The following is a 57,671-nucleotide window of genomic DNA, read 5'->3' on the forward strand; positions in this document are numbered from 1 at the left end:
GGTTTTCGCCTACTGCACACACCCTGTGCTGTCCGGTCGGGCGATCGAAAACATCGAAAATTCCATGCTGGACGAGCTGGTGGTGACTAACACCATCCCGTTGTCCGCTGCTGCTCAAGCCTGCTCGCGTATCCGTCAACTGGATATCGCGCCGGTAGTTGCCGAAGCGGTTCGCCGCATCAGCAACGAAGAATCGATCAGCGCGATGTTCCGTTAAGGGCCCTGCCCTTCTCGAACATTTCGTTGACGAAAAGCGCCCCGCCCTGGCATTCCTGTCGGGGCGGGGCTTTTTTGCCCATATCGCCTTTAGCGCTGGTCGCAAACGCTGGGGCGAATGTGGTTATTTTGGAGATACAACATGAACGATTTTACTCTGAATGCTGAAGTGCGTTCCGACCTGGGGAAAGGTGCGAGCCGCCGCCTGCGTCGTCTCGCAAGCCTGGTACCTGCTGTAGTTTACGGTGGCGAAAAAGCCCCTGAATCCATCAGCATGCTGGCTAAAGAAGTTGCCAAACTGCTCGAAAACGAAGCGGCTTACAGCCACATCATCGAGCTGAACGTTGGCGGCACCAAGCAAAACGTAATCATCAAAGCGCTGCAGCGTCACCCGGCCAAAGGCCACGTGATGCACGCTGACTTCGTACGCGTTGTAGCTGGCCAGAAACTGACCGCTATCGTGCCTGTACACTTTGTTGGTGAAGAAGCTCCGATCAAGAAAGGCGGCGAAATTTCGCACGTTGTTTCGGACATCGAAGTGACCTGCCTGCCGAAAGACCTGCCTGAATTCATCGAAGTCGACCTGGCTAACGCCGAAATCGGTTCGATCATTCACCTGTCTGACCTCAAAGCCCCTAAAGGCGTTGAGTTTGTTGCTCTGGCACACGGTGATGACAAGGCTGTTGCCAACGTCCACGCTCCACGTGTTGCTCCAGAAGCTACTACTGAAGAAGGCGCAGCAGAGTAATTTCACTCTGTTCGCCGGAGTGACCGGAAACATCGCGGACTAGAGCGTAGCGAGAAAGCGGGCGAGAACGCGGAGTTTACATAATGGTAAATGAGCACTTGTCGTCCACTTTCGCCGCACTCCCTGGAGGCGGCGATGTTATCCACCACTCCAAGGAAGGGCCCCTATCGTGACTGCCATCAAACTGATCGTTGGCCTGGGAAATCCAGGCGCTGAATACGAACAGACCCGGCATAACGCAGGGGCCCTTTTTGTTGAGCGCATCGCGAACGCACAAGGCGTAAACCTTGTGGCGGATCGCAAATATTTCGGCCTGACCGGGCGCTATTCGCATCAGGGTCAGGATGTTCGTCTGCTGATTCCCACCACCTACATGAACCGCAGCGGCCAAGCCGTCGCGGCACTTGCCGGCTTCTTCCGCATTACGCCTGAAGAAATCCTGGTGGCGCATGACGAACTCGACCTGCCACCGGGCGTAGCCAAGCTCAAACAGGGCGGCGGCCATGGCGGTCACAACGGGTTGCGCGACATCATCGCGCAACTGGGCAATCAGAATACCTTTCACCGCTTGCGGCTTGGCATTGGCCACCCGGGCGTTGCCAGTATGGTTTCAAATTTCGTCCTGGGTCGTGCGCCACGCGCCGAACAGGAAAAACTCGATGCCAGCATCGACTTTGCCCTCGGCGTGCTGCCGGATATCCTCGCCGGTGAATGGAACCGCGCGATGAAAAACCTGCACAGCCAGAAGGCCTGACTCTACTCCTCGGGGAAAACACCATGGGATTCAATTGCGGCATCGTCGGCCTGCCTAACGTCGGCAAGTCCACCCTGTTCAACGCCCTGACCAAATCCGGGATCGCGGCCGAGAACTTCCCCTTCTGCACCATCGAACCGAACACCGGTATCGTGCCGATGCCGGATTCGCGTCTGGAAGCCCTGGCGGCCATCGTCAATCCAAAACGCATCTTGCCGACCACCATGGAATTCGTCGACATCGCAGGCCTGGTAGCCGGCGCCTCGAAAGGTGAAGGTCTGGGCAACAAGTTCCTCGCCAACATCCGTGAAACCGATGCCATCGCGCACGTGGTCCGCTGCTTCGAAGATGAGAACGTGATTCACGTTTCCAACAGCGTCGACCCGAAACGCGACATCGAAATCATCGACCTGGAACTGATCTTCGCCGATCTCGACAGCTGCGAGAAGCAACTGCAGAAAGTCGCTCGCAACGCCAAGGGCGGTGACAAGGACGCAGTAGTCCAGAAAGGCCTGCTGGAGCAATTGATCGCTCACTTCACCCTCGGCAAGCCTGCGCGTACGCTGATGAAGACCATGGGCGCCGACGACAAAGCGGTGATTCGTGGTTTCCACCTGCTGACCACCAAGCCGGTCATGTACATCGCCAACGTCGCTGAAGACGGTTTCGAGAACAACCCGCTGCTGGACATCGTTAAAGCCATTGCCGAAGAAGAAGGCGCCATGGTGGTTCCGGTCTGTAACAAGATCGAAGCCGAAATCGCCGAGCTGGACGACGGCGAAGAGAAAGACATGTTCCTCGAAGCTCTGGGCCTCGAAGAACCTGGCCTGAACCGTGTAATTCGCGCCGGCTACGAAATGCTGCACCTGCAGACCTACTTCACCGCCGGTGTCGAAGAAGTCCGCGCCTGGACCGTCCGCGTGGGTGCCACCGCACCACAAGCCGCTGGCGTGATCCATACCGACTTCGAAAAAGGCTTCATCCGCGCCGAAGTCATCGCCTATGACGACTTCATCCAGTACAAGGGCGAAGCCGGCACCAAAGAAGCCGGTAAATGGCGCCTGGAAGGCAAGGACTACATCGTTAAAGACGGCGACGTGATGCATTTCCGTTTCAACGTCTAAGTTATTCAGTACGAAGCACCCGCCCAAGAAAAAGCCGCGTCTAGACGCGGCTTTTTTGTGCCTGAAATAATCATCCGCCACACCACCGAACACCTGTGGGAGCGTGTTGGATCAGGCCTTTTTGGTTCTTGGCAGGAAGATCGCCAGCACACCAAACAACGGCAGGAACGAACACAGGAAGTACACGTATTCGATACCGTGAACATCCGCCAGATGCCCGAGCAACGCCGCACCAATCCCGCCAAAGCCGAACATCAATCCGAAGAACACCCCGGCGATCATTCCGACATTGCCCGGCACCAGTTCTTGCGCATACACCACGATCGCCGAAAATGCTGACGCCAGGATGAAGCCGATCACGACGCTAAGGATGCTGGTCCAGAACAGGTCGACATGAGGCAAGATCAGGGTGAACGGCGCGACGCCAAGGATCGAGAACCAGATCACCGCCTTACGCCCGATCTTGTCGCCGATCGGCCCACCGAAGAAGGTCCCCGCCGCTACCGCACCGAGAAACAGAAACAGGTGCAACTGTGAACTGGCCACCGACAGGTCGAATTTCTCGATCAGGTAAAAGGTGAAGTAACTGGTGAAGCTGGCCATGTAGAAATACTTGGAGAACACCAGCAGCCCGAGTACCACCAGTGCACTGATCACGCGGTTCTTCGACAAGCCATGCGTCGCCGCCTGGCCTTGCTTGAGTTTGAACAGGCTCAGGTGGTTGGCGTACCAGCGGCTGATCCGATAGAGCACGAACAGCGCAAACACCGCGAACAATCCGAACCAGGCCACATGGCCCTGACCGAGCGGAATGATGATCGCCGCAGCCAGCAACGGACCGAAGGCTGAGCCTGCATTGCCGCCGACCTGAAACGTCGACTGCGCCAAACCAAACCGCCCGCCAGACGCTAATCGCGCCACGCGAGAAGCTTCCGGGTGAAAGGTCGAGGAGCCGATACCGATCAACCCTGCCGCCAGCAAAATCATCGGGAAACTGCCGACCACCGACATCATTAAAATGCCGATCAATGTGCAAACCGTCCCGGCCGGTAGCAGCCAGGGTTTGGGGTGCCGATCGGTGTAGTAACCGACCCATGGCTGCAACAGCGAAGCCGTCAGCTGGAACGTCAAAGTGATCAGGCCAACCTGGGTGAAGGTCAGGCCATAGTTGGCCTTGAGCATCGGATAGATCGACGGCAGCACCGACTGGATCAAGTCGTTGATCAAATGCGCCAGCGCCACGGCGCCGATGATGCGCATGACCAAAGGGCTGCTTTGTGAAGTCGCGGATGCCGGCTGCGCGCCGGTCTGGACATTGCTGATAGCCATAAGAGTTTCCGTACAACAGATGGGTGCACACGGGCAGGTGCGTCAATGTGCCATTTTTCGGTGCAGCAGCGCCATCCCCTTAGCCTGCTAACGACTTCGATTTTCATCACTGAAAAGGTGATAGCTCAACGCCATGGTCTGAATCTTGCCTTGGTAATCTGCTTCAACGCGGCCCCTTACAAAGGGGACCGAGAATGGGAAGTTTCGCTACAGAGCCGGCCTACAGAGCTGGCGAGGGTGAACTTTCGAGGCCTTTTAAAAGGGCACAGGTCGCGACCGCAACGGTTGCGACGCACGCCAATGGCGCGTGGTGTCCAGAGGAGTTTTGGGGCATGCAGGCTTTTTTATCACCGGGGATCGGGCTGCTGGGGCGTTTTGGCTTCGCACGCAAATTTCAGCTGTTATTTCTACTGTTTATCCTGCCGTTGACGGGCAGTCTGTGGATGATCGGTCAGGACTATCGCGACAAACTGAACCTGATCTCCGGCGAACGTGCCGGGGTTCGGCAACTGCTCGCCCTCGATGCTCTGGATAATCTGCTCGCCGCTCAGCGTGACCGCGCGGCTCGCTGGCGCGCCACGGAAACCAATCGTCAGCCGACACCCGCGACGATCGCGGCGATGGCTGCTTTCGATACCGTTCAGCCTGCCGTCGCCCAAGCCACCTCGGACCTCGGCAACGCACTGCAAACCGAAGGCGCCGAGGGCGAAACCCTGGCCCGTTTTCAAGCCCTGCAAACCACCCTCAACGGCCTCGACTCGAAAAGCCTGAGCAGCGTCGGTTGGTGGCCGGACGGTTACGATCGTTTCACCAATGCTTTGAGTGCTCTGCAAGCCTTGCGCGAGCAGATCGCCATGGACAATCGCCTGACGCTGGCGCCGTGGCTGGAAACCTATCTGCTGACGCAGATCTCCACGCAGCACGCGCCAGACCTGATTGAACGAGTCGGCCGTCTCGCCAGCGTCGGCCAGGCCTCTGTAGTGTCCGGGCAGTTCACCCTGCAAAGCCGTCTGCAACTGCGGGACTTGCGCAGCCGCATCGGCGATGCCCGGGAGCAGTTGGTCAAAACCGCAAGCCTGCTGGAAGCGCGACTGCCCAGCGCGTTGCAAGCCTGGGCCGGGCAATACCATGACAGCCTCAAGCACCTGGACGCCGAGTTGAAAGTCCTCGATGACGGCGTGTTCGGCGGCAGCATCAAGCTCAAGCCGGAAGAATTTGAACGCAGTCTCGACGGCCTCCTCTCCGACCTCGCTTCGCTGCGTCAGCAGTCGTTGGTGTCGCTGGATCAGCGCCTGGACTATTACCACGGTTCTGCCATCCGCCAGTTCATCCTGGTCGCGACCATTTTTGGCTGCCTGCTGCTGGCCGCGCTGTACCTGTTTATCTGCTTGCAGGCCTCGATCCGTCGCAGCGCCAGCGGCATCACCCTGCTGGCCGAAGCCTTGCGCGACGGCAATCTGAGCCTGCAAGTACCGGTGGAAGGCCGCGACGAACTGGCCGCCATCAGCACCGCCCTCAACGTCGCGGTGGTGCAACTGCGCAACAGCTTGCTGGGGGTCGATCATGAAACCTTGCAGCTGAGCAACGCGGTGCGCACCCTCAACCATCACTCCAGCGGCGCCCTTGGGGAAGTCGAAGCCCAGCAGTTGCAGATCAGCCAGATCGCGGCGGCGGCCACGCAATTGGCCGCCACCTCTCAAGGGGTCGCCCAGAGTTGCGAGCAGGCCTCCGGCAGCGCTCAGCACACCCAGCGCATCGCCGCCGACAGCAGCCGTGACAGCCAGCGCACGACGGCGAGCATTCAGCAACTCAATCAGCGTTTGAACGACACCGCTGCGGCACTGGGCCGGGTCAGTGAACAAGGGCAGCAGATTCAGTTGGTGGTGGACACCATTCGCGGAGTTGCCGAGCAGACGAATCTATTGGCACTTAACGCCGCCATCGAGGCCGCTCGCGCGGGTGAGCAAGGTCGTGGCTTTGCGGTGGTGGCCGATGAAGTGCGCAGCCTGTCGCAACGCACCCAATCCTCCACCGCGCAGATTGCCGGCACTGTCGACAGCCTGCGTAGCACCGTGAACGAAGCGGTGAGCCTGATGGAAGCCGCTTGCGGCCAGGCTCAGTCCGACGCCCAAGCCGTCACTGGCCTCGGCGAACGCCTGGGGGAAATTGCCTGTGCCGTGCAAAGCGTCACTGACACCCTGGCGCAGATCGCCACAGCGGTCGACGAGCAAGCGACCACCGCCGACGAGGTCAGCGGCAACATCCAGCAAGTCGATCAGGCGGCGGTACGCTTGCTCGAAGGCGCGCGGGCGGTGAACTTGGCAGCGGACACCTTGAGCCAGGGCAGCAAGGCCTTGAGCGCCAATACCGGGAGATTTCAGCTCAGTTGACGCCCTCCCCGGGCCGGTTTTTTCGGGTCAGGCGGATAAGCGGTTGAAAGCGTAGAGAAATATTTTAGATTTACGCTTGACACATCTCTGTTACGAGCCAATAATGCGCGCCACTTGGCTACATAGCTCAGTTGGTTAGAGCATAGCATTCATAATGCTGGGGTCCGGGGTTCAAGTCCCTGTGTAGCCACCAAGTACTAAAAACGGCTTACCGAAAGGTAGGCCGTTTTTTTATGCCTCAAGAAAAGTGCTCCCGGCCCACAGGGCGGTTAATGCCCGCTCTTTGCGGTTATCTCCTACAGTTAATGCCAAAGCTTGAACGCAGAGAGACCACCCTATGCACTGGGGCCTGGACGAGATCATTGTGTTTTTCATCGTGGTCGCCATCTTCTGCGTGGTGCTGGAACTCGCTTTTCGTCTCGGCCGTCATCACCGAACCCGCAGCAATGATTCGAACCGATCCCACCTCAGCGTTTTGCAAACCGCCCTCCTCGGTCTGCTCGCGTTGTTGCTGGCTTTCAACTTCGCCATGGCCACCTCACGTTTCGAAGCGCGCAAAACACTGATTCAAGATGAAGTCACGGTGATCGGCGCGACCTATCTGCGAGCGAAGTTACTGCCGTCTGAACTGCGCGGAAAGGTGTCGGCGCTGCTCAAGGATTATGTCTCGGCGCGGATTGAATTCATGCGCGCCGGCACGGACGAGAAACTGCTGAAGGCGGCCAGCGAATCGTCCCGGACGATCGAGGACCAATTATGGAATCTGGCTGCCGCCGCCGAGGCCCAGGGCGAAGCAACAGCCGCCATGAACCTGGTGATCCAGTCGTTGACCGACGTCTACAACGTCAATGAAAAACGCCGCGCCGCGCAGGACAATCATGTCCCGGCAACCGTCATCAATCTGCTGTTCGTCGTGGCCATCGGTGCGTTGGGTTTCATCGCTTACAGTTATGGCCTGGGCCACCGTCGACGGCACGGTTCGACGGTTATCTTCGCGATCCTGATTGCCATGGTCTTCACCATCATCCTCGACCTGGATCAGCCCCGCAGCGGCTTTATCCGCGTCGGCGAAGAAAGCATGCTGCGGTTGCAGGAGGATTTGAACCACATGAGTTCGGGCAACGAGAGGCCACGTCCCCGCAAATCACGTCAGGAACGAATGGCCGGCAATGCTGACAACGCCCGTTCCCAAATCTGCCAGGTGCGCAGCCAGACCATCGCCTGCCAGTCGCTGTCGGCGGGATAGAACTGCTCAACCAGATTCAGTTTGATCCCGCGCCCCACGCCATCACTCGGATTACCGTGCAAGTGCAGCCAGTGATCATCGCGCAGATGACGATGAACCTCGGCGCCGGGATACGTCCCGCACTCGATCACAAACGGCATCAACCGCACGTGCGGCAACGCATTGATCAACGCCTGCGAGGTGTAGCCGGTGGCGGTGGCGGCAACGCCGGTTTCGCTCAGCGTGTCGGCGCCCGTGTGCAAGGTAAAGAGCCAGGGACCATAAATCGCCTGCGCATCCGCAAGCGCTGGATACGCCGCTTCGGTAATGGTCAGCAACATCGGATGCCCGTACTCCCCGGCCCCCGTGTGCAAGTCGAAACACATAGCCACTTCGGCATGCGAGACATGCTTTTGAATGATTCGATGCAACGTGCGGTTCGACCAGCTCGGCGCCAGTCCGCCGTAAAACAAACCATCGGGATGACGGTGCTGGCCGCCCTCGACAATCGACATCACCGCTGGCCAGCCGTGTTCGCGTATCTGTTCGTCGAGCAAAGCATCGGCGCGATCACGCTCCGGGCCCTGCAACTGCGTGCAGGCATAGATTTCATGCAGCGCTGCGTAGGCCCGATTATCTGGCAATGCGTGGTCGAAGTTCAGGTGATTGCGGTTCAGGTCGATGTTGTCTTCGTTGACCCGACGCAGCCACGCAGTGCCCCACGGATTGATCAGGTGGATCATCACCACCGCGACATCGGCCGGCAGCGAACGCTTGCCCAACTCTTGCAACCACTTGATCTGGCATCCCGAACCATAGAAGCCTTCGACGCCGTGAGTGCCACTCAGCGCAATCAGCAAACGCTTCGCACGCGGATCACCCAGCACGGCCACATCGGTGCTCAACGGCTCACCGAACGGCCCTTTGAGTGGATGCGGGTACTCGGTCAGCGTCGCGCCGGCCGCGGTCGCGACGGCCAGGAATTGATCACGCTGGGTGCGGTAACTTGGCTGGGAGGGGAACTCGGTCTGCATGTCTGCCTCTTGTTGATTTTCTGGCCAGTCTGTTGCCCTCGACCCTACAGAAAATCCGTGGAGTCATGAAGGGCAAAAGCATCTTTGCTGTAGGCCTTGGTTTGCGTCACTTCCTTTCGGCCGATAAAGTCCCCTGATCTTTCCCACGGACGGAGTGCCCCCCACGTGTTCTCAGCCTTCCACTTGAGCCACTATCGCCTGTCAGCCTTTTCGCTGATCGCTGCTGCTTTAACCCTCGCCGCCTGTAGTGCCCCGACCTCTTCGACGTTGCCTGTTGCGCCGGAAGTCGCGTCGGGTTATCGCGCTGACCTACAGACCCAACACGCCTCGAAATACATGGCGGCCGCGGCCAATCCGCTGGCGGCCGAGGCCGGGCGGGAGATGTTGCGCCAGGGTGGTTCGGCAATCGATGCCGCGATTGCGATGCAGGCCGTGCTGACCCTGGTCGAACCGCAATCCTCGGGCATTGGCGGTGGCGCACTGATCGTGTTGTGGGATGGCAAGTCTGTGCGCACTTATGACGGTCGCGAAACCGCTCCGGCCGGCGCCACCGAGAAGCTTTTCCTGCAAGCCGACGGCAAACCGATGCCGTTCACCCAGGCGCAGATTGGCGGTCGTTCGGTGGGGACACCGGGCGTGTTGCGAGCGCTTGAGTTGGCCCATCAGAAACACGGTCATCTGCCGTGGGCGCAGCTGTTCGAACCGGCGATCAAACTCGCGGAGCAAGGTTTCGCCATCTCGCCACGCCTTCACCGGTTGATCGCCTCAGACTCGTCCATGCGAAGCTCACCGGACATGGTGGCCTACTTCATGAATGCCGATGGCAGCCCGAAAGCCGCAGGCACGCAATTGAAAAACCCGGCACTGGCCGCGGTGTTCAAACGCATCGCCAAAGAAGGACCGGATGCATTGTACAAAGGCCCTATCGCACAAGAGATCGTCGCCAAGGTTCAGGGCCACGCCAACCCGGGCAGCCTGTCGCTGAACGACCTCAACGGCTACAGCGCCAAGGAGCGCGCGCCGCTGTGCACCGACTACAAACGCTGGCAGGTCTGCGGCATGCCACCACCGTCGTCAGGCGGGATCGCCGTGGCGCAGATCCTCGGCACCTTGCAGGCTCTGGAAACCCGTGACCCACGCTTTGCCCTGGCGCCGCTCAAACCGGTCAAGACCCCCCAACCTGCGGGCGTTGAGCCGGCGCCTGAAGCCGTGCACCTGATCTCCGAAGCCGAACGCCTGGCTTACGCCGACCGTGCGCTGTACGTGGCCGACGCAGATTTCGTGCCCGTCCCCGTCAAAGGTCTGGTGGACCCTGCCTATCTGGCCAACCGCGCCGCCCTGATCGGCGATCGCAGCATGGGCACGGCCAAACCCGGCACCCCGCCGGGCATTCAGGTCGCCTACGCCCCGGACCGTTCGCCGCTGCGCATCTCCACCTCGCAAGTGGTGGCGGTGGATGACGAAGGCGGCGCCGTGTCCATGACCACCACCGTGGAATCCGCATTTGGCTCGCACCTGATGGTCCAGGGCTTCCTGCTCAACAACCAGATGACCGACTTCTCGTTCATCCCCGAAGAGAATGGCCAGAAGGTTGCCAACCGGGTCGAACCCGGCAAACGCCCACGCTCGTCCATGGCACCGACCCTGATTTTCGACCGCCAGAGCGGCGAATTCCTCGCCACCATCGGCTCCCCCGGCGGCTCGCAGATCATCGAATACGTCGCCAAATCCACCATCGGCCTGCTCGACTGGAACCTCGACCCACAAGCCGCCATCAGCCTGCCCAACTTCGGCAGCCGCAACGGCCCGACCGAACTGGAACAGGGGCAGTTCAGCCCGGCACTGATTCAGGCGCTGAAAGACAAAGGGCACAGCGTGAACGAGATCGACATGACCAGCGGGACTCAGGCGATTGTCCGGGTCAAGGATGCGCAGGGTAAAACGTCGCTGGCGGGAGGGGCTGATCCGCGGCGTGAGGGGGCGGCGTTGGGGGATTGAGTCTTACGCAGGAATGAGTAAGGGCTTACCGGGAGGTAGGCCCTTTTTTATAGCTAACGAATACAGATCGGCCATCTCGCGGAGCCTTTTCCTACCCACAAATGACTGCTTCTTGGATAGAGTTTGAAGATCAGTTTTCCCCAATTCCGCGTCTGCCTCAGCTCATCAAATCAGCTGTCGGCAGTGCTTGATTACAGAAGTCGAACTTGCCCCTCCGCACATCGGATGCGCCTCCACAGACTTGCATCAGTCCCACCGCGGGACTAGGATCACTCCATGAGAATCATCGCTATCAGTCAGCTGAAAAGATTTTGGGAGAAACACCCGGATTCGGAGCAATCCTTTCTGGCTTGGATTGATGAGGCAAAAAATGCTGAGTGGAAAACGCCACCGGACATAAAGGCGCACTTTGCTACCGCCAGTATTCTCAAAAGCCGCAGAGTCGTGTTCAACATCAAGGGCAATGATTTTCGGTTGGTAGTCGCTGTGGCCTATCGCTTCGGCGCCGTCTACATAAAATTTGTCGGCACTCACAAACAGTACGACGCAATCGACGCTGATACCGTCGAGATGGAGTAACCCATGAATATTCGCCCCATTCACACCGACGAGGACTATCGTGCAGCCCTCAAGAACGTGTCAGCGCTGTTCGACAACGAACCAGAGCCTGGCACCCCTGAGGGTGATTATTTCGACATTATGATCACGCTTATTGAAGCCTATGAATCGAAGCAGTTTCCGGTGGATCTGCCCAACCCGATCGATGCAATCAAGTTTCGTATGGAACAGTCCGGCCTGTCTGCTGCTGACCTCGCACCGGCCATTGGCCGCACAAACCGAGTGTATGAAGTGCTCAATGGCAAACGTGCGTTGACGCTTCCGATGATCTGGAAACTTCACGATTTGTTCGGGATACCCGCGCAAAGCCTGATCAAGCCGATAAAGCAGGCTTGATCAGGTGTCAGTAGACTCCTGAAATCAGGCAGGCACACCCAAAATGATATGCGACGCCTTGATCGCCGCCGTCGCGCTCACACCCGGCGCCAGGCCCAGTTCTGCCACAGCCTGGCGTGTCACGATCGAATAGACTTCGGTGCCGCCGTCGAGCTGGATGACCACTTCGGAGTTCACGGCACCGTCGATGACACTGGTGACCTTGCCTTCCAGGCTGTTGCGCGCCGACAGGCGAATGTCGCTGGATTCGGTCATCAACATGACGTTACGTGCGCTGACTTTCATGACGTATCTTCTCGAACAATTATTGTTGTATTCAGCCTAGCGAGAGATCTTCAGCGCCTGTCGCGCCTGATGTTTCTCCAGCGCCAGTTCGATCAAACGGCTGACCAGCTCGCTGTAAGTCATACCAGTGGCCTGCCATAGCTTGGGGTACATGCTGATGCGGGTGAATCCGGGCAACGAATTGATCTCATTGATCAGCACTTCGCCAGTCTCGGTCAGGAACACGTCGACCCGAGCCAGCCCGGAACAGCCCAACACCTTGAACGCCTCGACGGCCAGGGCACGGATGCGTTCACTGGCCTCGATGCTGATGTTAGCCGGCACCACCACTTCCGCTGCTTGAGCGTCGATGTATTTACTGTCGTAGGAATAGAACCCGCTGCGCACCACGATCTCGCCGCAACCGCTGGCGATGGCGTCTTCGTTGCCGAGCACCGCGCATTCAATCTCGCGGCCACGGACGGCGGACTCGACCAGGACTTTTTCATCGAAACCCAGGGCCAGTTCTACTGCTGCCGCGTACTCGGCTTCGTCATTCACCTTGCTGACGCCGACGGAGGATCCCTGGTTAGCCGGTTTGACGAACAGCGGCAAGCCAAGTTTGCCTTGCACCTCGGAGAACCCGGTGCGCGTTGCGGTGGCGCGGGTCAGGGTGACAAACGGCGTGACCGCCAACCCGGCGTCACGCAGCAGACGCTTGCTGATGTCCTTGTCCATGCAGACGGCCGAACCGAGCACATCGGAGCCGACAAACGGCAGATCGGCCATGCGCAGCAAGCCTTGCAGGCAACCGTCTTCGCCCAGAGTGCCGTGGACGATCGGAAAGATCACATCGACGTGGCCTAGCAGTTCCTGACTGGAGGTTTCCACCAATTGCTGACTGGCCTTTCCCGGCACGACGGCCAGTTCACGGTTGGACTGGTTGAGGGCAATCAGCGCCGGGTTTTCCTGGTTGAGCAGGAAGTTCGAAGGGTCGTTCAGATGCCAGTGACCTTGCTTGTCAATGCCGATCAGCACCGGTTCAAAACGCGAACGATCCAGCGCATCGACGATGTTTTTCGCCGATTGCAGCGACACTTCGTGTTCAGCCGAACGGCCGCCAAAAATAATGCCTACCCGCAGTTTGCTCATTCAGAACTCCTCAACGATTGGCCACCAGATGCGTGCCGAACAGTAGGTAGCAACTGCCGGCGAAGCGATCCAGCCATTTACGCGAACGATCATAAGCACCCGCGACCCGACGGCTGGCGAACAGCAGCGCCACGCTGCCATACCAACTGAATGACAAGGTCGCCATGGTCAGCACGGCCAGCGCCAGCAACATCGGTGGCGGTGAAGCTGGCATGGCAGTGGCGAAAATCGTTGCGACAAATAACGCTGCCTTGGGATTGGTCATGTTGCCCACAAAGCCCCGGCCATAAGCCGATAGCAGCGTGCGGCCGGCTCCATTCAGCGAGCCGCTATCGCCCGGCACACTCGGTGGTTTGCGCTTGAACTGCTTCAATCCCAGATAGATCAGGTAACAACCGCCGGCGATCTTGAAGCTCAGATAGAGCGTCGGCGCAGCGCTGAACAGCGACTTGATGCCCAGGCCACCCGCCAACCCCCACAGCACCGTGCCCGTGGCCACGCCGAGTGCGGCGACAACCCCGTGGCGCCGGGAGCAACTGGCAGCCAATTGTGCGGTGTTGAAGAAGTTCGGCCCCGGCGTCACCACCGCAACCGTCCACAACAGCGCCAACGACAACAACGGAGCGGCGTAGCTCAGGTGGGATATTTCCATGATGTGGGGCGCCTTCGTGGCTTAGAAAATATGCAACACCTTGCAACATTAGTCCGGGATTTTCTACCAGCCGGGTGATTCGAACGGCAGCAGACAGGCGGTTGGTCAGTGGGGTAACGTGATCAGCATCGAGTTCAAGGCAACACCACCATGGCCAAGCACACGCCCCCCATCGACTGGTTCCACCGCGCGCCCGACGTCGGCGGGCTTCAGCGTTTCGAGGCGTTTTTTGCAGGCCACGGCTATGACCTTCACCGCCACGACACCTATGCCATCGGCCACACGCTGGCCGGTGTGCAGAGTTTTCAGTACCGCGGTGGCTGGCGCCACAGTCTGCCGGGCGGGACCATGGTGCTGCACCCGGACGAAGTTCACGATGGCGAAGCCGGCACCGAGACTGGGTTCCAGTACCGAATGATGTACATCGAACCGGCACTGATCCAGCAGATGCTCGGTGGGCAGCCGTTGCCATTTATCAAGACCGGCCTGTCGAACGACCCTCGTTTGTTCGCCGCCACCGCCGTGCTGCTGCGAAGCCTCGATTGCCCCCTCGAGCCTCTGGAAGAGCAGGATGCGCTGTTCGACCTGGCCCAAGCCTTGAACAGCGTTTCCGGAGTGCCTGCCACCCGCCAGCGCTTCGACTACGTGGCCGCCGAACGCGCGCGGGAATTCATCCACAGCGCCCTGGATCGCACCGTGACGCTGGAAGAACTGGCGCAACACAGCGGTCGTGATCGCTGGAGTCTGTCGCGGGATTTTCGCCTGTTGTTCGGCACCAGCCCTTATCGATACCTGACCATGCGCCGCCTCGACCTGGTCCGCTCGCTGCTGATCCAGGGCCAGCCATTGGTCAGTGCCGCGCTGATCGCCGGCTTCACCGATCAGAGCCACATGACCCGGCAGTTCAGCAAAACCTACGGCCTGTCGCCGGCCCGCTGGATGAAAATGCATCGCCGCTGAGCCACGCACAATCGTTCAAGAAGCACACCGATGCGCGGGCTATCGTGGATTTACGATCAACCACGAGAGCTGCTTCATGAAAGCTTACGAAAGCCTGAACTTCGCTGAAAAAATCGCCAGGATCGACCCGTACTGGACGCCCAGGGTCATCGCCGAAATGAACAACTACCAGTTCAAGGTAGTGAAACTGCTGGGGGACTTCATCTGGCACGATCACCTTGATACCGACGAAACCTTCATCGTGCTCGAAGGGCAATTGCGCATCGACTTTCGCGATGGCCACGTGCTGGTGAACGCTGGCGAAATGTATGTGGTGTCAAAAGGTGTCGAACACAAACCGTTCGCCGAGCAGGAGGTGAAACTCCTGCTGATCGAGCCCAAGGGTGTGCTGAACACGGGTAACGAAGGTGGCGAGCGTACGGCGCAGAATGACGTCTGGGTGTGAAGGCTGGCTGCTTATGACTGCAAGGTTTTGCCGTCCACTGGATCGCCGATTTTCAGGAAATGCCCGCCCGCCACATGATGCAAGGTGCGCAGCGCGTCTTGCCCTTCGAAATGCCAGCGACCGTCACTGAACACCCGCTCGTCTGCCTGAGCGGCAATCACTTCGGCCAGGAACAGATCGTACTGCTGGTGATTGCCGGGCTCCGGCAGCAGTCGGCATTCCAGCCAGGCGACGCAGCCTTCGAGCATCGGCACATCGATCAATTCAGCGCTGAAGGTCGCCAAGCCATAGACCTGGAACTTGTCCCGGCCTTGGTCCCGGGTCAATTCCAGGCCGGACGTCGAACCCACGGTCTGGACGATATCGGCCTGGGCGGCGCAGGGAACATTCAGCACAAATGTGCCCGAAGCCTCCAGCAATTGCCGTGTCCAGGTGGACTTGTCCAGCACCACGGCAATTTTCGGCGGCTCGAAATCCAGCGGCATGGCCCAGGCCGCCGCCATGATGTTGCGCTGGCCGTCATGGGCCGCGCTGACCAACACGGTCGGGCCGTGATTGAGCAGACGATACGCCTTGGCCAAGGGAACCGGACGGCGGTGAGAAACGCTCATGATGGCTGCTCCTGGGGAAAACGCCGATTGTAGCGATTTACGCTGCGATGGCAGGCATCAAGTCGCTAACTGATTGGCAAACTGCCCGACCGCGTTCACTACTTTCTGTGCACCGTCCTGAATCTCGACAATCACCGTCCCCGCCTCTGCCGCCAGCGCCAGCCCCTGTTCAGCCTGGAGTTTGCCCTCGGTCATCAGCGCCACGGCGTTGCGCGCCATGTCCTGGTTCTGACGCACCACGCCGACAATCTCATCGGTTGCCTGGCTGGTGCGCGAAGCCAATTGCCGGACCTCATCCGCCACCACCGCGAAACCACGCCCCTGTTCCCCGGCCCGAGCCGCCTCGATGGCCGCGTTGAGCGCCAGCAGGTTGGTCTGTTCGGCAATCCCGCTGATGGTTTTGACGATGGTGCCGATCACCAGTGACTGCTCGTTCAACGCTTCGATGCCTTCGCCAGCGGCCTGCATGTGCCTGGCAAGGTCACGCATCACGTTGACCGCCTGAGTCACCACAGCGTTACCGCGCTGCGCGCTGCTGTCGGTTTGCTGCGAGGTGCTGTAGGCAATGTTCGCCGCTTCGGCGACGGCTTGCTCCTGATTGACTTGATCGGTAATCACCGTGGCGAACTTCACCACTTTGTAGAGCTTATTGTTGGCATCGACCACCGGGTTGTAGGAAGCCTCCAGCCAGACCGCGCGACCGTGGCTGTCGACGCGCTTGAAACGGTCGGCGACGAACTCGCCTGCATTCAAGCGGCGCCAGAAGTCCTGGTACGCGGCGCTGTTGTAATCCTCCGGTTGGCAGAAGGTGCGGTGATGTTTGCCCTTGATCTGCGCCAGGCTGTAGCCCATGCCGCTGAGAAACCGGTCGTTGGCTGCCAGTACGTTGCCATTGAGGTCGAACTCGATCACCGCCGTGGAGCGCACGAGCGCGCCGATCAGGTTCTCATGCTCACGAGACGCCTCGATGGTGCGGGTCAGGTCACTGGAGTAAATCGAGAAGTGCTTGATCCGGCCGTCCGCGGACCGAACCGGCTGCACGATCGAGCGCAGCCAGGCTTCCTGGCCATTGCCGCGCAACAAACGCACCGTGCCGGCAAAGTGCTCGCCACGGGTCAACGCGACCTTGAAGCGCTGGTGGAATTCGTCCGACTTCACATGGGCCGGGACGATGTCTTCGATGTGTCGCCCTATCAGGTCGCTGCTTTTGTAGAGCATCTCACCGATGAAGTTCTGGTTGACCGATTGAATCCGCCCATCGACATCGAGGGTCAGGACCAGCATCTCGCTTTCCAGACTTTCCTTCACTTGCTGGAGGCTGGAGAGTTCTTCGCGAAGAGCCGACAGCTCCTGCTTCAAGCGTTTGTTGAACATGGGGATACACCGATGGACAGGGATAGAAAGCGGTATGCAGCCTAACCATCGGCCTCAGGGATATTTTCTGAAGAGTGTTTAGGGTTGTCCTACAAAAATAGTTGCTACACGTACGGTGCTGCCTTCGATTACATCGCGCCAGCAGTCGAGCAGCTGCCAACTCTTGGCATCCGCGTCCCGAAATACGCCGCGCTGCTCACACCCACAGCCCCCATCACCGCGCAGAAGATCACGCAGATCCATGGGCTCCACGGCATCAGACCGATCAGCAACAACGGTGTGATGCTCGCCCAGACGGCATAGGCAATGTTGTAGGTGAAGGAAATCCCCGAGACACGAATCCGCGCAGGGAACAGGCTGACCATCACCGACGGCACCGCGCCGACCACCCCGCAACCGAGACCGGCCACCGCGTACGCCAGGCCGATCCAGTTGCCACCGATGATCAGGCAGGTATAGAGAACGCCGATGCCCAGTGGTAGCAGCAGGCTATAGAGCATCACCGTGCGCCAGGCGCCAATGCGGTCGACCAGCAGCCCGGCGAGTACACAGCCGATATTCAGAAAGACAATGCCCAAGGCACTCAGGGCGAAGGTGTGGCTGGCGGTCATACCGAAGGTTTTCTGCATCATGGTCGGGGTGATCACCACGAACACCACCACCGCCGAGGTCAGCACGCAAGTGAGGATCATCGCTGGCAACATGGCCAGACGATGCTCACGCAAGACCGTGCGCAGCGGCAGCTCGACGGCTGCATCACGTTGCGCCTGCATGGCCATAAACACCGGGGTCTCGCTGAGCCAGCGGCGTAGCCAGACGCCGATTACGCCAAACACGCCGCCCAGCAGGAACGGGTAACGCCAGGCGTAATCAAGGATTTCTGCCGGGGTGAATGCCTGTGCGAGAAAAGTCGCCGTCAGGGCACCGATCAGGTAACCAAAGGTCAGCCCGGCCTGCAGGAAACCGAGGGCATAACCGCGATGCCCGGCCGGTGCATGTTCGGCGACGAACACCCAGGCGCTCGGCACTTCGCCGCCCACCGCCGCGCCCTGGAGGATTCGCAGGGCCAACAGCAGCAGCGGTGCGAAATAACCGATTTGGGCGTAGGTCGGCATGATGCCGATCAGCAGACACGGCAGCGCCATCATCAGGATGCTCAGGCTGAAGACCTTCTTGCGGCCCAGTCGGTCGGCGAAATGCGCCATCAGAATCCCGCCCAACGGCCGCGCCAAATACCCGGTAGCGAAGATCCCGAAGCTTTGCAGCAGCCGCAGCCACTCCGGCATTTCCGGTGGGAAGAACAGCTGGCTGAGGGTCAGGGCGAAAAATACGAAAATGATGAAATCGTAGATTTCCAGCGCGCCGCCAAGGGCCGCAAGGCCGAGGGTCTTGTAATCCGAGCGGGTGAACGGCGCCGGGCACGAATGGGTGTTGGCGGTCATGAAAAGAACTCTGGCATAGGCAAAAAACCGAGGCGCCCATGGTCTACGCAAACGCGCCAACGGACAACCCGTTAGACCAAAGTCCTAGACGCGTAAAACCTCGTCACAAAAAAGAGCCGATTGTTTTACTGTTGGCACCTGTCTAGACGGGCCTTCGCGGTCCTGAAGACCACAACAAACATAAAAATTCGAGGTACACCCGTGGCCGCTGATATCGAAGATACCCGCTCCGCCCGCTTTGCCCTGCGCTGCTCAAGTTTTGCCGAACGCTGGTTTCCTGACTCCTGGGTGTTTGCCGCACTGGCGGTGATTATCGTCGCCGTGGCCACCCTGTTCATGGGCGCCAAACCCACCGACGCCGCCATGGCCTTCGGTGACGGCTTCTGGAGCCTGATCCCGTTCACCATGCAGATGGCTTTCGTGGTGATCGGCGGTTATGTGGTTGCCAGCTCGCCACCGGCGGTGAAACTGATCGACCGGCTGGCGCGGATCCCGAAAAACGGCCGCTCGGCCGTGGCCTGGGTTGCGTTGATCTCCATGGTCGCTTCGTTGCTGAACTGGGGGCTGTCGCTGGTGTTTGGCGGTTTGCTGGTGCGCGCCCTCGCCCGCCGTACCGATCTGAAAATGGATTACCGTGCCGCCGGTGCCGCCGCCTATCTGGGTCTCGGCGCGGTGTGGGCCCTGGGCCTGTCCTCGTCCGCCGCGCAATTGCAGGCCAACCCGGCCAGCCTGCCGCCATCGATTCTGTCGATCACCGGGGTGATTCCTTTCACGCAAACGATCTTTCTCTGGCAATCCGGTGTGATGTTGCTGGCGCTGATCGTGATCTCGCTGATCATTGCCTACGCCACTGCACCCGGCCCGAATTCTGCCCGTGACGCCGAAGCCTGCGGAATCGATCCGAGCTTTAATATGCCGCCATTGCAACCGCGCACCCGCCCCGGCGAATGGCTGGAGCACAGCCCACTGCTGACGATTTTGCTGGTGCTGCTGGCGGCCGGGTGGCTGTTCCATGAGTTCTCGACCAAACCGGCGATCAGCGCGATTTCCGGGCTGAACACCTACAACTTCCTGTTCATCATGCTCGGTGCCCTGCTGCACTGGCGCCCGCGCAGCTTCCTTGACGCGGTGAGCCGTGCGGTGCCGACCACCACGGGCGTACTGATCCAGTTCCCGTTGTACGGCTCGATCGCCGCGCTGATGACCACCGTTAAAGGGACTGACGCTCAGACACTGGCTCACCACATCTCGACCTTTTTCGTACAAATCGCGTCCCACGACACCTATGCGCTGCTGATGGGCGTGTACTCGGCGATCCTCGGTTTCTTCATCCCGTCCGGCGGCGGCAAATGGATCATCGAAGCGCCGTACGTCATGCAAGTGGCCACCGACCTGAACTACCATCTGGGCTGGGCCGTGCAGATCTACAACGCCGCCGAAGCCCTGCCGAACCTGATCAACCCGTTCTACATGCTGCCGCTGCTGGGTGTGCTCGGGTTGAAGGCGCGGGACTTGATCGGGTTTTCGTTCGTACAACTGCTGGTGCACACGCCGCTGGTGCTGTTTCTGCTTTGGGCGCTGGGGACGACGCTGACGTATACGGCGCCGGTGATGCCGTAGCACGTAAGTGATTGCACCTGCTGCGGGCAGGTGCAATCAGTTCACTCGGCTTGAGCATGAAACAACGCCTAGATTTATCCTACATACAGGCTCGATTGCGCCTGACATGAAACCCGGAGAGTTCTTATCTCCAACCTATAAATCGCTGAGTAAACTCCGACAGCTCACAAACTTTTTAAAGCAAGACAGCACTGACCAAGGAAGAACAAACACATGTCTTTAATATCGAAAACGCTGGAAGAGATGATTAACGAGATTTACCAGGACGGTAGGGTTTCAGTCGTTGAATATAAAAAGCTGCGTGATGATGCAGATCGCCGTATGGACGCTGTCGTCCGCGAGTTCGGCCAGCACAACAATTTGACCGCCCTTCAAAAAGCGATGGATGTAGTGATGCAATTAACGCAAACGTCCATCATTGATGCCAAAAAAGCCAAACTGACCGATACAGGAGAGGCCATCGTCAAGGATGCCGTATTTGCACAGGTCGAGTACTTGCGCGCCGGTACTCATCTGGCACTAAAGCTGTTGTAACGCTTCAACCTCCGTCCGGCCCATAGACATTAAGCCCGGGCCGGACCCCATAACCGAGAGTTCCTGGCATACACACCGCAGGCTCTACGCAAAAAAAACTACACGCACACACTGTTCTGTGTAACGCCGCTGATCCAGTATGGCGCGTACCCCAATCAACGGGACCACGCTGAAAAGGATCTGAGCATGTTCAAATTCGCAGGACTCACTCTCGCGGCCCTCACCCTGAGTGCCGCCGCCCATGCCGATGTCGACCTGAAGCTGGGCAGTACCGAACGTGTCACCCGCCTGTTCGCCTATCCCAACAACTGCAATGTGATCTGCTTTCGCAACTGGACACTGGAGCAAACGGTCGAGCATTACCTGACCCAAAGCGTGCAGCGCGATGGTTACAGCGCGGCGAAAGTGCTGGTCAAAACCGATAACGATCAGCTCTACGCCGAAATCAGCGGCGTACCCCGTGGCTATGAAAAACCGTTGGCGGCGTTACTCGATGCCGGTGATCTGGCCTATACCGGCGCCAGCAAGCTGAATGCCGATGGCAAGTGGGCTTACAGCTGGTATCTGTACCTGCCACTGGGCATGGCTCTGGAAAACCGCAAAAGCGTTGAACTGTTGCACTTCCCACCCGACTATTCGTTGACCCAGGCTCAGGATTACCTGCGATCCGCCACCACCGATCGCTGGGCGACACTGCTGACTGTCAACGGAATCCCGGCCGACCAGACTCCGGGCTACCAGACCATCATCGACATCGCACCGATTGCCGCACCGTCCAACGCCGGCAAGGATCTGGAAGGCGTCTACGACTACTTCAAGGACTACCAGACCACGATGGTCAAGCTACTCAGCCAGAACGCCAGTGGTGCAGCGTTGCCGATGGTCGCCTTCGGCGCGCCAGTGCGTAACTGGATCAAGCAGCAATACGGGCCGACCGTGAACGTGCTGGGCCTGGTCAGCATCAGTCCGAGCGACGGGGTGAAAGTGCCAGTGCTGGGTTCCAACCACCCAAGCTACATTTGGTACGCCGCCGACCCGGAAAGCTATACCGGCAGCGATGCCCAGGCCAAGGCCGATGCCGCTGGCCTTAAAGTCATGGGTCAGGATTTGAGTGCCGCGTGCTGGCAGGCCGCCATGGGCCGCCAACCGGACAGTAATCCCGACATTGAACTGAGAAGTTGCACCCAAACCTGGCAAGTGGCCCAGTCAGAAAAAACCTGCGAGCTGTTCTATACCTCGATCCGTAACCTGACGCCCGAAAAAGCCGTGGCCAAGTGCGCGACGGCACCGATCAAATCTCAGCTCAAACAGCTGAAAGCCCCGGTACCCGCGACTGCGATCCCTGTCCCGCCTCTGTAAAACGATGAACGGCGGGTCTACTGTCATAACTGACAGTAGACCCGCCGTTTCATTTGCGAGAGGCTTGAGTCGTACCCATGTGTTGCAGAGCTGACAGGATCGTCAGCTGATGGAGGTCGCAGCACCCAGCCGACAAGGACTGTTATGAAAACCCAGACCCCGCACGGGACGCTTGCGCAATCACCCGATGGGATTTATCCATTTACGGAGTTGCCCGTTCGCCTTGGATTCCCCTCCAGAGCCGACTTCGAGATTATCGACAACACCAACGGATCGGCGGCAGCCGTCGCAGCACTTCGGGACTTTCCACGCATCAGCCGAATTTGTCGGGCTTCGGGGCATCTGCTGCCTTATCGGTGTCGGCATACCCGGCAACTGGCCCGCGGCATCCATGTCTACGACCCGCGCTTCTGCGGGCTGCTGCGACACTCCTGCGACCCAAACGTATTTCTCGACATGAGCGAGCTGTGGCTATGGGCGCTAAAGGACATCAAAAAAGGCGACCGACTGACGATGGACTACGCCACCACCGAAGACAAACTCTTGCGTCAGTTCGCCTGCCAGTGCGGCTCGTTCGACTGCCGTGGCTGGATCACCGGCTACGATGAATCGCCGAACGCCGACGGCCAGTTGTTTCTGCAGCACTGGCGTCGGCGAAGTCTATGCTGAAGGTCGTTACAACGCCTCGACCGGACGCAGACGGTATTGCGGCGGCAATTGCTCGAAACCGCTGATGGTGGCGTTCAAGCTTTTCCAGCGACCGTCCTTGATGCCATAGATGCAGCCGTGAACAGACAGGCTCTGCCCGCGGTGCCAGGCGTTTTGCACAATGCTGGTGTGCCCGACGTTGGCCACTTGCTGGATCACGTTGTATTCGCAGAGGCGGTCGACCCGCTCTTCTTCAGTGGGCAATTTGGCGAGTTCTTCGCGTTTTTCATAATAGAGATCGCGAATCGAGCGCAGCCAGCCGTCGATCAGGCCCAGCTGACGGTCCTGCATTGAGGCGCGCACGCCGCCGCAGCCATAGTGACCGGTAACGAGGATGTGTTTGACCTTCAGCACGTCGACCGCGTACTGAATCACCGACAGGCAGTTGAGGTCGGTGTGCAGCACCACGTTGGCCACGTTGCGGTGTACAAACAGATCGCCGGGCAGCATGCCGACGATCTCGTTCGCCGGCACCCGGGCGTCGGAGCAACCGATCCACAGGTATTCCGGGGTTTGCTGACGGGCCAGCTTGGCGAAGAAATCAGGATCTTCTTTGGTGATCGCGTCAGCCCAGCGCTCGTTGTTATCAATCAGATCTTGTAATTCGTTCATGCAATGAAACCTCGAGAATGATGCGCTTCTATGACAGACAACCATCTGTCGGGGTCACGCGACAGATGCAGATATCCGGTTTTCCATGCCGGAGGAATTCTCAGCAGCCCAGGGGGTCCACCCTAGTAAGGCCTACAGTATGAGGAATTGCCATGACTGAATCACGACGTCCGTACGATGCGGTGCAACCCGAGCCCATCGATGACAACGAAGACCGCATGGGCTCGATGCATGAGCTGGATTTCGACGAGGAAGAACCCAGCGCCAAAATCGGCGACGAGCTGACGCAAACTGAGCGTGAACGCCTGATGCCTCGGGAACGCGTACGTGAAGCCGGCATAACCGGGGCCTCGACCGATGACCATGAGTCCACCGACGACGACATGAGCCCGGAAACCCTGATCCATGAAGACGGCGCACGGGACGCCCACGAAGCGGGTGAAGGCGGCCAGGCCGATTGGGATTTGAGCATTGTCGATGAAGACGACATCGGAGGGGGCAATGGGCTGGATGAAGAGGAACTGGCGCGACGGGATCCGATGGACGGTAATCGTTGATCTGTGGCGAGGGAGCTTTCTCCCTCGCCACAATAGCTGTAACTCAATCGACGAGGGTGCAGGCCATGACGACAGCATCTTCCCGCCCGCCAACTGCCGGGTAGTAATCGCGTCGACGGCCAATCTCGTTAAACCCATAACGCTCATACAACTTAAACGCACCACGGTTGCTGTCGCGCACCTCAAGGAAACACTCCCGCGCCTTGGCGTCATACGCCCGGGACATCAAATGTTCCAGCAACGTCAAGCCCAGGCCGCGGCCCTGGTTCTCCGGTTTGACGGTGATGTTCAGCAGATGCGCTTCATCAAGGATGATCTGCACCACCCCGTGGCCGACCTGCTGCTGGCCTTCAAACATCAGCCATATCTGATATTTACCCAGCCCATCGAGAAAAATCCCGCGAGTCCAGGGATGGCTGTAAGCCGCGTATTCGATTTTCAGTACAGCGTCCAGGTCCGCCTCGATCATCGGGCGGAACGATACAGCGTCACTCATTCGATTCTTTCCAGCGCGCCATCAGCCGACGCATGGCTTGCCAGACATCAGCCTTACGCTGTGGCTCTTCCATTAATAATTCCAGACCCGGCAGGGCCCAGACCGAGCCCAGGCCTTCGACCTGGAGTTCACGGTTGAAGGATTCGGCGTTCGCCTCACCGGCGAAACGCACCGCCGGCAAGCCGATCAGCCACACGCAGACGCACGGTGCGTCTTCCAGCCGGGCCGAGAGAAAACCTTGCACGAAGTCGCGAGCCGCTTCCGGGCCTTGATCCATGGTGCCCCGAGACAACAGCGGCCAACGCACCGGTTCGCCGACGATTTGCGGGCTGTCCGGCAGACCGGCGGCGCGCAGCATGTCTTTGAGTAACAGATAGGCAGGGTCGCGGGTCTGGAACGATTCGCCTGTGGGTAACTCCACCAGCAGCAGGCAACGCCCGGCCCGCAGCAATTGCAGAGCGAAACGCGGTGGCGGCACGACTGGCGCCTTGGCCACAACCGGAGCGGCCTCTTCTTCGACTTTGGCGTTCGTGCGCGTGCTGGCCAACGATGGCCGTGGCACCTCGATTTTCACCCGTTCGGCCGGTTTGACCAGCGGTTCCACGGGTGAATCAGCCACAGGCACGGGCGCAACCGGAGCAACCGGGGCGACGACCAACGGCTCGGGCATCTCCAGCAGTTCGGGGCGTGAGGGCGCAGCAAAGGGCAATTCGGTGCGCGGCAGCCAGTTGACCACCTGCATGGCGGTCAAATAAGCGCGGCGACGGGACTCGATAAGCAAAGGTCGGCCACTTGTGGATAACTAAAGTGCGGTGATTCTACCGCCCTTCGCTCAAGATCGCCCACGCTTGATCGATAGAAAGCCAACTGTCCGTCCCGAGAGTGAATCGCAACGGGCGTGATGCAGTACAATCGCTGCTTTTAATTGCCAACCAGCCGGCCATTCCGATGATCGAACCCAAGCGCGTCTTGCGCGCCCTCGCTGAACACTGGGCACTTCTGGAGCCACTGTGCGAGCACTTCGACCAAGGCACCTTGAGCCTCAACGAATTGCGTTCACAGTTGGCCGCCCAGCAACTGGACAGTACGCCGCAGGACATCACCAGCCTGCTGGACGTATGGATCCGCCTCGACATTCTGGTTCCCGTGGCGAAAAGCCCGAACCGTTTCGAGCTCAATGCGCAGATCCACGACTTCCTCGCTTACCTGCGCCGTGAGCACCGTCTGGGCCTGTGCCTGGAGATCGAAGCCTATCTGCGCCATCTCGAGCGCCTGGCCGGTTATATCCAGGACGCCTTCGACATCCGCGACGGCCACGACCTGGCGCGCCAGTTGCGCCTGCTCGACATGCGCGTACGGGATGTATTGAAAAAACTCGCCAACGACGAACAGGCCCTGGTGGCCGTCGCCGAGCGGGCCAAGACCAGCGACCGGCAGATTCCCCTGCGCCAGCGTTACGCTGAAGTACTGGCGACCTGGGACGAATACGTCGAGCCGATGATTCAGTTGGTGAACGCCGACGGCGCCTTCGAACAAGGCGTGCGCAAGGTCGAGAACGTGCTGCTGAAGATGCTCACCGAACAGCAGCGCCTCGGCCACCTGGTCGATGACGACATGCTGCTGCGCACCCACGCGCGCATCCTCGAGATGCAGACCAGCGCCCAGCTGACCCTGCGTCATGCCCGCGAACTGCTGCTGCCGCTGCGTGAAGAAGCCCGTCGGCACAACGCCGTGACCCGTGGCGCGGCGCTGGCCTTGTCGGCCATTCGTCGCAAAGGTATCGATGCGGTGCCACAAGCGGCGATGCCGATGTTCACCCGCCCGCAAAGCACCTTCCTCGGCAGCGCCAGTCAGGTCGAAGCCTACGTTTACGCCCTGGCCCGTTTCGAGCCAAAACCGGCGCGCTTCCCCAAGGCCCACAAGACGCAGAAAGGCGAAGCGCCGCGCGCGCCACGCACGGTTCGGGAAATGCTCGAACGTTGCGAAGACGCCCTGCCGATGCCTGACCTGATGACCTGGCTGCTGGAGCAGGAGCCGGACGGCGCTACCGACGAATTGCTTTATTGGTTCTCGCGCCTGTCGCGGGAAAAGCGCTTCACACGCGAGCGTCTGGAACGCCGCGATTACCACACTCACGAGCACCAGGTCAGCCTGCGCTCCTTCGCCCTGCTCTCGGCCCGCGACGCCGCCGAGGATTCTGCGAGCACCCTCTATGCAAGTACTCCACATGCAACTTGATCTAAACGAACTGTCCCAGCTGGCGCCGATTTTTCGCGAGCTGTTCAAGGGCTACCACGTCAGCCGCCGCGATCCGGAGTTGTATGCGCAACTGTCGAACTTCCAGGATCAGTACCGCACGCTGTTCAAGGCGCTGGGCTTTGAACTGGTCTGCGACACCCGGGGTTTCTACTATTTTGTGCCGGACCTCGCCGCCGCAGCAGTGAACAAGACCGCGCAACGTCTGGCGCTGTTCACCTTCATTCTTGTCGAGCACCTGGCCGATCAGGGCCGTGACCCGGTCGCCGTGCTCGACGGTGGCAGCCTCGGCCGCGACGAGTTGCCATCGCTGCTGGAGAAATACCGCGACCTGTTTATCCAGGCCGAAGTGCAGACGGTTGAAGAGCTCGAAGAAAAAATCATGCGCCGCATGACTCAGCTCGGTTTCGCCGGCGAAGAAAACGGCATCTACCGTTTCCTGCCGCCGATGCACCGCTTCCTCGATGTCTGCCTGTCGGTCCAGCAGGATCGCGACCTGGCTGCCAGTCTGCACAGTGTTTTGCCATTGCCGGTGCCAGTGCTGATCGATGACGACAGCGACGAAAAACTTTTGGAAACCGATGACCCGCTCGATCTGAGCGACTTCGCTGAAGAAAGCGAAGAAGACGCCATGGCCCGCGCCATTGCCGAAGAACAGGAGACCGACGCATGAGCAAGGAACGCTACGGCATTCGCCGCTTTGCCCTTTTGAACACCGCCGGTTACAGCCTCGGCCTGTTCCCGCTGGAAGAACCGTTGTCGGTTTACGGCGCGAACAACCTCGGCAAATCCGCCTCGATCAACGCCTTGCAGTTCCCGATCCTGGCGCGCATGTCGGACATGAGTTTCGGCAAATACAGCCTGGAACAATCCCGACGCTTCTACTTCGCGTCGGACACCAGCTACATCCTGGTCGAAGTGTCCCTGCCCCACGGTCCTCACGTCATTGGCGTGGTCGGTCGCGGCCCGGGCGGTGGTTTCGGTCACCAGTTCTTTGCCTACGCCGGCAAACTGGATCTGGCGCATTACCAGAAAAACGACACCTGCCTGCGCCAGAAAGAATTGTTCACCAACCTTGAGCGCGAAGGACTGAAAGCCTACGAGCTCAAGCCGGATGAACTGCGTCGATTGCTGGTGGGCGGTCACACCTCGATCCCGCTGGACCTGACGCTAATCCCGCTGCGCTCCACCAGCGAGCAGAGCCTGAAGACCTTCCGCGCACTGTTCATCAACCTGCTGCACATGCGCGAAATCACCGCGGCCAAGCTCAAGCAGCTGTTTCTCGATGCGTTCGAACACAGCCTGCGTTCCGGTAGCGTTGATTACATCGCCGCGTGCGAAGAAGCGTTCCGCGATGTACGACGCATGGAGCAGGACTACAACTCGCTGGTCACTGCTGGCCCATTGGTCGAAGCCCTTGCGGCAGGCGTGACCCAGCGCAACATCCTGCGCGGCAAATTGCACCGGATCTCGCCGCTGCTCGATTCCCTGCTTGGCACCTGGTCGGACTATGCCAGTGCGCGCAAGGAAGAGCTGACGATTCAGGCCGAGCACTACCGCAACGAACAGGACGCGCTGCAAAACGATCAGCGTGGCGGCACTCAAGAGCTGATGCGCCTGGAGCGGGAAATCACCGGCATCCAGCGCTGGCTTGGCGAGTTGTCGGTGCTCAAGCATCGCTTCGCCTTGGTCACTGACGTCAAAGTCCTTGAGCAGCAACTGCTCGCGGCCAAGGATGCGCACGATGAACTGGCCGGTGCGCTGGCGCAGTCGCGGCAGTTCAGCGCCGAAGATTTGGAAGAGCGTCTGCGGGATCTGGAAAAACGCCTGAAGTCGGTGAAGCAGCAACTCGATCACGCCGATAACAACAGCTACGCCCGTCTGCGCGAGGAGTTTTCGCAACAGGACGTCGAGCGTCTGATGCGTTTGTTCAACAGCGCGTTGTTCAGCCTGCCGTTGGGTGAGCACGGCATTACGCTGGACGAGGACGGCCAGTGGGTCAAATCCATGGAGCTGATCCTCGATGGCTTCAAAGGCGAGCGCTTCGAAGTGCCGGGCCTGTCCATCGACATCTCGCACATCGAACCGCCAGCGCTGCAAGCCTTGGCTGACCGCGCCGCGTTGCGCGATCAGAAAGAGCGTCTGGATAAAGAACTCAAGCAACTGAAAACCCAGCAAGCCGTGGCCGCCGACCGGGCCGCGAGCAAGACCCAGACCGAAGCGCTGTACCAGCAAGTGCTGGACGCGCAGAAAGCGCTGGAAGATTTCCGCCGCGCGCAAACCCTGAGCGCGGAGGAAGGCGACAAGCTGGAACAGCTGGCGCAGATGGAAGCCGCTCAGGACGAGTTGAAGCGTTCCAGCGACGCCTTCACCGAACGCGTCCAGCAACTGTCGGCCAAACTGCAACTGGTCGGCCGGCAGATCGGCGACATGGAAGCCAAGCAACGCACCCTCGACGACGCCCTGCGCCGCCGTCAGTTGTTGCCGGCAGACCTGCCGTTCGGCACGCCGTTCATGGACCCGATCGACGATTCCATGGACAACCTGTTGCCGCTGCTCAACGACTATCAGGACAGCTGGCAGGGCTTGCAGCGCAGCGATGGTCAGATCGAGGCGCTGTACGCTCAGGTCCGCCTCAAGGGTGTGGCCAAGTTCGACAGCGAAGACGACATGGAGCGCCGCCTGCAACTGTTGATCAACGCTTACGCACACCGCACCGACGAAGCGCTGACCCTCGGCAAGGCGCGTCGTGCGGCCGTTACCGACATCGCCCGGACCCTGCGCAACATCCGCAGCGACTACGACAGCCTTGAGCATCAATTGGCGCTGTTCAACCGCGAGATCAACAAACGTCAGGTGTCCAACCTGCAGAGCTTCCGCATCGTGCTCGCGCCGAACAAGGAAGCACTCAAGCACATCGACCAGATCATCCACAGTGCCGGTCAGTACGAAGAGGGCGAAACCCTTTCCGTGTTCGACCTGAGCCAAAGCGCCGATCAGGACAACAAGAACGAAGAAGCCAAGGAATATCTGGCGCGGCTGGTGGCGGCGAACCACAACCAGCTCGGCCTCAAGGACTTGTTCGAGCTGGCGTTCGAGATCACCAAGGTCAACGGTCAGCCGGTCATCCACACCGACATCGATGGCGCCGCGTCCAACGGTACGACCATGACCATCAAAGCGCTGACCAACATGTACTTGTTGCTGCACTTGATGGACCGCGACCAGGCCGGTCGCGTGCGCCTGCCGTACTACCTCGACGAGGCAGCGGACATCGACGAGAAGAACCAGGCAGCGCTGTTGGAAACCAGTCTGCAACTGGGCTTCGTACCGATCCTGGCGAGTGTGAAACCGCAGGTCTGTGCCAGTGTCGCCATCGACCTGGAAGGCGGCAGCGGGCCGAACGGGATCTACATCGACGAGGCGGACTGGAAGTACATCCGTCGTCACGACGAAGTGAAGGCTGCCGTTAATGTTGAAGAGGACGAGCCGGAGCTGGATGCAGTCTGATTTGCATTAATCGAAGGCAATAAAAAGGCCGCGATCCAATGGATCGCGGCCTTTTTCATGCCTGCTGTTTGGGGCTTACTTGCCGATTGAAATCTTCGGCGCCCAGGTCAGCCATTCGTCTTCAAACTTATCGAACAGCGGGAACGTTTGCTCAGCTCGCGCCGGACTGCCCATGCGCTCGCCGTCCGGCGTGGCGAAAGCGATGCCGCCCTGAATCAGCGTCTCCAGCGATTCGGTACGCATCGTCGCCCCTTTGAACAAGCCGTAATCAAAGCCAAAACCACTGGTGTTCCAGAAACGCGTGCCGCTGCGCACTAACGGCGCGTACTTCGGCTCGATCAGGATGTGCACCAACACACGATCCGCCGTCTGGCCGAGTTCATAGCCTGTCACCTTGCCCACGGTGATTTCGCGATAAGTGACCGGCACACCTGTTTTCAGCGAACCACGGCGGGCAGCGCTCAACACCAGACTCAAACCGGCTTCTTGCTTAGCGGTTTCCGGCGGATTGGCCAGGGCCACGAAGTTCTTCTGCGGGCCGAGGTTTTTGGCGGCCGGTTGCACTTCGATGTATTGGCCAGTAACCAGCGTTTCGAGGTTGGACGTCTTGATCAGACCCAGTTCAGGTTTGACCACCCAGAACTGACTGCCGACCCGAGCGATACGCTCCGGCACTTCGGTGATTCGAGCAGTCAGCAACACCGATTGCAGGTCATCGCTGAGGTCGATGTCTTCAATCTTGCCGACATCCAGGCCTTTGAATCTCACAGGTGTGCCGTTGCGTAAGCCATCGGCGCGATCAACCTTGATCGTGACCACAGTGCCTTTCTGGTTGGCCTCGTCATGGCTGGCGAACAGACGGAAACGCGGAATCCGCTTCTGCAACGGTGCTTTCGCTTGCGGGGTTTCGAAGGCGATACCGCCAGCCATCAGGCTTTGCAGCGACTCACTTTTGACTTGGATTCCACCGGTCAGCCCACCCGTCAGCGTAATGCCGCTGGCATTCCAGAAGCGTGTCGAGGCATTGACCAAGCCTTCGTATTCCTTCTCGATGTGTACACCAATCACCAACTGTTTTTTGGTGCGCGAGAACTGATAGCTTTGGACCGAACCGACCTTGACCTGTTTGTAGAGAATCGGACTGCCGACTTCCAGGGAACCCAGATTCTCGGTGAACAGCACCAGGTGCAAACCCGGAGAACGCAGATCCAGCGGCGGCGCCTTGGGGCGTGCCACGAATTCGCGTTGCGGCGCGGCGCCTTTGTCGCCAGGACGCACGGCGATGTAGTTACCTTTGACCAACGCTTCGAGACCGGTGATACCGGCAAGCGAGATCGACGGTTTGACCACCCAAAACTGGGTGCCTTCGACCAGGTAATCTTCAGCCAGAGGATCGAGGGTCAATTCGGCGGTGGCACTGGATAGATCTGGATCGATCTTGAGCGCTTTCAGATTGCCGACCTGGATGCCTTTGTACATAACCGGTGTGCGACCAGCCTGCATTCCTTCGAAGTCGCTGAGTTTGACCTTGACCCGAATACCGGCGGCGGCTGCATCGAAATCTTCGTAGAGACGGAACGGCAGACTCGGATCGGTGGGCGGACTGTCCTTGCGGTTCTCCGGCGTGGCGAACGCGATACCGCCGGCGACGATGCTCGCCAGCGACTCGCTGCGCACTTTCACACCCGACAGGTTGGCGTCGATGCTAATGCCGCTGGCGTTCCAGAAACGTGTGTGTTTGCGCACCAGCTTGGCGTAGGTGGGTTCGATGAAAACTTTGAGTTCGACGGTGCTTTGGTCTTCGGACAGCAAGTAACTTTTGATCTGGCCGACCCTGATCTGCTTATAGAAAACCGGGCTACCGCGATTGAGTGAACCGAGACGATCAGCCTTGATGGTCAGGTGTAGACCGGGCTGGGCGTCTGACAGCGGCGGCTCTTCGGCCAAGGCTTTGAACTTGCGAGTCGGCTCACCCTCGCCAGGGCTTATCGCCACGTAGTTACCCGAGACCAGCGTCTCCAGGCCAGTGATGCCGGCCAGCGTCACGCTCGGCTTGACCAGCCAGAAACGGGTGCTGGTCCGCAGGTATGGCTCCACGTCCTTATTCATCTCGACGGTGGCGATCACGCCTTTAGAGTTGCCTTCGTCATCGAGTTTGAGGGTCTTCACCTTACCCACCGACATGCCTTTGTAGACGACTTCGGTCTTGTTGGCCTGAATGCCTTCACCACTTTCGAAACGCACCTGAATCTCGATGCCGGTCTCGTTGTAGGCACGCCAGCCGAGCCAGCCGCCGATGATCAGGGCGATCAGGGGCAACACCCAAATAGCTGACCAGTTCGAGGCCGGTCGGGTTTTTGCTGTAGGCAAATCAGTCATGGTCGTCGTCCGACTCCGTGTTATCCCAAATCAGTCGGGGATCGAAAGTTACTGCGGCAAGCATCGTCAGAATCACCACACTGGCGAAAGCGATGGCGCCAAGATTGGCTTCGACGCTGGCAAGCCGTCCGAAATTCACAACCGCCACCAGGATGGCGATCACAAAAATATCGAGCATTGACCAGCGGCCAATGAACTCAATAAAGCGGTACATCCAAATGCGTTGGCGAGCCGACAGTGGCTGGCGGCGCTGCACGGAAAACAGCAGCAGTGCGATGCCCACCAATTTGAACGTTGGTACCAGAATACTGGCGATAAAAACCACGGCGGCGATTGGAATCATGCCGTGTTGAACCAGTTGGATCACACCGGACATGATCGTGCTGGGATCGCCCTGCCCCAGTGAACTGACGGTCATGATCGGCAACACGTTGGCCGGGATGTAGAGCACCGCGGCGGTCACCAGCAACGCCCAGGTACGCATCACACTGTTCGGACGACGGGCGTGAACCAGCGCACCGCAACGGGTGCAGACCTGCTTGTCGGTGTCGGCTTCCTGCTTGTTCAATTCATGGCATTCGGCGCAAATCAGAATGCCTGCATCAATCGCCCGCATGGGCATCCTCTCCTGATAAAGCCTGCCAGATCTGATGGGGCGACATCACAACCTCCAACCAGACCTGAACCAACAACAAACCGATAAAGCACGCCAGGCCAAGCCCGACGGTAATTGCTGCCATATCTGCCAGTTTGACGATCGCCACCAGTACGCCCATGAGGTAGACCTCGAGCATCCCCCAATCGCGTAAATGGTGATAAATGCGGTAGAGCAACAGGCCGTAACTGCGTCCGATATCAAAACGAATACTCAGCAGTACAACCAGTTGGCAAAGCAACTTGAGCAGCGGGATTCCCATACTGCAGAGAAACACCACAACTGCAACGCCCTGCATTCCGGTATCGAACAGGCCGACAACGCCGCTCCAGACGGTGTCGTGCGATGACTGCCCGAGTAGATGGAGCTGCATGATCGGTAAAAAGTTCGCCGGGATGTACAACAACAGAGCGGCGATAACCAGGGCGAGACTGCGCTGTACGACGTTATGCCGATGGGTGTAGAGCTCGTAACCGCAGCGCGGACAGAGCGCTTTCTCGCCATGGGCGAGTTCGGGCTTGCGCATCAGCAAGTCGCACTCATGACACGCTACCAAGTCGTCCAGCGGTAATTCTGACAGCCCTGGGGCGTCAACCGGATCTGGCATAAAAGGCTCTGACTCCGAAAAAGTTGGACCTATTCTAGTGTCATGGATCGAAAATAACTGTGCAAATTTGTGCTTTAACTGAAAGCCACTTTCCTGCGGACAAAACAAAACCCCTACCTGCATACGCAGATAGGGGTTTCGGAATTTAATCTTGACGATGACCTACTCTCACATGGGGAAACCCCACACTACCATCGGCGATGCATCGTTTCACTGCTGAGTTCGGGATGGGATCAGGTGGTTCCAATGCTCTATGGTCGTCAAGAAATTCGGTAGCCAGGTCGTTTACCTTGCGGTTCACGCTCCAGCGAATGGGCAGGTGATAGATTTGTGTGTTGCGTTGCAAATTTTCGACTTGTGTCGTCTTCACACACCGCAATCTGGTGCCTCTTCAGGTCAGCAAATTGCTTGGGTGTTATATGGTCAAGCCTCACGGGCAATTAGTATTGGTTAGCTCAACGCCTCACAGCGCTTACACACCCAACCTATCAACGTCGTAGTCTTCGACGGCCCTTCAGGGGACTCAAGGTCCCAGTGAGATCTCATCTTGAGGCTAGTTTCCCGCTTAGATGCTTTCAGCGGTTATCTATTCCGAACATAGCTACCCGGCAATGCCACTGGCGTGACAACCGGAACACCAGAGGTTCGTCCACTCCGGTCCTCTCGTACTAGGAGCAGCCCCTCTCAAATCTCAAACGTCCACGGCAGATAGGGACCGAACTGTCTCACGACGTTCTAAACCCAGCTCGCGTACCACTTTAAATGGCGAACAGCCATACCCTTGGGACCGGCTTCAGCCCCAGGATGTGATGAGCCGACATCGAGGTGCCAAACACCGCCGTCGATATGAACTCTTGGGCGGTATCAGCCTGTTATCCCCGGAGTACCTTTTATCCGTTGAGCGATGGCCCTTCCATACAGAACCACCGGATCACTAAGACCTACTTTCGTACCTGCTCGACGTGTCTGTCTCGCAGTCAAGCGCGCTTTTGCCTTTATACTCTACGACCGATTTCCGACCGGTCTGAGCGCACCTTCGTACTCCTCCGTTACTCTTTAGGAGGAGACCGCCCCAGTCAAACTACCCACCATACACTGTCCTCGATCCGGATAACGGACCTGAGTTAGAACCTCAAAGTTGCCAGGGTGGTATTTCAAGGTTGGCTCCACGCGAACTGGCGTCCACGCTTCAAAGCCTCCCACCTATCCTACACAAGCAAATTCAAAGTCCAGTGCAAAGCTATAGTAAAGGTTCACGGGGTCTTTCCGTCTAGCCGCGGATACACTGCATCTTCACAGCGATTTCAATTTCACTGAGTCTCGGGTGGAGACAGCGCCGCCATCGTTACGCCATTCGTGCAGGTCGGAACTTACCCGACAAGGAATTTCGCTACCTTAGGACCGTTATAGTTACGGCCGCCGTTTACCGGGGCTTCGATCAAGAGCTTCGCGTTAGCTAACCCCATCAATTAACCTTCCGGCACCGGGCAGGCGTCACACCCTATACGTCCACTTTCGTGTTTGCAGAGTGCTGTGTTTTTAATAAACAGTCGCAGCGGCCTGGTATCTTCGACCGGCATGGGCTTACGCAGTAAATGCTTCACCCTCACCGGCGCACCTTCTCCCGAAGTTACGGTGCCATTTTGCCTAGTTCCTTCACCCGAGTTCTCTCAAGCGCCTTGGTATTCTCTACCCAACCACCTGTGTCGGTTTGGGGTACGGTTCCTGGTTACCTGAAGCTTAGAAGCTTTTCTTGGAAGCATGGCATCAACCACTTCGTCACCCAAAGGGTAACTCGTCATCAGCTCTCGGCCTTAGAATCCCGGATTTACCTAAGATTCCAGCCTACCACCTTAAACTTGGACAACCAACGCCAAGCTGGCCTAGCCTTCTCCGTCCCTCCATCGCAATAACCAGAAGTACAGGAATATTAACCTGTTTTCCATCGACTACGCTTTTCAGCCTCGCCTTAGGGACCGACTAACCCTGCGTCGATTAACGTTGCGCAGGAAACCTTGGTCTTTCGGCGTGGGTGTTTTTCACACCCATTGTCGTTACTCATGTCAGCATTCGCACTTCTGATACCTCCAGCAAGCTTCTCAACTCACCTTCACAGGCTTACAGAACGCTCCTCTACCGCATCACCTAAGTGATACCCGTAGCTTCGGTGTATGGTTTGAGCCCCGTTACATCTTCCGCGCAGGCCGACTCGACTAGTGAGCTATTACGCTTTCTTTAAAGGGTGGCTGCTTCTAAGCCAACCTCCTAGCTGTCTAAGCCTTCCCACATCGTTTCCCACTTAACCATAACTTTGGGACCTTAGCTGACGGTCTGGGTTGTTTCCCTTTTCACGACGGACGTTAGCACCCGCCGTGTGTCTCCCATGCTCGGCACTTGTAGGTATTCGGAGTTTGCATCGGTTTGGTAAGTCGGGATGACCCCCTAGCCGAAACAGTGCTCTACCCCCTACAGTGATACATGAGGCGCTACCTAAATAGCTTTCGAGGAGAACCAGCTATCTCCGAGCTTGATTAGCCTTTCACTCCGATCCACAGGTCATCCGCTAACTTTTCAACGGTAGTCGGTTCGGTCCTCCAGTTAGTGTTACCCAACCTTCAACCTGCCCATGGATAGATCGCCCGGTTTCGGGTCTATTCCCAGCGACTAGACGCCCTATTAAGACTCGCTTTCGCTACGCCTCCCCTATTCGGTTAAGCTCGCCACTGAAAATAAGTCGCTGACCCATTATACAAAAGGTACGCAGTCACCCAACAAAGTGGGCTCCCACTGCTTGTACGCATACGGTTTCAGGATCTATTTCACTCCCCTCTCCGGGGTTCTTTTCGCCTTTCCCTCACGGTACTAGTTCACTATCGGTCAGTCAGTAGTATTTAGCCTTGGAGGATGGTCCCCCCATATTCAGACAAAGTTTCTCGTGCTCCGTCCTACTCGATTTCATGGCCAAGAGATTTTCGCGTACAGGGCTATCACCCACTATGGCCGCACTTTCCAGAGCGTTCCGCTAATCTCAAAGCCACTTAAGGGCTAGTCCCCGTTCGCTCGCCACTACTAAGGGAATCTCGGTTGATTTCTTTTCCTCAGGGTACTTAGATGTTTCAGTTCCCCTGGTTCGCCTCTTAAGCCTATGTATTCAGCTTAAGATAACCATCTTATGATGGCTGGGTTCCCCCATTCAGACATCTCCGGATCAAAGTCTGTTTGCCGACTCCCCGAAGCTTTTCGCAGGCTACCACGTCTTTCATCGCCTCTGACTGCCAAGGCATCCACCGTATGCGCTTCTTCACTTGACCATATAACCCCAAGCAATCTGGTTATACTGTGAAGACGACATTCGCCGAAAATTCGCAATTTAACTCACAAATTTTACCTTAGCCTGAGCCGTTACCAGTGAAAGTAACGTTCAGTCTATCTTTCTATCACATACCCAAATTTTTAAAGAACGATCTAGCCAAAGACTAGAAATCAACATTCACCATCCTACGATGGAATGCTCATTTCTAAGCTTTCAACAAACAGAAGCAGTAGTGGTGGAGCCAAACGGGATCGAACCGTTGACCTCCTGCGTGCAAGGCAGGCGCTCTCCCAGCTGAGCTATGGCCCCGTATTTCTACAGGTTCCCACACAAAATTGGTGGGTCTGGGCAGATTCGAACTGCCGACCTCACCCTTATCAGGGGTGCGCTCTAACCAACTGAGCTACAGACCCAATTTCGAGCTTTAAGGCCGACCTCACCCTGCTCTCTACCACAGAGCATGGGTGCGTTCCGACCAACTAAGCTACAACCTGTTAGGGCTGCTTCTTATCGTCTTCTTCAATGAATCAAGCAATTCGTGTGGGAACTTATGGAGCAGCTGATGTCGTCGATTAAGGAGGTGATCCAGCCGCAGGTTCCCCTACGGCTACCTTGTTACGACTTCACCCCAGTCATGAATCACACCGTGGTAACCGTCCTCCCGAAGGTTAGACTAGCTACTTCTGGTGCAACCCACTCCCATGGTGTGACGGGCGGTGTGTACAAGGCCCGGGAACGTATTCACCGCGACATTCTGATTCGCGATTACTAGCGATTCCGACTTCACGCAGTCGAGTTGCAGACTGCGATCCGGACTACGATCGGTTTTCTGGGATTAGCTCCACCTCGCGGCTTGGCAACCCTCTGTACCGACCATTGTAGCACGTGTGTAGCCCAGGCCGTAAGGGCCATGATGACTTGACGTCATCCCCACCTTCCTCCGGTTTGTCACCGGCAGTCTCCTTAGAGTGCCCACCATTACGTGCTGGTAACTAAGGACAAGGGTTGCGCTCGTTACGGGACTTAACCCAACATCTCACGACACGAGCTGACGACAGCCATGCAGCACCTGTCTCAATGTTCCCGAAGGCACCCATCCATCTCTGGAAAGTTCATTGGATGTCAAGGCCTGGTAAGGTTCTTCGCGTTGCTTCGAATTAAACCACATGCTCCACCGCTTGTGCGGGCCCCCGTCAATTCATTTGAGTTTTAACCTTGCGGCCGTACTCCCCAGGCGGTCAACTTAATGCGTTAGCTGCGCCACTAAGAGCTCAAGGCTCCCAACGGCTAGTTGACATCGTTTACGGCGTGGACTACCAGGGTATCTAATCCTGTTTGCTCCCCACGCTTTCGCACCTCAGTGTCAGTATCAGTCCAGGTGGTCGCCTTCGCCACTGGTGTTCCTTCCTATATCTACGCATTTCACCGCTACACAGGAAATTCCACCACCCTCTACCATACTCTAGCTTGTCAGTTTTGAATGCAGTTCCCAGGTTGAGCCCGGGGATTTCACATCCAACTTAACAAACCACCTACGCGCGCTTTACGCCCAGTAATTCCGATTAACGCTTGCACCCTCTGTATTACCGCGGCTGCTGGCACAGAGTTAGCCGGTGCTTATTCTGTCGGTAACGTCAAAACACTTACGTATTAGGTAAATGCCCTTCCTCCCAACTTAAAGTGCTTTACAATCCGAAGACCTTCTTCACACACGCGGCATGGCTGGATCAGGCTTTCGCCCATTGTCCAATATTCCCCACTGCTGCCTCCCGTAGGAGTCTGGACCGTGTCTCAGTTCCAGTGTGACTGATCATCCTCTCAGACCAGTTACGGATCGTCGCCTTGGTGAGCCATTACCTCACCAACTAGCTAATCCGACCTAGGCTCATCTGATAGCGCAAGGCCCGAAGGTCCCCTGCTTTCTCCCGTAGGACGTATGCGGTATTAGCGTCCGTTTCCGAGCGTTATCCCCCACTACCAGGCAGATTCCTAGGCATTACTCACCCGTCCGCCGCTCGCCACCAGGTACAAGTACCCGTGCTGCCGCTCGACTTGCATGTGTTAGGCCTGCCGCCAGCGTTCAATCTGAGCCATGATCAAACTCTTCAGTTCAAACATCTTTGGGTTTTTAAGAAACCCTAAACTTGGCTCAGCAATCGTTGGTTACATCTTTGATTTCTCGCGGAGTAACTTGTGATGCTGATAATCTTGTTGACTATCAGTCTGACTCCACAAGCACCCACACGAATTGCTTGATTCAGTTGTTAAAGAGCGGTTGGTTAAGATCTTTCGTCTCAACCGAGGCGCGCATTCTACAGCAGCCTCTGTTGCTGTCAAGCGGTTATTTTCCGAAGTTTTCAAAGTTTCCTTTGCAACTTCAACCACTTGCGCTTGCGATCTCTCGTTAGCGGGAGGCGAATTCTACAGCGTTACTCGCTGCTGTCAACACCTCTTTTGTTCCGCTTTCGACCGAGAAGATCGAACCGTTAAAAGAGCCAAACAACACCACTCCTTCAACTCCTTCTGGGCTTCGATGACCTGAAGCAACTCGCTGTCGAAAACTGCGTAACTCATTGTTTACCAAGGAGTTTTTCGTTTCGACTGCGCCGGAAGTGGGGCGAATTATAGACTTCCAGAATCTGCCGTCAACCCTTAATTATGCTTTTCGTGCAGAAGGTGCCTTTTTAGCAATTAAACGGGGAATTCGGCGGGTTACGGGCGGCAGTCGCAATACTAATAGCAATGCACCTATAGAGGCGTAGACCGCCCATTCCTTTAGATCAGCACGCACGATCCACAACATATGCAGCAATCCAAGCCCGAGAACCACATAGACGAGGCGATGCAGCTTCTTCCAGCGAGAACCCAAACGCCGCTGACTATAGCGATTTGAGGTCACCGCCAAGGCCAACAAACACAGAAACCCAAGCGTCCCGACAACAATGTACGGCCGTTTGCGCAACTCGACACCCAACTGCGACCAATCAAAGCCGAGGATGAATGCCGTATACCCACTCAAATGCAAAACCACATAAGCGAAGCACCACAACCCCAGTTGCCGCCGGACAGCAACCCACCCCGCCCAACCGGTGAGCTTCTGCAGAGGTGTCATGCTTAAAGTAATGAGTAGCAGGACAAGCGTCCCCAGCCCCAACCGGTCAACCAGCACCTTGCCCGGATCAGGCCCCAGCACATCCTCCCAGGCCTGATACAACCAAAGCAGCGGCCAGACCGCAGAAGCTATAAAGACGCCAATTCGCCAAAACGGAAATCGCATCAGTAGTTCTTCCGCAAATCGAGCCCTGTATATAGAGAGGCGACTTCATCCGAGTAGCCATTGAACATTTGCGTGTCCCGCACATTGGGCTTGAACAGCCCGCTCGGTAAACGCCGCTCACGCGCCTGAGTCCAACGCGGATGGTCGACCGCAGGATTTACGTTCGCATAAAAACCATACTCATCCGAGGCAATGCTCTGCCAGGTGGTTTTCGGCTGCTCTCTAACCAGACTGATCCGCACGATGGATTTGATGCTCTTGAAGCCGTACTTCCACGGGACCACCAAACGCAGAGGCGCGCCGTTCTGATTCGGCAACTCCCGCCCGTACATACCCACGACAAGAATCGCCAACGGGTTCATCGCCTCATCCAGGCGGAGCCCTTCCACATACGGCCAGTCAATCAAGGCAAAACCGGAACGTTGCCCGGGCATGCTCTTGGGATCTTCCAGGGTTTCGAAGCGAATGAATTTGGCATTGGACGTCGGCTCAACTTCCTTGAGCAACGCCGAGATGGGAAATCCGATCCATGGAATGACCATCGACCAAGCCTCTACACAGCGAAGACGGTAGATGCGCTCCTCCAACTGATAAGGCTTCATGAAGTCTTCCAGTGCGTACCGTCCCGGCTTGCCCACCTCCCCGTCCACCACCACACTCCAAGGTTCGGTTTTCAGCGCCCCGGCGTTGGCGGCTGGATCACCTTTATCGGTGCCGAACTCGTAGAAGTTGTTGTAATGGGTCGCGTCCTTGAATGGCGTGATCGCCTCATCCTTGACGTTGACCGCCCCCCATTTGGTAGCGGGCAGTTTTTCGGCAAACCAGGAAGGCGCCTTACCAGGCTCGACATCCGCATAACGCGCAGCAACGGCAGCACTGACCCAACGCGGCAAGCCGCTAACAGCCAAACCGGCAACGGCAGCACCCAGTACGTTGCGACGAGATAGGTAGAAGGATTCAGGCGTGACGTCCGACTCATGGCAGTCAGACGCTTTGGAGACTTTGATCAGCATGGCAACTCCGCAGCGTTGGAGAACAGATGCACCAATAGACTGCGGAGTATGAGGGAAGCTAAGCCTTTTTGTGCCGACGAAGACGTAACAGATATTGAACCGGGCCAGAGGCTGCATAAGCGAGGAAAACCAGCAGAAGGATGCGCGGCGGATCACTGAACACTACGGCAAACACCAACACCACCGCGAGGATGGCCACGAAAGGTACACGCCCCTTCAAATCCAGCTCCTTGAAGCTGTTGTACTTGATGTTGCTGACCATCAGCATGCCGGCGGCAGCGACCATCAGCGCAACCAGGAAGGACATCTTCGAGCCCTGAATGCCGTAATCACTGAACGCCCAGACAATGCCTGCAACCACACCAGCAGCAGCCGGACTGGCCAGACCGATGAAGTAGCGCTTGTCCGCGGTACCAACCTGGGTATTGAAACGTGCCAGACGCAACGCCGCACCGGCCACATAAATGAAGGCAACCATCCAGCCGACCTTACCCATGTCGCCCAAGGCCCAACCGAATGCCAACAATGCTGGCGCAACACCAAAGGCGACCATGTCGGACAGCGAGTCGTACTCGGCACCGAAGGCGCTCTGGGTATTGGTCATACGGGCAACGCGACCATCGAGGCCGTCGAGCACCATCGCGACAAAAATCGCGATCGCTGCAAAAGCAAAATACTTGCTCGCACCAATCGAATCACCGGCACTCAGGGCGCTCTGGGCGCTCATCGAGTTGATGATGGAATAAAACCCTGCGAACAGGTTCGCAGTGGTGAACAGATTCGGCAGAAGATAGATACCACGATGCCGGACTTTACGACCTTCAGCGTCATGCCCTTCCTCGATGTGTTCATCGATGGGCAGCAGGCTTTCGGCGTCAGAAGCCTGGTTTGGCTCTTCGGGACGTTCGCTCATGGACATTACCTTGCAACGGGGTGGAAAGTTTGGACAGGTGTCTGGGACGACGGTTCGGCCGCAAACGATGCAGCTTTATACCAGAACCAGCCACCCAAACGAAAAAACGCGGCCTAGGCCGCGTTTTTCGTACAAGTGCGCGACTTAGTTTTTAGCTTTGTCGACGATCTTGTTGGCACCGATCCACGGCATCATGGAGCGCAGTTGCTCGCCGATGATTTCGATACCGTGAGCGGCGTTGTTACGACGCTTGGCGGTCATCGAAGGATAGCCGGTAGCGCCTTCGCTGATGAACATCTTGGCGTATTCGCCGTCCTGAATACGTTTCAGGGCGTTGCGCATGGCCTGACGGGATTCGGCGTTGATCACTTCCGGACCGGTCACGTACTCGCCGTATTCAGCGTTGTTGGAGATCGAGTAGTTCATGTTGGCGATACCGCCTTCGTACATGAGGTCAACGATCAGCTTCAGTTCGTGCAGGCACTCGAAGTAGGCCATTTCTGGCGCGTAGCCAGCTTCAACCAGGGTTTCGAAACCAGCTTTGACCAGTTCAACGGTACCGCCGCACAGAACGGCTTGTTCGCCGAACAGGTCGGTTTCGGTCTCGTCCTTGAAGGTGGTTTCGATGATGCCGGTACGACCGCCACCAACGCCAGCGGCGTAGGACAGTGCAACGTTCTTGGCGTTGCCCGAGGCGTCCTGATAGATAGCGATCAGATCAGGAATACCGCCGCCCTTCACGAATTCGGAACGCACGGTGTGGCCCGGTGCTTTCGGCGCGATCATGATCACGTCGAGGTCAGCGCGAGGAACAACCTGGTTGTAATGAATCGCGAAGCCGTGGGAGAAGGCCAGGGTGGCGCCTTTCTTGATGTTCGGCTCGATTTCGTTTTTGTACAGAGCAGACTGGAACTCGTCCGGGGTCAGGATCATGACCAGGTCGGCAGCTGCAACAGCGGAAGCAACGTCGGTCACTTTCAGGCCGTGAGCTTCGGCTTTGGCAACAGTCGCCGAACCTTTACGCAGGCCAACAGTAACGTCAACGCCGGAGTCTTTCAGGTTGCACGCTTGTGCGTGGCCCTGGGAACCGTAACCGATGATGGCAACTTTCTTGCCCTGGATGATCGACAGGTCGCAGTCTTTTTCGTAATAAACTTTCATGAAATTCCCCTATATATCCAGGCCGTTCAGGCCATTCGCTAATTTGGTTTAGATGCTGAGTACTTTGTCGCCGCGGGCAATACCGGTTACGCCGCTGCGGACGGTTTCCAGAATCGAGGCGGTGCCAATGGACTGAATGAAGCTGTCGAGCTTGTCGCTGGTACCGGTCAATTGAACGGTATACACGCTAGCGCTGACGTCAACGATCTGCCCACGATAAATATCGGTAGTGCGTTTGATCTCGGCGCGCTGGGCACCGGTGGCCTTGACCTTGACCAGCATCAGTTCGCGCTCGATGTGAGCACTCTCCGACAGGTCGACCAGCTTGACCACTTCGATCAGCTTGTTCAGGTTCTTGGTGATCTGCTCGATAACTTCATCGTGGCCAACCGTGGTCAGCGTCAGACGCGACAGGGTCGGGTCTTCGGTAGGTGCCACGGTCAGGCTTTCGATGTTGTAGTTGCGCTGCGAGAACAGGCCGACTACACGAGACAGAGCGCCCGGTTCGTTTTCCAGAAGCAAGGAAATAATGTGCCGCATGATTATGTACGCTCCGTCTTGCTCAGCCACATATCGCGCATGGAGCCGTCTTTGATCTGCATCGGGTAGACGTGCTCGCTGGTGTCGACCGAAACATCAATGATCACCAGGCGATCTTTCATGGCGAACGCCTCTTCCATCTTCGTCTTCAAATCTTTCGATTCGGTGATGCGAACGCCGACGTGACCATAGGCCTCCGCCAACTTGACGAAATCAGGCAACGACTCCATGTAGGAGTGCGAGTGACGGCTTCCGTAACTCATGTCTTGCCACTGGCGAACCATACCCAAAACGCCGTTGTTCAGGATGACGATTTTCACCGGCAAGCCATATTGCAGACAGGTGGACAGTTCCTGAATGTTCATCTGGATACTGCCCTCGCCCGTCACGCAGACGACGTCGTTATCCGGGAAGCTCAGCTTGATGCCCATGGCCGCCGGAAAACCGAAGCCCATGGTGCCCAAGCCACCGGAGTTGATCCAGCGGTTCGGCTTGTTGAACGTGTAGTACTGCGCCGCAAACATTTGATGCTGACCCACGTCGGAGGCCACAAAGGCATCGCCCTTGGTGACTTCGCACAGGGTTTCGATCACGGTCTGCGGCTTGATGACGCTGCCGTCGCCCTTGTCGTAAGGGAACAGGCCGCGGTCACCGCGCCACTCATCAACTTGTTTCCACCAGCTGGCAACGGACTCCTTGTTCGGGGTCTCGCCGATTTCCTTGAGGATCGCGACCATCTCGGTCAGGACACTCTCGACCGGACCGACAATAGGCACGTCCGCCTTGATGGTCTTGGAAATCGAAGCCGGGTCGATGTCGATGTGAATGATCTTGGCATTCGGGCAGAACTTGGCCGGGCCGTTGATCACGCGGTCGTCGAAACGAGCGCCGACTGCAAGGATCACATCGGCATGGTGCATCGCCAGGTTAGCGGTGTAGCTGCCGTGCATGCCGAGCATGCCGATGAACTGACGGTCGGTGCCAGGGTAGGCACCCAGACCCATCAGGGTATTGGTCACTGGCAGGTTGAGCATCTTCGCCAGCTCGGTCAGCGGCGCGGCGCCGCCACCGAGAATCACGCCGCCGCCTGCGTACATCACAGGACGCTTGGCCGCCAGGAGCATTTCTGCCGCCTTGCGGATCTGCCCGGAGTGACCGCGAACGGCCGGGCTGTAGGAACGCAGCTTGGCTTTTTTCGGGAAGATGTATTCGAACTTCTCGGCAGGGTTGGTCATGTCTTTCGGGATATCGACAACGACCGGGCCCGGACGACCGGATTGCGCCAGGTAGAACGCTTTCTTCATGACTTCCGGGATTTCCGACGCGTGCTTGATCATGAAGCTGTGCTTCACGATCGGCCGGGAGATACCGATCATGTCGGTTTCCTGGAATGCATCGGTGCCCACCATGTTGCTAGGTACCTGGCCGGAAATGACCACCATCGGAATGGAGTCCATGTAGGCGGTGGCAATACCGGTGATGGCATTGGTTGCGCCAGGACCGGAAGTCACCAGTACCACGCCGGCTTTACCGGTGGCACGGGCATAGCCGTCAGCCATATGGGTAGCCGCTTGTTCGTGACGAACCAGGATGTGGGTCACTTCCGGTTCTTTGAACAGGGCATCGTAGACATGAAGAAGAGCACCACCCGGGTACCCGTAGATATATTTGACGCCTTCGTCACGCAAAAAGCGGACGAGCATCTCACCGCCAGATAAAAGCTCCACGTTGTTCACCTCTAAAACGCCAGAATACCGCCCACATAAAAGAGGACGGGTCTTAATAGGTTTACTTCTCAGCAGAGCATGAGCGACGGTGGTCGCCGACTACGTCAGCACTGACTGAGCAAGTATTGGGATCGTCCCAAGTGTTGCGGGCCTTTCCCACCCAGCGCGAGGTAACGCGTTGCGGGTGTAACAGGTCGGCGCGGATGTGCGCCTCATGATCTGCTGAGCGGGCCTGCTTCTGGCAGTCCCTCTACAGCGGACTTTGGATTCTTCTGTTTCGTCCTCTCCAAGTCAAGTCGTCTATGTGCTTTATTGAACTAAGCACATGAGAAAGCAAGAAAAAACCGCTAAACAGCAACTGTGTTAGCTTCAATTGCGCAACCCAATACAAGGAAATGGCATGCGAACGTTTTTCCTGACCGTCAGCCTGCTTATTGGCATCAGCCCTTTGTGCATGGCCGCTCAGATCTACAAATGGGTCGACGCTCAGGGCGTTACCCACTTCGACGCCCAGCCGCCCCAAGGCCGGGAAGCCACCACCGTGGTCACGCCCTCGCTGCCCGCCAGTAACCAGCCCCCGCCGCCACGCAGCGGTGCCATTGGTGATCAACAGGCCATCGACAATAAAGTTAAAAAGCAGGTCACCGAGCAGCAAGCCCAGCTAAAGGCATTCTGCGAACAGGCGCGGACGAACCTGGCTCAACTGCAGAACAATCCGCGAATACGGGAGGATGTCGACGGTGAGATGCGCCGCCTGACTGACCAGCAACGTCAGGAGCGCATCACCGAAGCACAGAAGCAGATTGCGGATAACTGCCAGTAGACACCTGTAGGAGCCGAGTTAGCGGTAGGCGGTGATCAGTAGATCAAACTCTTTGAGCAGCACCTGCAACTGCCGGTCCTTGCCCTGAACATTACGGGCGGCGAAGACCATTTCGGCCATCTCCTGAATTCCCGAAGCGTTTGGCAAGGGCATATCCTGCTCGAGGATCACCTTCATCCGCGGAAGGAAGATCCATTGCAGCCACTGCTCGAAATCCAGCGTATCGACCGAGAATGGTTCGACACTGGAAAGCGCTTCGGCGGAGGGCGAGACCTCGTCCCACCAACCCTGAACCCGCAGCTCGCGCTCGATCAATAGCAACTGTTCAGCAATCTTCGGAAAGCGTGCATCCATCACAGCGAAACCTTTGCCTTTTGACGGGCCAATGCTGCGCCAGCGGAATCACCCTGTTTCTCACGCGCCTGAGAGATCAACTCCCACAGACTGGCCTGAAGTGCCGGACGACCGTTGGCGAAGGTCAGGCCACGACGAGCAAACTGCTCGGCTTGTGGCGCATCGCCTTGAGCCATGCGCACCTGAGCCAGACGATAAAGCACTTGCGGCTCACGCGGCGCAACACGCTGGGCGCGCTCGAGGCTGGAAGAAGCACCGTTGAGATCACCGCTCGCCTGTTGCTGCTGAGCGGTAGTCAGCAAGGCCAGAACCGGACCGTCCAATTGCTCGTCGGCAGACAAGCCACCGGAGTTCGCCGAAGGAATCCCGCTCGGCGTCGACGGCATGCTGTAGCTGCCCTGATTGACCGGTGCCGACTGGACCGGCGAAGTATCGATCGGCCCCGGGGTGATCGGGCCTGGTGTGATCGGCGCAGTGCTGATCGGTGCCGACGTCACTGCGCCACCACCTGGCACCATCACGACGACGCCGGTATCACCTTGCGGGATTGCCTGGGTCTGGGCTTGTGCAGGACGTTTAGTCGTCGTCTGACGGAAACCGCCATTCGCCGAAACCCGTTCACTGTTCGAAACGGCGCTACCGGAATCCACAACCGGAATCGACCCGCGTTGAACGGAGGAGCAACCGCTGAGCAAAGCCACGGCGGTAACCGCTGGAATCAACCACTTATTCACTTGAAACCCTCTTTGCTTAATTCATCCAGCCCTTGACCCAATCCATCACCGTTTCGCCGGAAACAGGGCTTTCGCCACCGCAAGCGGCACCGGGAGGCGGTTCACTGCCGCGAATATACGGCATCTGCACGGCACCTGGGCAGTTGGCATCAGAGCCTTGTCCGGTACGCGAATCGACCCAGGCCTGAACAATGTTGTCTGGCTGCGGCATGTCCAGCGGCAACGGATCGGCCTTGCGCATGAAACTGGTCCAGACCTGCAACGCACCGGTGGCGCCGGTGAACGGAGTCTTGCCGTTGTCATCGCGACCCAGCCAGACCACTGCCAGCAGGTCCTGGCTGAAACCGGCAAACCAGCTGTCCCGCGAATCGTTACTGGTGCCGGTCTTGCCGGCCAGGGTCAGGGTTTTCGGCAACACGTTGTAAACCGAACTACCGGTACCTTCACGCATGACCCGCTGCATGGCGCTCTGGATCAGGTAAATGGAGGCCGGATCGAAACGCTGCTGAATCTGGAACGGATAACGCTTGAGCGGTTCGCCTTCAGCGGTCAATACGCTACGGATCCCGCGCATCGGCGTATTGAAACCACCGTTGGCCAGGGTCTGGTACATCGTCGCCACTTCGATCGGGGTCAGACCGCCAGCGCCCAGCAACATCGACGGGAACGCCGGGAATTCGCGACTCACACCGAGACGCGCCAGGGTCTTCAGGACATTCGGTACGCCCACCGCCAACCCGAGACGCGCGGTCGACAGGTTGTAGGAATGTGCCAGCCCCTGATACAGGAATACGGTGCCATGGGAACGGCGATCGTAGTTCTGCGGCTTCCAGACTTGACCGTCCGCGCCTTTGACCGAGAAGGAATCGTCCGACAGCCAACTGGTCAATGTGTACTGGCTCGGCTTCTCAAGGGCTGTCAGATAAACCGCCGGTTTGATCAAAGAACCGATTGGTCGCACAGCATCCAGCGCACGGTTGAAGCCGGCAAAACCTGCCTGACGACTGCCAATCATGGCCTGGACTTCACCGGTTTCCGGGTTGGTCACGACCATGGCCGCTTCAACCTCATCGGAACCCTTGCGCCCGGAGAGTCTCTTGAAGGTGTCGTTGACCGACGCCTCGGCTTTCATCTGCAGGATCGGGTCGAAACTGGTGAAGATCCGCAGACCTTCCTCGGTCAAGTCTTCGTCGCGATAGTCTTCGCGCAGCTGACGCTTGACCAGATCGAGGAAGCCCGGGAACGAGCTATCCGCCAGGCTTCCGCGCTTGGTCACGCCCAACGGCATCTTCTTCGCGGCTTCGACTTGCTCGGCAGTGGCGACGCCCTGCTCCTGCAACACGTCGAGTACCAGGTTGCGTCGCTCAAGGGCACGCTCCGGATAACGGCGCGGATTATAAGAAGACGGCCCTTTGACCATGCCCACCAGCAACGCCACTTGATGCAGCTTCAGTTCGGCCAGCGGCTGGCTGAAGAAGAACTGGCTGGCCAGACCGAAACCGTGCACTGCACGCTGACCGTCCTGACCGATAAACACTTCGTTGAGGTAAGCCTCAAGGATTTCCGGTTTGTCGTAATGCAGCTCAAGCAGCAGCGCCATCATGGCTTCGGTGAGCTTGCGGCTCAGGCTGCGTTCGTTGGTCAGGTAGAAGTTTTTGACCAACTGTTGAGTCAGCGTACTGCCACCCTGGCGCATGCGGCCGGACGAACCGTTGACCCAGATCGCCCGAGCAATCGACTTCGGCGAGACGCCAAAGTGGTGATAGAAGTCGCGGTCCTCAACAGCCACCAGGGTCTCGAGCAAGTACGGCGGCACCTGATCGATCTTGATCAGGATCCGGTCTTCGAGGTTTTTCGGGTACAGGCCACCGATCAGCAGTGGCTCAAGGCGCACGACCGAAAGCTTCGAACCGTTGGTCGCCGAAAGTTCGGCCACGTAGTCACCGGAGAATCGCACGCGTACCGGTTGCGCCTGCTCCATGCCTTCGTAGAACTGAAAGCCACGAGTATTCAGATCGACGGTATTGCCGTTGACCGAGGCGGCACCGGGGCCGTTGGCCACGCTTTCACGTCGATAGCCCAAGGCATCGAGCTCGGTCAGAAAATCGTCCTTGCTAAGCTTTTGTCCGACGAACAGCTCCAGCGGGCGCGCGTACACCTTGGCAGGGATGGTCCAGCGCTTGCCGGAGAACTTCTCCTGGACGATCGCGTCGAGGTAAACCGCGAACCCGGCCAGCACCACAAGGCCGACCAGACTGAGTTTAAGGGCCCAGCCCAGCCAGGGGCGCAGGCCCTTGGAAGGTGGTTTTTTTGGGGTGCGGGAGGATCGAGTACGAGTCATGGCGGCGGATTATACGCACTTTATTCATACTCAACAGGAGCCCTCCGAGGTTTGCGTCAGACGGACTTGCGGCCATAATGACGGCCGTGAATTTTCCCCAGACTCTGAAGGATCGCCTGTGAGCCAGTCCCTGATCGCTGCCCTGCAAAACCCGGCCCTCTACCCGCATCCCGTAGATGGGTTCCAGGTCATCGAAACCCATATTTCCTGGGTAATCCTCACCGGCCCCTTTGCTTATAAAGTGAAGAAGCCAGTGAATTTCGGCTTTCTGGATTTCACCAACCTCGACGCCCGCAAGCATTTTTGCGGGGAAGAGCTGCGTCTTAACCAGCGCCTGACCAACGATTTGTATCTCGAAGTGTTGCCAATCACCGGCAGCGCCGATGCCCCACAACTGGGTGGCGAGGGTCCGGCCGTCGATTACGCACTGAAAATGCGTCAATTCCCACAGAGCCAGCTGCTCAGCACGCTGCAAGCCAACGGCGAATTGACCCCCTTGCACATCGACGAGATGGCCGCGCAGATTGCCCAATTCCACCTCAGCGCACCGAAAGTGCCTGCCGAACACGAAGCCGGCACGCCGGACAGCGTGATGGCGCCGGTACGCCAGAACTTCGAACAAATCCGCCCGTTCCTCAGCGACAAGGCCGACCTGCTGCAACTGGATGCGCTGCAAGCCTGGGCCGAAAGCAGCTTCGAACGCCTCAAGCCACTGTTCGCTCAGCGCAAGGCCGACGGTTTTATCCGTGAATGCCACGGTGATATCCACCTGGGCAACGCCACCGTGATCGACGGCAAGGTCGTGATCTTCGACTGCATCGAGTTCAACGAACCGTTCCGCTTCACCGACGTTTATGCCGACACTGGCTTCCTGGCGATGGACCTGGAAGACCGTGGCCTGAAGAGTCTGGCGCGCCGCTTCATCAGCCAGTACCTGGAACTGACCGGCGATTACCAGGGCCTTGAGTTGCTGAACTTCTATAAAGCCTACCGCGCACTGGTTCGCGCCAAGGTCAGCCTGTTCAGCATGCCGGCCGAGGCCGACCCGGTTCAGCGAGCCACCACCCTGCGTCAGTACCGCAATTACGCCAACCTGGCGGAAAGCTACAGCACCATTCCTTCGCGCTTCATGGCCATCACCCACGGTGTTTCTGCTGTCGGCAAGAGCCACGTGGCCATGCGCCTGGTGGAAGCGTTGGGCGCCATTCGCTTGCGTTCCGATGTAGAGCGCAAACGTCTGTTCGGCGAGCAAACCGTGCCAAACGACCCTCAGGCCGGCATCTATAGCGCCGACGCCAGCGCCGCCACTTACACCCACCTGCATGAAATTGCCGCAACGATCCTGCATGCTGGTTTCCCGGTGGTGATCGATGCAACTTACCTCAAGCGCGATCAGCGTGACGGCGCAGCGAAAATCGCCGAAGCCACCGGCGCGCCATTCCTGATCCTCGATTGCAATGCGCCGCAAGCAGTGATCGAGAGCTGGCTGGCCCTGCGCCAGGCAGACAAAAAGGACCCGTCCGACGCTAACCTGGCCGTAATCGAAGCCCAGCAAGCTACTCGTGAGGCCCTGACGCCCGAAGAGATTCTCTGCAGCAAACGCGTTCAGACCAATGAAAGTGGAACCCTCGACACAGTCGTTGCACAGATTCGCCAGCGCCTGCCGGGTCTGTAAGAAACTATTTCAGCCGTGAAGCCTTCGCCGGCTTCACGACTGCCAAATAGTGGCACTATACTGGCGTCATAAAACCAACAGGTGATGTGACATGAGCCAGCCGAAACTTCTCGACACCCCGCTTTATGCTTTGCTGCACAAAGACGACATCACAGGTTTCAACAACGAGCGCCCCAAAGACGGACCTATCGACATGGTCGGTGGCGATTTCCGGGGTCTGGACCTGCGTGAACTGAACGCCGACGGCGTCGACTTTACCGATGCCTATTTCCGCTCCGCCGACTTGCGCGGCATCGACTTTCGCAACGCCTCCCTGGAAGGCGCGAGCCTTGCTCACGCACAGATCTCCGGCGCCTACTTCCCGCCAGAGCTGAGTGCTGACGAGATCCTGATGTCGATGAATTTCGGTACACGCCTGCGTTATCGCACCCGCTAAATGCGACCGTTAACTGACCCGTTCGGCGCCCCCGCTTTGCGCTGAACGCTGGGCATGGTTTGCCCGGAAACCTGACTCCACTGCCCTCTCGTCCTACCGCGTTCGCAGACTTTCACACAGCTTTAAGACTTCGCCTCTTAGAAGCTTTTGCGTCGAAACCGACCAAACAATCACGCTTTTCCTACTGATGGCTACACTCCTGAGAAGCTCGCCCACGCACCGTTCGGCCGTCGCAAGGAGGCTTGATGAATGATGAACTGCAGCACCTGAAGAATCTTGGCAAGACGTCGGCGCAGTGGCTGCATGCCGTGGGCATCCATAGCGCCTCGGACTTGCGTCGCCTGGGGGCGGTGGATGCTTATCGGGCCGTACGCACGCGCGGGTTTCGGGCGTCCAAAGTGTTGTTGTATGCCATCGAAGGTGCCCTGATGGATGTGCACTGGAATGACATTCCCGCCGAGCGCAAGGACGCCTTGAACAAACAGCTGGAAGCTATCTCGTCACGTCACAAGAACTGAACGGACGCAGCAGCCATGTACCTACTTGGGGAACAACCGGCTTACGCCGACGCGCTGATCAACCGGCTTCAACATATTCCCGTCCGGCTGCTGGAAGGTTTGATGCCCTGCGGACCGAGCCTGGAATTTTCGGCCGTCGATGATCTGGCCGTCCTGTTACCCGGCGATCAACTGTTTGTGCTGGACAATGGCCTGCTGCATGGATGCATCGACGATCGGGCATTGTTCTATTTGCACGAGGGAGACCTGATCGGCTTGCGCCAGGGCACAGAGCTGCCGCGTTGCCGCTTTCGCAGCGATAGCCCGTTAGCACTGACGCCTTATCTGCGATCCGAGGTTTTTCAGCATATCTATGCCGACCCGGAGCGGTCGGAGTTGTTCCTTCAATACATGGCCGGTCAGTCCGCTCTGCTGTCCGACGCACTCGCCCGCCTGAAACAACCTGAGTTTCGAAGCACCAATGGTTTTCAGCGCGTAGCCAGTGGCGAAATGTTGATCCGTCAGGGCGAAGACGCGGATCACGTATTCGTCATCATCGATGGCCACGCCGAAGCCTTTGTCGACGGGCATAAAGTCGGCGATGTACCCAAGGACGAAATTTTTGGCGCCATGGCGGTGTTCACCGGCGAGAAACGTAACGCCAGCGTGATCACCAGCGAACCCAGCACTGTCATGCTGATCCCCAAGGACCAGTTTCTCAGCCTGACCCAAAACAATCCGAAGATCGCCCACAGCCTGATCGAGAGCATGGCCCGACGCATTGATCTGCTGAACAAGCAGATCATTCAGCTGAGTTCACTCAACCGCATAGGCTAAAACTCAATGATTACGGGCGTTTCAAGCGACCGGGCAGCACATTTCAAAGAATTGAGAAATCAGCGATTGACTTGGTAATGAGAATCGCTATGATTACCACAACTGGTCGCGAGACTGGTCGATATTTGAAAAGCCCTTGGTTCGGACTCTCAGATATCTCCTCATCAGGCTAATCACGGTTATTTGACCCGGCTCTTGCCGGGTCTTTTTTTGCCTGAAGAAAAGTCGTTCGATCACTTGCCAAATTGCTTACGCATTTGCGCGCAGTAATCCTGCGGTGGCTTGGCAGGCGTGTACCAGACGTAATCAGCCATGGCCGGTGTGACTTCGCTACCCTGCTCCGCCAGGATCAACACCACAGGCGCCTGGGGCTCTCCCAGATCAAGCACATGAATCGGCACGCTGACATCCTTGCGCGCATGGTAAGCGCCGGCAAACAGCAGTGAAGGCGTAGGAGCAGCCAGCAAGCGCTCGGCCATCCGTCGGTCACGTTGCTGCTGGACCGCCAGCATCGCAGGCATCTGCGACTTTGGCAGCAAGCCACAGTGGGAGTCGCTGACTTGCTTCAGCAACTCGTCTTTGACTGAAGCAGCGTTGGAGCGCGAACCACTCAATGTCGGGGGATTGGCGTAAACGGCACGGACTTCAAGCGTATCCAGATTGGCTGCCAGCAGCGGGTATTGCTGGGTCAGGGAGAAACGAACGATCGGCCCGTACAGATTCCAGTCCCAACCAGACTGCCAGGCCAATGCATTGGGCAAATCCGCCGGTGGTGTCGAGGCGTGACGGACGTCGTCGACCCGCAGCTGTTGATCCGGCGTGAGCATTTCCAGCAGCAGACTGCCTTGAGGTCGCCGCTCACCCAGCGACTTCAATAACCACAACTGCAGTTGATGGTGATCGCGATTGTCATGTTGCTCGCCTACGATCAGCCGCGAAGGCGTCTCCAACCGCGCAACCAGTTCCTCTGCCGTGAGGGTCTGACCGCTGCGCAAGTCCCGGATCTCGCCGACAACCGGTGGCGGAGTCGAAACATGCTGACAGGCACTCAGCATCAGCAAGGCCAGCATCAAAATCCCACGCATGTTTTCACTCCATAAAAAACTCAGCGGGCGATGATCAGCGGATGCCCACGCTCCGGGTGCTGCTGCACCAGCACTTCCAGCCCGAACACGGCCTTCAGTGGTTCCGGGCGCAACACCTGCTCCGGTGTATCGAGCGCCACAGGGCGCCCGCCTTCGAGCAGTAACAGGCGATCACAATAGCGCGCTGCCAGGTTCAGATCATGCAGGATCACCAGCACCGCCGCGCCGCGATTGGCAAACTCGCGTACGGCTTGCAACGTGGTGTGCTGATGAAGCGGGTCGAGCATCGACGTTGGCTCATCGAGCAACAACGTTTGCCCCGCTTCGCCCGGCCAGAGCTGCGCCAGAACCCGCGCCAGATGCACCCGCTGACGTTCACCACCGGACAAGGCCAGATAGCTGCGGCCACTCAAATGCCCGGCATCGGCAGCGTGCAATGCGGCGGCGACGATCTCGTCATCGCGGGCCCGACCGCTTTGATGCGGCAAGCGGCCCATGCCGACCACTTCTTCGACACGAAAGGCGAAGTCCAGGGTCGACACCTGCGGCAATACCGCCAAACGCTGCGCTCGCGCCGTCCCCGCCCAATCGCTCAACTCGCGCTCATCGAGCCAGACGCCGCCATGATGAGCCTGCAACTCGCCGCACAAGGCGCCGAGCAAAGTGCTTTTGCCGGCGCCGTTCGGCCCCAGCACGCCGAGAACCTCGCCCGGTTTGAGCTCAAGCGTGATGTCCGTCAGGACAATCTTTCGGCCCCGCCGGATTTGCAGATTTTGCGTTCGCAACATCAGGCACGCCCCCTGACCAATAAATACAGAAAGAACGGCGCACCGATGAAAGCCGTGACGATCCCGATCGGCAATTCGGCCGGCGCCAGGGCCAGTCGCGCCACCAGATCGGCAAACAACAAAAGACTGGCACCCGCCAATACTGACGCTGGCAATAGCACACGATGATCGGGACCGGCCAATAGACGCACCAGATGCGGCACCACCAGACCCACAAACCCGATCATCCCCGCCGCGGCCACCGCAGCACCGACACCCAACGCCGTGCAAAACACCAATTCGCGCTTGAGCCCTTCGACGTCGATGCCCAGGTGTCCAGCCTCCGACTCACCCAGCAACAACGCATTCAAGGCTTTGGCCCGGCGCGGCAGCCACAACGCCACGCTGGCACTGATCAGCAGCAACGGCCAGAGCCGGGAATAGCTGGCGCCATTGAGGCTGCCCAGGTTCCAGAACGTCAGGGTACGCAGCGTCTCGTCATCCGCCAGATAGGTGAACAGCCCCACGGCGGAACCGGCCAGCGCAGTCAACGCAATACCGGCCAGCAGCATGGTCGCGACATTGGTCTGCCCGTTGCGTCGGCCCAGTCGATACACCAACGCGGTCACGCCGAGCCCGCCGAGAAACGCGCACAGCGATAACAGATAAGGCCCGAAGGATTCGGGCAGTCCGCCGAACACAGAACCACCGACGATCGCAATTGCCGCGCCCAATGCCGCACCGCTGGAGACGCCGACCAGCCCCGGATCAGCCAGAGGATTTCGAAACAACCCCTGCATCGCCACGCCGGACAGTGCCAATACACCCCCCACGGCCAAACCCAACAAGGTTCGCGGCAAGCGAATCTGCCCGAGGATCAGCTCGGCCTGCTCCAGCCCGTCGGGCGCGATCGGTACACCCACCAGGCGCAGGGCTGCACGCAAGGTGTCGAACAACGGCAAGCTTACCGGTCCAAGCGCCAACGACAGCCAGATGGCCACCACACACAGCAGGATCAGACCAATAAATAAAGCACGTGGTTTAACCAGGATGATCATTGGCCGGCCGTGCCGGGGTAAAAGGCGTCAGACAGTATTTTCAACGCATCGGGTAGCCGCGGCCCCAAGCCCCCGACCAACAACGTCGGATCAAGCTCCATGACTCGCCCGTACTTGGCTGCGCGGGTCGAGGACAGCATCGGGTTCTCCTTGAACAACGCCGCACGTGCCGCATCGCCGGTCAGTGCACGATCGGCAAACACCAGCACCTCGGGATCCAGGCTGACCAGGGATTCGACAGAAAAAGGTTTGTAGCCGGTATGCGTGGCCAGATTGTGCCCACCGGCCTGTTGCAGCAACCAATCGGCGGCGGTGTCCTTGCCGGCGATGAGCGGTTTGCCGCCCGCGTGGCCAAGCAACAACAGCACACCCGGCGATTTTTCTTTCAACTGCGCCCGAGTGACCCGGATCTTTTGCTGATCGAGTTGCTGTTGATAAGCCTGGAACAAGTGTGAGGCCTGATCGTCAGCGCCAAGCAACTTGCCCAGACGCTGCAAATTGCCCTGCAAGGTCGGCAGATCCGGCTGGGCCGAGAACAGTTCGACCTGCACGCCTGCACTGCGAACCTGCGAAAGTACCGGTGGCGGTCCCATTTCCTCGGTGCCGACCAGTATCTGCGGGCGTAAGCTCAAAATACCCTCCGCCGACAATTGCCGCTGATACCCGATGCTCGGCAATGCCTTGAGCGATTCCGGGTGCTGACTGGTGGTGTCGACACCGACCAGTTTCGATTCACCGCCCAGCGCGCTGATCCATTCCGATAAAGCTCCACCGGCACTGACCCAACGTTGTGGCAACTCGGCCGCTGCGGCGTGGTGGCTGACGAGGAGTCCGACACAGAGCGCAGCAACGCGGGTACTCAGGCGCATAAACAGCTTCCTTTAAGGGTTTTCCCGGGCATTGAAATGACAGGCCACGTATCCTTGGCGCCTGGCATCTGTTGCCGAAGGGCAAGGCGGCCATTTGATAATTGTTTGCATTTGAACGTCAAGCTCGGACATATCCAGTCACGAGCCGCAGGACTTGAGGATAGACATGAAGTTTCTTTGTGCAGGCGTTGAGCTGGCCGATGCCAGTAGTCGCGGCTTCGACATCGACGGCCAGAAGCTCTTTGCCGTGCGTCGTGGCGACCAGGTTTACGTCTACATCAATCGC

Annotated in this window: 51 protein-coding genes, 3 tRNA genes, 3 rRNA genes and 1 pseudogene (2 of these 58 cut by a window edge); 26 read left to right on the forward strand and 32 right to left on the reverse strand. The window is 58.2% G+C overall.

The window, feature by feature from the left end; genetic code table 11:
- The 4 genes from QFW87_RS24725 to ychF all read left to right on the forward strand — a co-directional run.
- Positions 1–217, forward strand: partial view of a ribose-phosphate pyrophosphokinase gene (locus QFW87_RS24725; RefSeq protein ID WP_003208392.1) — the end only. The gene continues 725 nt to the left of window position 1, outside the view; only the last 217 of its 942 coding nucleotides appear in the window; its start codon lies off the left edge, out of view; the stop codon is at positions 215–217.
- 141 nt (positions 218–358) lie between these two features.
- Complete coding sequence (locus tag QFW87_RS24730) at positions 359–964, forward strand: 50S ribosomal protein L25/general stress protein Ctc (protein ID WP_283181654.1); 606 nt, start codon at positions 359–361, stop codon at positions 962–964.
- 169 nt (positions 965–1,133) lie between these two features.
- Positions 1,134–1,718, forward strand: coding sequence for an aminoacyl-tRNA hydrolase (gene pth / locus QFW87_RS24735; RefSeq protein ID WP_008153430.1), 585 nt, complete (start codon positions 1,134–1,136; stop codon positions 1,716–1,718).
- 23 nt (positions 1,719–1,741) lie between these two features.
- The gene (gene ychF / locus QFW87_RS24740) at positions 1,742–2,842 is read left to right on the forward strand and encodes a redox-regulated ATPase YchF (protein WP_134419017.1); all 1,101 of its coding nucleotides are present in this window, start codon (positions 1,742–1,744) and stop codon (positions 2,840–2,842) included.
- Between the two features lie 111 nt (positions 2,843–2,953).
- Here ychF and QFW87_RS24745 read toward each other — a convergent pair whose 3' ends face one another.
- Positions 2,954–4,171, reverse strand: a complete 1,218-nt coding sequence (locus tag QFW87_RS24745) for an MFS transporter (protein ID WP_283189106.1) — start codon at positions 4,169–4,171, stop codon at positions 2,954–2,956.
- A gap of 332 nt (positions 4,172–4,503) precedes the next feature.
- Between QFW87_RS24745 and QFW87_RS24750 the strand changes: the two genes are divergently transcribed.
- The 3 genes from QFW87_RS24750 (at position 4,504) to QFW87_RS24760 (ending at position 7,807) form a co-directional block, all read left to right on the forward strand.
- Positions 4,504–6,561, forward strand: a complete 2,058-nt coding sequence (locus QFW87_RS24750) for a methyl-accepting chemotaxis protein (RefSeq protein ID WP_283189107.1) — start codon at positions 4,504–4,506, stop codon at positions 6,559–6,561.
- Positions 6,562–6,677: 116 nt separating this feature from the next.
- A tRNA-Met gene (locus QFW87_RS24755) sits at positions 6,678–6,754 on the forward strand.
- A 144-nt stretch (positions 6,755–6,898) separates the two neighbouring features.
- On the forward strand, positions 6,899–7,807 hold the full coding sequence (locus QFW87_RS24760; protein ID WP_283189108.1) for a hypothetical protein: 909 nt from the start codon (positions 6,899–6,901) through the stop codon (positions 7,805–7,807).
- On the opposite strand, the gene QFW87_RS24765 is transcribed toward QFW87_RS24760, so the two are convergent.
- Positions 7,711–8,820, reverse strand: coding sequence for a DUF2817 domain-containing protein (locus QFW87_RS24765; RefSeq protein WP_283189109.1), 1,110 nt, complete (start codon positions 8,818–8,820; stop codon positions 7,711–7,713). The genes QFW87_RS24760 and QFW87_RS24765 overlap by 97 nt on opposite strands.
- A gap of 165 nt (positions 8,821–8,985) precedes the next feature.
- Here QFW87_RS24765 and ggt point away from each other — a divergent pair, with 165 nt between their 5' ends.
- The 3 genes from ggt to QFW87_RS24780 all read left to right on the forward strand — a co-directional run bounded on the left by ggt (position 8,986) and on the right by QFW87_RS24780 (position 11,772).
- Positions 8,986–10,818 (forward strand): gamma-glutamyltransferase, encoded by a 1,833-nt coding sequence (gene ggt / locus QFW87_RS24770; RefSeq protein ID WP_283189110.1) that lies wholly within the window; start codon positions 8,986–8,988, stop codon positions 10,816–10,818.
- Positions 10,819–11,094: 276 nt separating this feature from the next.
- Positions 11,095–11,397, forward strand: a complete 303-nt coding sequence (locus tag QFW87_RS24775) for a type II toxin-antitoxin system HigB family toxin (RefSeq protein ID WP_283181660.1) — start codon at positions 11,095–11,097, stop codon at positions 11,395–11,397.
- Between the two features lie 3 nt (positions 11,398–11,400).
- Positions 11,401–11,772 carry a helix-turn-helix domain-containing protein gene (locus tag QFW87_RS24780; RefSeq protein WP_033061235.1) on the forward strand — a complete coding sequence of 124 codons (372 nt, stop codon included), beginning with the start codon at positions 11,401–11,403 and terminating at the stop codon, positions 11,770–11,772.
- 24 nt (positions 11,773–11,796) lie between these two features.
- On the opposite strand, the pseudogene QFW87_RS24785 reads toward QFW87_RS24780, so the two are convergent.
- The 3 genes and pseudogenes from QFW87_RS24785 to QFW87_RS24795 all read right to left on the reverse strand — a co-directional run.
- Positions 11,797–12,036, reverse strand: a pseudogene (locus QFW87_RS24785) (TOBE domain-containing protein); the annotation flags it as partial.
- 57 nt (positions 12,037–12,093) lie between these two features.
- Positions 12,094–13,188: a D-alanine--D-alanine ligase gene (ddlA, locus tag QFW87_RS24790; RefSeq protein ID WP_283189111.1), complete on the reverse strand. Its 1,095-nt coding sequence runs from the start codon at positions 13,186–13,188 to the stop codon at positions 12,094–12,096.
- Between the two features lie 10 nt (positions 13,189–13,198).
- Positions 13,199–13,840, reverse strand: coding sequence for a LysE family transporter (locus tag QFW87_RS24795; protein ID WP_283181662.1), 642 nt, complete (start codon positions 13,838–13,840; stop codon positions 13,199–13,201).
- A gap of 150 nt (positions 13,841–13,990) precedes the next feature.
- Between QFW87_RS24795 and QFW87_RS24800 the strand changes: the two genes are divergently transcribed.
- Together QFW87_RS24800 and QFW87_RS24805 are read left to right on the forward strand one after the other, a co-directional pair.
- Positions 13,991–14,800: an AraC family transcriptional regulator gene (locus QFW87_RS24800; protein WP_283189112.1), complete on the forward strand. Its 810-nt coding sequence runs from the start codon at positions 13,991–13,993 to the stop codon at positions 14,798–14,800.
- Positions 14,801–14,876: 76 nt separating this feature from the next.
- Positions 14,877–15,245, forward strand: a complete 369-nt coding sequence (locus QFW87_RS24805; protein WP_283181664.1) for a cupin domain-containing protein — start codon at positions 14,877–14,879, stop codon at positions 15,243–15,245.
- Between the two features lie 11 nt (positions 15,246–15,256).
- Here QFW87_RS24805 and QFW87_RS24810 read toward each other — a convergent pair whose 3' ends face one another.
- The 3 genes from QFW87_RS24810 to QFW87_RS24820 form a co-directional block, all read right to left on the reverse strand.
- A complete protein-coding gene (locus QFW87_RS24810; protein WP_283189113.1) occupies positions 15,257–15,856 on the reverse strand; it encodes a flavin reductase family protein in 600 nt (199 codons plus the stop codon).
- Between the two features lie 57 nt (positions 15,857–15,913).
- The gene (locus QFW87_RS24815; RefSeq protein ID WP_283181666.1) at positions 15,914–17,230 is read right to left on the reverse strand and encodes a PAS domain-containing methyl-accepting chemotaxis protein; all 1,317 of its coding nucleotides are present in this window, start codon (positions 17,228–17,230) and stop codon (positions 15,914–15,916) included.
- Between the two features lie 128 nt (positions 17,231–17,358).
- Complete coding sequence (locus QFW87_RS24820) at positions 17,359–18,672, reverse strand: MFS transporter (protein ID WP_283189114.1); 1,314 nt, start codon at positions 18,670–18,672, stop codon at positions 17,359–17,361.
- A gap of 201 nt (positions 18,673–18,873) precedes the next feature.
- Between QFW87_RS24820 and QFW87_RS24825 the strand changes: the two genes are divergently transcribed.
- The 4 genes from QFW87_RS24825 to QFW87_RS24840 all read left to right on the forward strand — a co-directional run bounded on the left by QFW87_RS24825 (position 18,874) and on the right by QFW87_RS24840 (position 22,854).
- Positions 18,874–20,292, forward strand: a complete 1,419-nt coding sequence (locus tag QFW87_RS24825) for a TIGR00366 family protein (protein ID WP_283181668.1) — start codon at positions 18,874–18,876, stop codon at positions 20,290–20,292.
- Between the two features lie 213 nt (positions 20,293–20,505).
- Entirely contained in the window at positions 20,506–20,826 is a 321-nt protein-coding gene (locus QFW87_RS24830) for a hypothetical protein (RefSeq protein WP_008153466.1), read from the forward strand.
- A 186-nt stretch (positions 20,827–21,012) separates the two neighbouring features.
- Positions 21,013–22,185 carry a hypothetical protein gene (locus tag QFW87_RS24835; RefSeq protein ID WP_283189115.1) on the forward strand — a complete coding sequence of 391 codons (1,173 nt, stop codon included), beginning with the start codon at positions 21,013–21,015 and terminating at the stop codon, positions 22,183–22,185.
- 144 nt (positions 22,186–22,329) lie between these two features.
- Positions 22,330–22,854, forward strand: coding sequence for an SET domain-containing protein-lysine N-methyltransferase (locus QFW87_RS24840; RefSeq protein ID WP_283181670.1), 525 nt, complete (start codon positions 22,330–22,332; stop codon positions 22,852–22,854).
- 6 nt (positions 22,855–22,860) lie between these two features.
- Here QFW87_RS24840 and can read toward each other — a convergent pair whose 3' ends face one another.
- Complete coding sequence (gene can / locus QFW87_RS24845) at positions 22,861–23,505, reverse strand: carbonate dehydratase (RefSeq protein WP_008145531.1); 645 nt, start codon at positions 23,503–23,505, stop codon at positions 22,861–22,863.
- A gap of 152 nt (positions 23,506–23,657) precedes the next feature.
- Here can and QFW87_RS24850 point away from each other — a divergent pair, with 152 nt between their 5' ends.
- Positions 23,658–24,062, forward strand: coding sequence for a serine kinase/phosphatase (locus QFW87_RS24850; protein ID WP_283181671.1), 405 nt, complete (start codon positions 23,658–23,660; stop codon positions 24,060–24,062).
- A gap of 43 nt (positions 24,063–24,105) precedes the next feature.
- On the opposite strand, the gene rimI is transcribed toward QFW87_RS24850, so the two are convergent.
- Both rimI and QFW87_RS24860 read right to left on the reverse strand, forming a co-directional pair.
- Positions 24,106–24,558, reverse strand: a complete 453-nt coding sequence (gene rimI, locus QFW87_RS24855; protein ID WP_123365613.1) for a ribosomal protein S18-alanine N-acetyltransferase — start codon at positions 24,556–24,558, stop codon at positions 24,106–24,108.
- The gene (locus tag QFW87_RS24860; protein ID WP_283190951.1) at positions 24,551–25,300 is read right to left on the reverse strand and encodes an energy transducer TonB; all 750 of its coding nucleotides are present in this window, start codon (positions 25,298–25,300) and stop codon (positions 24,551–24,553) included. Before QFW87_RS24860 ends, rimI begins: the two co-directional genes overlap by 8 nt.
- A 206-nt stretch (positions 25,301–25,506) precedes the next feature.
- Between QFW87_RS24860 and mksB the strand changes: the two genes are divergently transcribed.
- Genes mksB through mksF form a run of 3 tightly spaced genes read left to right on the forward strand, consistent with a single transcriptional unit; the run spans position 25,507 to position 30,324 of the window.
- Positions 25,507–26,796, forward strand: a complete 1,290-nt coding sequence (gene mksB / locus QFW87_RS24865) for an Mks condensin complex protein MksB (protein WP_161990823.1) — start codon at positions 25,507–25,509, stop codon at positions 26,794–26,796.
- Positions 26,786–27,487, forward strand: coding sequence for an Mks condensin complex protein MksE (mksE, locus tag QFW87_RS24870; protein ID WP_140677938.1), 702 nt, complete (start codon positions 26,786–26,788; stop codon positions 27,485–27,487). Before mksB ends, mksE begins: the two co-directional genes overlap by 11 nt.
- Entirely contained in the window at positions 27,484–30,324 is a 2,841-nt protein-coding gene (mksF, locus tag QFW87_RS24875) for an Mks condensin complex protein MksF (RefSeq protein ID WP_283189116.1), read from the forward strand. Before mksE ends, mksF begins: the two co-directional genes overlap by 4 nt.
- Positions 30,325–30,399: 75 nt before the next feature.
- Here mksF and QFW87_RS24880 read toward each other — a convergent pair whose 3' ends face one another.
- The 14 genes from QFW87_RS24880 to QFW87_RS24945 form a co-directional block, all read right to left on the reverse strand.
- Positions 30,400–32,703: an MlaD family protein gene (locus tag QFW87_RS24880; RefSeq protein WP_283189117.1), complete on the reverse strand. Its 2,304-nt coding sequence runs from the start codon at positions 32,701–32,703 to the stop codon at positions 30,400–30,402.
- Positions 32,696–33,319, reverse strand: a complete 624-nt coding sequence (locus tag QFW87_RS24885; protein ID WP_283189118.1) for a paraquat-inducible protein A — start codon at positions 33,317–33,319, stop codon at positions 32,696–32,698. The genes QFW87_RS24880 and QFW87_RS24885 overlap by 8 nt, the downstream gene beginning before the upstream one ends.
- Entirely contained in the window at positions 33,306–33,965 is a 660-nt protein-coding gene (locus QFW87_RS24890; RefSeq protein WP_283189119.1) for a paraquat-inducible protein A, read from the reverse strand. The genes QFW87_RS24885 and QFW87_RS24890 overlap by 14 nt, the downstream gene beginning before the upstream one ends.
- A 149-nt stretch (positions 33,966–34,114) precedes the next feature.
- Positions 34,115–34,230: ribosomal RNA gene (gene rrf, locus QFW87_RS24895) — 5S ribosomal RNA — on the reverse strand.
- Positions 34,231–34,384: 154 nt separating this feature from the next.
- Positions 34,385–37,276 (reverse strand): 23S ribosomal RNA (locus QFW87_RS24900).
- 235 nt (positions 37,277–37,511) lie between these two features.
- Positions 37,512–37,587: transfer RNA gene (locus QFW87_RS24905), tRNA-Ala, on the reverse strand.
- 27 nt (positions 37,588–37,614) lie between these two features.
- Positions 37,615–37,691, reverse strand: a tRNA-Ile gene (locus tag QFW87_RS24910).
- Positions 37,692–37,851: 160 nt separating this feature from the next.
- Positions 37,852–39,390: ribosomal RNA gene (locus tag QFW87_RS24915) — 16S ribosomal RNA — on the reverse strand.
- The 16S, 23S and 5S rRNA genes sit together here with 2 tRNA genes alongside, the layout of an rRNA operon.
- 544 nt (positions 39,391–39,934) lie before the next feature.
- Positions 39,935–40,555, reverse strand: a complete 621-nt coding sequence (gene msrQ / locus QFW87_RS24920) for a protein-methionine-sulfoxide reductase heme-binding subunit MsrQ (RefSeq protein WP_283189120.1) — start codon at positions 40,553–40,555, stop codon at positions 39,935–39,937.
- Positions 40,555–41,568 carry a protein-methionine-sulfoxide reductase catalytic subunit MsrP gene (gene msrP / locus QFW87_RS24925; protein ID WP_283189121.1) on the reverse strand — a complete coding sequence of 338 codons (1,014 nt, stop codon included), beginning with the start codon at positions 41,566–41,568 and terminating at the stop codon, positions 40,555–40,557. Before msrP ends, msrQ begins: the two co-directional genes overlap by 1 nt.
- Positions 41,569–41,626: 58 nt before the next feature.
- A complete protein-coding gene (gene pssA, locus QFW87_RS24930; protein ID WP_095133137.1) occupies positions 41,627–42,481 on the reverse strand; it encodes a CDP-diacylglycerol--serine O-phosphatidyltransferase in 855 nt (284 codons plus the stop codon).
- Between the two features lie 144 nt (positions 42,482–42,625).
- The gene (gene ilvC, locus QFW87_RS24935) at positions 42,626–43,642 is read right to left on the reverse strand and encodes a ketol-acid reductoisomerase (protein ID WP_007948647.1); all 1,017 of its coding nucleotides are present in this window, start codon (positions 43,640–43,642) and stop codon (positions 42,626–42,628) included.
- Between the two features lie 48 nt (positions 43,643–43,690).
- Positions 43,691–44,182 carry an acetolactate synthase small subunit gene (ilvN, locus tag QFW87_RS24940; RefSeq protein ID WP_003176102.1) on the reverse strand — a complete coding sequence of 164 codons (492 nt, stop codon included), beginning with the start codon at positions 44,180–44,182 and terminating at the stop codon, positions 43,691–43,693.
- A 2-nt stretch (positions 44,183–44,184) separates the two neighbouring features.
- Positions 44,185–45,909 carry an acetolactate synthase 3 large subunit gene (locus QFW87_RS24945; RefSeq protein WP_283189122.1) on the reverse strand — a complete coding sequence of 575 codons (1,725 nt, stop codon included), beginning with the start codon at positions 45,907–45,909 and terminating at the stop codon, positions 44,185–44,187.
- A 400-nt stretch (positions 45,910–46,309) separates the two neighbouring features.
- On the opposite strand from QFW87_RS24945, the gene QFW87_RS24950 reads away from it, so the two are divergent.
- On the forward strand, positions 46,310–46,732 hold the full coding sequence (locus tag QFW87_RS24950; protein ID WP_283189123.1) for a DUF4124 domain-containing protein: 423 nt from the start codon (positions 46,310–46,312) through the stop codon (positions 46,730–46,732).
- 18 nt (positions 46,733–46,750) lie between these two features.
- Here QFW87_RS24950 and QFW87_RS24955 read toward each other — a convergent pair whose 3' ends face one another.
- Genes QFW87_RS24955 through mrcB form a run of 3 tightly spaced genes read right to left on the reverse strand, consistent with a single transcriptional unit; the run spans position 46,751 to position 50,161 of the window.
- Positions 46,751–47,086 carry a YqcC family protein gene (locus QFW87_RS24955; protein WP_283181681.1) on the reverse strand — a complete coding sequence of 112 codons (336 nt, stop codon included), beginning with the start codon at positions 47,084–47,086 and terminating at the stop codon, positions 46,751–46,753.
- Complete coding sequence (locus QFW87_RS24960; RefSeq protein WP_283181682.1) at positions 47,086–47,820, reverse strand: tetratricopeptide repeat protein; 735 nt, start codon at positions 47,818–47,820, stop codon at positions 47,086–47,088. The genes QFW87_RS24955 and QFW87_RS24960 overlap by 1 nt, the downstream gene beginning before the upstream one ends.
- Before the next feature lie 16 nt (positions 47,821–47,836).
- Complete coding sequence (gene mrcB, locus QFW87_RS24965) at positions 47,837–50,161, reverse strand: penicillin-binding protein 1B (protein ID WP_283189124.1); 2,325 nt, start codon at positions 50,159–50,161, stop codon at positions 47,837–47,839.
- Between the two features lie 118 nt (positions 50,162–50,279).
- Here mrcB and QFW87_RS24970 point away from each other — a divergent pair, with 118 nt between their 5' ends.
- The 4 genes from QFW87_RS24970 to QFW87_RS24985 all read left to right on the forward strand — a co-directional run bounded on the left by QFW87_RS24970 (position 50,280) and on the right by QFW87_RS24985 (position 53,606).
- Positions 50,280–51,836: a bifunctional aminoglycoside phosphotransferase/ATP-binding protein gene (locus QFW87_RS24970; protein WP_283189125.1), complete on the forward strand. Its 1,557-nt coding sequence runs from the start codon at positions 50,280–50,282 to the stop codon at positions 51,834–51,836.
- A 91-nt stretch (positions 51,837–51,927) separates the two neighbouring features.
- On the forward strand, positions 51,928–52,272 hold the full coding sequence (locus QFW87_RS24975) for a pentapeptide repeat-containing protein (protein WP_008015079.1): 345 nt from the start codon (positions 51,928–51,930) through the stop codon (positions 52,270–52,272).
- Positions 52,273–52,517: 245 nt separating this feature from the next.
- Entirely contained in the window at positions 52,518–52,790 is a 273-nt protein-coding gene (locus QFW87_RS24980) for a TfoX/Sxy family protein (RefSeq protein WP_003228231.1), read from the forward strand.
- Positions 52,791–52,805: 15 nt separating this feature from the next.
- The gene (locus QFW87_RS24985; RefSeq protein ID WP_283181685.1) at positions 52,806–53,606 is read left to right on the forward strand and encodes a cyclic nucleotide-binding domain-containing protein; all 801 of its coding nucleotides are present in this window, start codon (positions 52,806–52,808) and stop codon (positions 53,604–53,606) included.
- Positions 53,607–53,839: 233 nt separating this feature from the next.
- Here QFW87_RS24985 and QFW87_RS24990 read toward each other — a convergent pair whose 3' ends face one another.
- Genes QFW87_RS24990 through QFW87_RS25005 form a run of 4 tightly spaced genes read right to left on the reverse strand, consistent with a single transcriptional unit; the run spans position 53,840 to position 57,385 of the window.
- Entirely contained in the window at positions 53,840–54,691 is an 852-nt protein-coding gene (locus tag QFW87_RS24990) for a ChaN family lipoprotein (RefSeq protein ID WP_283189126.1), read from the reverse strand.
- 20 nt (positions 54,692–54,711) lie between these two features.
- Positions 54,712–55,479, reverse strand: coding sequence for a heme ABC transporter ATP-binding protein (locus QFW87_RS24995; RefSeq protein WP_283189127.1), 768 nt, complete (start codon positions 55,477–55,479; stop codon positions 54,712–54,714).
- The gene (locus tag QFW87_RS25000; RefSeq protein ID WP_283190952.1) at positions 55,479–56,462 is read right to left on the reverse strand and encodes an iron ABC transporter permease; all 984 of its coding nucleotides are present in this window, start codon (positions 56,460–56,462) and stop codon (positions 55,479–55,481) included. Before QFW87_RS25000 ends, QFW87_RS24995 begins: the two co-directional genes overlap by 1 nt.
- A 50-nt stretch (positions 56,463–56,512) precedes the next feature.
- The gene (locus QFW87_RS25005) at positions 56,513–57,385 is read right to left on the reverse strand and encodes an ABC transporter substrate-binding protein (RefSeq protein ID WP_283181688.1); all 873 of its coding nucleotides are present in this window, start codon (positions 57,383–57,385) and stop codon (positions 56,513–56,515) included.
- 166 nt (positions 57,386–57,551) lie between these two features.
- Between QFW87_RS25005 and QFW87_RS25010 the strand changes: the two genes are divergently transcribed.
- Positions 57,552–57,671, forward strand: the 5' portion of a protein-coding gene (locus tag QFW87_RS25010) for a Rieske 2Fe-2S domain-containing protein (RefSeq protein ID WP_283189128.1). 198 nt of this gene lie beyond the right edge of the window; only the first 120 of its 318 coding nucleotides appear in the window; it begins with the start codon at positions 57,552–57,554; the stop codon falls past the right edge of the window.

Source organism: Pseudomonas sp. PMCC200344 (assembly GCF_030053095.1).
Taxonomy (GTDB): Bacteria; Pseudomonadota; Gammaproteobacteria; order Pseudomonadales; family Pseudomonadaceae; genus Aquipseudomonas; species Aquipseudomonas svalbardensis.

Coding starts and splice junctions, on each gene's coding strand:
- QFW87_RS24730 (WP_283181654.1), top strand. CDS start 359: ATGAACGATTTTACTCTGAATGCTGAAGTGCGTTCCGACCTGGGGAAA.
- ychF (WP_134419017.1), top strand. CDS start 1,742: ATGGGATTCAATTGCGGCATCGTCGGCCTGCCTAACGTCGGCAAGTCC.
- QFW87_RS24745 (WP_283189106.1), bottom strand. CDS start 4,171: ATGGCTATCAGCAATGTCCAGACCGGCGCGCAGCCGGCATCCGCGACT.
- QFW87_RS24750 (WP_283189107.1), top strand. CDS start 4,504: ATGCAGGCTTTTTTATCACCGGGGATCGGGCTGCTGGGGCGTTTTGGC.
- QFW87_RS24760 (WP_283189108.1), top strand. CDS start 6,899: ATGCACTGGGGCCTGGACGAGATCATTGTGTTTTTCATCGTGGTCGCC.
- QFW87_RS24765 (WP_283189109.1), bottom strand. CDS start 8,820: ATGCAGACCGAGTTCCCCTCCCAGCCAAGTTACCGCACCCAGCGTGAT.
- QFW87_RS24775 (WP_283181660.1), top strand. CDS start 11,095: ATGAGAATCATCGCTATCAGTCAGCTGAAAAGATTTTGGGAGAAACAC.
- QFW87_RS24780 (WP_033061235.1), top strand. CDS start 11,401: ATGAATATTCGCCCCATTCACACCGACGAGGACTATCGTGCAGCCCTC.
- ddlA (WP_283189111.1), bottom strand. CDS start 13,188: ATGAGCAAACTGCGGGTAGGCATTATTTTTGGCGGCCGTTCGGCTGAA.
- QFW87_RS24795 (WP_283181662.1), bottom strand. CDS start 13,840: ATGGAAATATCCCACCTGAGCTACGCCGCTCCGTTGTTGTCGTTGGCG.
- QFW87_RS24800 (WP_283189112.1), top strand. CDS start 13,991: ATGGCCAAGCACACGCCCCCCATCGACTGGTTCCACCGCGCGCCCGAC.
- QFW87_RS24805 (WP_283181664.1), top strand. CDS start 14,877: ATGAAAGCTTACGAAAGCCTGAACTTCGCTGAAAAAATCGCCAGGATC.
- QFW87_RS24810 (WP_283189113.1), bottom strand. CDS start 15,856: ATGAGCGTTTCTCACCGCCGTCCGGTTCCCTTGGCCAAGGCGTATCGT.
- QFW87_RS24815 (WP_283181666.1), bottom strand. CDS start 17,230: ATGTTCAACAAACGCTTGAAGCAGGAGCTGTCGGCTCTTCGCGAAGAA.
- QFW87_RS24820 (WP_283189114.1), bottom strand. CDS start 18,672: ATGACCGCCAACACCCATTCGTGCCCGGCGCCGTTCACCCGCTCGGAT.
- QFW87_RS24830 (WP_008153466.1), top strand. CDS start 20,506: ATGTCTTTAATATCGAAAACGCTGGAAGAGATGATTAACGAGATTTAC.
- QFW87_RS24835 (WP_283189115.1), top strand. CDS start 21,013: ATGTTCAAATTCGCAGGACTCACTCTCGCGGCCCTCACCCTGAGTGCC.
- QFW87_RS24840 (WP_283181670.1), top strand. CDS start 22,330: ATGAAAACCCAGACCCCGCACGGGACGCTTGCGCAATCACCCGATGGG.
- can (WP_008145531.1), bottom strand. CDS start 23,505: ATGAACGAATTACAAGATCTGATTGATAACAACGAGCGCTGGGCTGAC.
- QFW87_RS24850 (WP_283181671.1), top strand. CDS start 23,658: ATGACTGAATCACGACGTCCGTACGATGCGGTGCAACCCGAGCCCATC.
- rimI (WP_123365613.1), bottom strand. CDS start 24,558: ATGAGTGACGCTGTATCGTTCCGCCCGATGATCGAGGCGGACCTGGAC.
- QFW87_RS24860 (WP_283190951.1), bottom strand. CDS start 25,300: ATGCAGGTGGTCAACTGGCTGCCGCGCACCGAATTGCCCTTTGCTGCG.
- mksB (WP_161990823.1), top strand. CDS start 25,507: ATGATCGAACCCAAGCGCGTCTTGCGCGCCCTCGCTGAACACTGGGCA.
- mksE (WP_140677938.1), top strand. CDS start 26,786: ATGCAACTTGATCTAAACGAACTGTCCCAGCTGGCGCCGATTTTTCGC.
- mksF (WP_283189116.1), top strand. CDS start 27,484: ATGAGCAAGGAACGCTACGGCATTCGCCGCTTTGCCCTTTTGAACACC.
- QFW87_RS24880 (WP_283189117.1), bottom strand. CDS start 32,703: ATGACTGATTTGCCTACAGCAAAAACCCGACCGGCCTCGAACTGGTCA.
- QFW87_RS24885 (WP_283189118.1), bottom strand. CDS start 33,319: ATGCGGGCGATTGATGCAGGCATTCTGATTTGCGCCGAATGCCATGAA.
- QFW87_RS24890 (WP_283189119.1), bottom strand. CDS start 33,965: ATGCCAGATCCGGTTGACGCCCCAGGGCTGTCAGAATTACCGCTGGAC.
- msrQ (WP_283189120.1), bottom strand. CDS start 40,555: ATGCGATTTCCGTTTTGGCGAATTGGCGTCTTTATAGCTTCTGCGGTC.
- msrP (WP_283189121.1), bottom strand. CDS start 41,568: ATGCTGATCAAAGTCTCCAAAGCGTCTGACTGCCATGAGTCGGACGTC.
- pssA (WP_095133137.1), bottom strand. CDS start 42,481: ATGAGCGAACGTCCCGAAGAGCCAAACCAGGCTTCTGACGCCGAAAGC.
- ilvC (WP_007948647.1), bottom strand. CDS start 43,642: ATGAAAGTTTATTACGAAAAAGACTGCGACCTGTCGATCATCCAGGGC.
- ilvN (WP_003176102.1), bottom strand. CDS start 44,182: ATGCGGCACATTATTTCCTTGCTTCTGGAAAACGAACCGGGCGCTCTG.
- QFW87_RS24950 (WP_283189123.1), top strand. CDS start 46,310: ATGCGAACGTTTTTCCTGACCGTCAGCCTGCTTATTGGCATCAGCCCT.
- QFW87_RS24955 (WP_283181681.1), bottom strand. CDS start 47,086: ATGGATGCACGCTTTCCGAAGATTGCTGAACAGTTGCTATTGATCGAG.
- mrcB (WP_283189124.1), bottom strand. CDS start 50,161: ATGACTCGTACTCGATCCTCCCGCACCCCAAAAAAACCACCTTCCAAG.
- QFW87_RS24975 (WP_008015079.1), top strand. CDS start 51,928: ATGAGCCAGCCGAAACTTCTCGACACCCCGCTTTATGCTTTGCTGCAC.
- QFW87_RS24980 (WP_003228231.1), top strand. CDS start 52,518: ATGAATGATGAACTGCAGCACCTGAAGAATCTTGGCAAGACGTCGGCG.
- QFW87_RS24985 (WP_283181685.1), top strand. CDS start 52,806: ATGTACCTACTTGGGGAACAACCGGCTTACGCCGACGCGCTGATCAAC.
- QFW87_RS24990 (WP_283189126.1), bottom strand. CDS start 54,691: ATGCGTGGGATTTTGATGCTGGCCTTGCTGATGCTGAGTGCCTGTCAG.
- QFW87_RS24995 (WP_283189127.1), bottom strand. CDS start 55,479: ATGTTGCGAACGCAAAATCTGCAAATCCGGCGGGGCCGAAAGATTGTC.
- QFW87_RS25005 (WP_283181688.1), bottom strand. CDS start 57,385: ATGCGCCTGAGTACCCGCGTTGCTGCGCTCTGTGTCGGACTCCTCGTC.